59 protein-coding genes and 1 pseudogene (1 of these 60 running past the window's edge) are annotated in these 57,671 nt (G+C 40.1%); 47 read left to right on the plus strand and 13 right to left on the minus strand.

All coding sequences use genetic code 11. From position 1 onward, the window contains the following. Positions 1 to 147 precede the first annotated feature (147 nt). Positions 148 to 1,002: a pentapeptide repeat-containing protein gene (locus RCJ95_RS11860; RefSeq protein WP_312129952.1), complete on the minus strand. Its 855-nt coding sequence runs from the start codon at positions 1,000 to 1,002 to the stop codon at positions 148 to 150. Between the two features lie 137 nt (positions 1,003 to 1,139). Here RCJ95_RS11860 and RCJ95_RS11865 point away from each other — a divergent pair, with 137 nt between their 5' ends. From RCJ95_RS11865 to RCJ95_RS11880, 4 genes are all read left to right on the plus strand, one after another. Beyond that, entirely contained in the window at positions 1,140 to 2,744 is a 1,605-nt protein-coding gene (locus RCJ95_RS11865; protein ID WP_313150059.1) for a PucR family transcriptional regulator, read from the plus strand. A gap of 129 nt (positions 2,745 to 2,873) precedes the next feature. Continuing rightward, positions 2,874 to 4,142 (plus strand): cytosine permease, encoded by a 1,269-nt coding sequence (locus RCJ95_RS11870; RefSeq protein ID WP_446722348.1) that lies wholly within the window; start codon positions 2,874 to 2,876, stop codon positions 4,140 to 4,142. Next, positions 4,139 to 5,242 (plus strand): DUF917 domain-containing protein, encoded by a 1,104-nt coding sequence (locus RCJ95_RS11875; protein ID WP_221680849.1) that lies wholly within the window; start codon positions 4,139 to 4,141, stop codon positions 5,240 to 5,242. Before RCJ95_RS11870 ends, RCJ95_RS11875 begins: the two co-directional genes overlap by 4 nt. Continuing rightward, a complete protein-coding gene (locus RCJ95_RS11880; RefSeq protein ID WP_446722349.1) occupies positions 5,235 to 6,785 on the plus strand; it encodes a hydantoinase/oxoprolinase N-terminal domain-containing protein in 1,551 nt (516 codons plus the stop codon). Before RCJ95_RS11875 ends, RCJ95_RS11880 begins: the two co-directional genes overlap by 8 nt. A gap of 17 nt (positions 6,786 to 6,802) precedes the next feature. Here RCJ95_RS11880 and RCJ95_RS11885 read toward each other — a convergent pair. Further along, positions 6,803 to 7,467 (minus strand): annotated as a pseudogene (locus RCJ95_RS11885) (HAD family hydrolase). Between the two features lie 15 nt (positions 7,468 to 7,482). Further along, positions 7,483 to 7,716 carry a cyclase gene (locus tag RCJ95_RS11890; RefSeq protein ID WP_221680852.1) on the minus strand — a complete coding sequence of 78 codons (234 nt, stop codon included), beginning with the start codon at positions 7,714 to 7,716 and terminating at the stop codon, positions 7,483 to 7,485. Positions 7,717 to 7,906: 190 nt separating this feature from the next. Here RCJ95_RS11890 and RCJ95_RS11895 point away from each other — a divergent pair, with 190 nt between their 5' ends. From RCJ95_RS11895 to ptsP, 11 genes are all read left to right on the plus strand, one after another. Further along, the gene (locus RCJ95_RS11895) at positions 7,907 to 8,683 is read left to right on the plus strand and encodes a hypothetical protein (protein WP_263082431.1); all 777 of its coding nucleotides are present in this window, start codon (positions 7,907 to 7,909) and stop codon (positions 8,681 to 8,683) included. After that, positions 8,680 to 9,036 carry a GntR family transcriptional regulator gene (locus RCJ95_RS11900; RefSeq protein WP_004229320.1) on the plus strand — a complete coding sequence of 119 codons (357 nt, stop codon included), beginning with the start codon at positions 8,680 to 8,682 and terminating at the stop codon, positions 9,034 to 9,036. The genes RCJ95_RS11895 and RCJ95_RS11900 overlap by 4 nt, the downstream gene beginning before the upstream one ends. A gap of 9 nt (positions 9,037 to 9,045) precedes the next feature. Continuing rightward, complete coding sequence (locus RCJ95_RS11905) at positions 9,046 to 9,759, plus strand: ABC transporter ATP-binding protein (RefSeq protein ID WP_274772709.1); 714 nt, start codon at positions 9,046 to 9,048, stop codon at positions 9,757 to 9,759. Between the two features lie 87 nt (positions 9,760 to 9,846). Beyond that, entirely contained in the window at positions 9,847 to 10,767 is a 921-nt protein-coding gene (locus tag RCJ95_RS11910) for an ABC transporter ATP-binding protein (protein ID WP_221680855.1), read from the plus strand. Further along, the gene (locus RCJ95_RS11915; protein WP_446722350.1) at positions 10,745 to 11,686 is read left to right on the plus strand and encodes an ABC transporter permease; all 942 of its coding nucleotides are present in this window, start codon (positions 10,745 to 10,747) and stop codon (positions 11,684 to 11,686) included. The genes RCJ95_RS11910 and RCJ95_RS11915 overlap by 23 nt, the downstream gene beginning before the upstream one ends. A gap of 178 nt (positions 11,687 to 11,864) precedes the next feature. Beyond that, entirely contained in the window at positions 11,865 to 13,808 is a 1,944-nt protein-coding gene (gene nagE, locus RCJ95_RS11920) for an N-acetylglucosamine-specific PTS transporter subunit IIBC (RefSeq protein WP_221680856.1), read from the plus strand. A gap of 95 nt (positions 13,809 to 13,903) precedes the next feature. Continuing rightward, positions 13,904 to 15,064 (plus strand): N-acetylglucosamine-6-phosphate deacetylase, encoded by a 1,161-nt coding sequence (nagA, locus tag RCJ95_RS11925; protein ID WP_221680857.1) that lies wholly within the window; start codon positions 13,904 to 13,906, stop codon positions 15,062 to 15,064. A gap of 64 nt (positions 15,065 to 15,128) precedes the next feature. Then, the gene (locus RCJ95_RS11930; protein ID WP_221680858.1) at positions 15,129 to 15,839 is read left to right on the plus strand and encodes a sugar isomerase domain-containing protein; all 711 of its coding nucleotides are present in this window, start codon (positions 15,129 to 15,131) and stop codon (positions 15,837 to 15,839) included. 20 nt (positions 15,840 to 15,859) lie between these two features. Then, the gene (locus RCJ95_RS11935; RefSeq protein WP_221680859.1) at positions 15,860 to 16,564 is read left to right on the plus strand and encodes a glucosamine-6-phosphate deaminase; all 705 of its coding nucleotides are present in this window, start codon (positions 15,860 to 15,862) and stop codon (positions 16,562 to 16,564) included. After that, positions 16,561 to 16,827, plus strand: a complete 267-nt coding sequence (locus tag RCJ95_RS11940; protein WP_221680860.1) for an HPr family phosphocarrier protein — start codon at positions 16,561 to 16,563, stop codon at positions 16,825 to 16,827. The genes RCJ95_RS11935 and RCJ95_RS11940 overlap by 4 nt, the downstream gene beginning before the upstream one ends. Next, positions 16,824 to 18,536, plus strand: a complete 1,713-nt coding sequence (gene ptsP / locus RCJ95_RS11945; RefSeq protein ID WP_221680861.1) for a phosphoenolpyruvate--protein phosphotransferase — start codon at positions 16,824 to 16,826, stop codon at positions 18,534 to 18,536. The genes RCJ95_RS11940 and ptsP overlap by 4 nt, the downstream gene beginning before the upstream one ends. Positions 18,537 to 18,583: 47 nt before the next feature. Here the strand turns inward: ptsP and RCJ95_RS11950 are convergent, their stop codons facing one another. Beyond that, positions 18,584 to 19,249 carry an HAD family hydrolase gene (locus tag RCJ95_RS11950; RefSeq protein WP_257522508.1) on the minus strand — a complete coding sequence of 222 codons (666 nt, stop codon included), beginning with the start codon at positions 19,247 to 19,249 and terminating at the stop codon, positions 18,584 to 18,586. 71 nt (positions 19,250 to 19,320) lie between these two features. Then, positions 19,321 to 20,088, minus strand: a complete 768-nt coding sequence (locus tag RCJ95_RS11955; RefSeq protein WP_257521901.1) for a sporulation protein — start codon at positions 20,086 to 20,088, stop codon at positions 19,321 to 19,323. Between the two features lie 111 nt (positions 20,089 to 20,199). Between RCJ95_RS11955 and RCJ95_RS11960 the strand changes: the two genes are divergently transcribed. The 3 genes from RCJ95_RS11960 (at position 20,200) to RCJ95_RS11970 (ending at position 22,227) form a co-directional block, all read left to right on the plus strand. After that, positions 20,200 to 21,054: a LysR family transcriptional regulator gene (locus RCJ95_RS11960; protein ID WP_221680864.1), complete on the plus strand. Its 855-nt coding sequence runs from the start codon at positions 20,200 to 20,202 to the stop codon at positions 21,052 to 21,054. 76 nt (positions 21,055 to 21,130) lie between these two features. Then, a complete protein-coding gene (locus RCJ95_RS11965) occupies positions 21,131 to 21,865 on the plus strand; it encodes an urease accessory protein UreH domain-containing protein (protein ID WP_257521902.1) in 735 nt (244 codons plus the stop codon). Between the two features lie 41 nt (positions 21,866 to 21,906). After that, entirely contained in the window at positions 21,907 to 22,227 is a 321-nt protein-coding gene (locus tag RCJ95_RS11970) for a YnfA family protein (protein ID WP_004229297.1), read from the plus strand. Positions 22,228 to 22,271: 44 nt separating this feature from the next. On the opposite strand, the gene RCJ95_RS11975 is transcribed toward RCJ95_RS11970, so the two are convergent. The 3 genes from RCJ95_RS11975 to RCJ95_RS11985 form a co-directional block, all read right to left on the minus strand. Beyond that, positions 22,272 to 23,036: a class I SAM-dependent methyltransferase gene (locus RCJ95_RS11975; protein WP_313150065.1), complete on the minus strand. Its 765-nt coding sequence runs from the start codon at positions 23,034 to 23,036 to the stop codon at positions 22,272 to 22,274. Between the two features lie 217 nt (positions 23,037 to 23,253). Then, positions 23,254 to 24,630 (minus strand): Na+/H+ antiporter NhaC, encoded by a 1,377-nt coding sequence (gene nhaC, locus RCJ95_RS11980; RefSeq protein WP_221683135.1) that lies wholly within the window; start codon positions 24,628 to 24,630, stop codon positions 23,254 to 23,256. Positions 24,631 to 24,731: 101 nt separating this feature from the next. Further along, positions 24,732 to 25,493, minus strand: coding sequence for a sulfite exporter TauE/SafE family protein (locus tag RCJ95_RS11985; protein ID WP_221683136.1), 762 nt, complete (start codon positions 25,491 to 25,493; stop codon positions 24,732 to 24,734). 390 nt (positions 25,494 to 25,883) lie between these two features. Between RCJ95_RS11985 and RCJ95_RS11990 the strand changes: the two genes are divergently transcribed. The 8 genes from RCJ95_RS11990 to RCJ95_RS12025 all read left to right on the plus strand — a co-directional run bounded on the left by RCJ95_RS11990 (position 25,884) and on the right by RCJ95_RS12025 (position 33,464). Then, positions 25,884 to 26,504 (plus strand): DUF47 domain-containing protein, encoded by a 621-nt coding sequence (locus RCJ95_RS11990; protein ID WP_446722351.1) that lies wholly within the window; start codon positions 25,884 to 25,886, stop codon positions 26,502 to 26,504. A gap of 15 nt (positions 26,505 to 26,519) precedes the next feature. Beyond that, entirely contained in the window at positions 26,520 to 27,536 is a 1,017-nt protein-coding gene (locus RCJ95_RS11995) for an inorganic phosphate transporter (RefSeq protein ID WP_004229076.1), read from the plus strand. Positions 27,537 to 27,816: 280 nt separating this feature from the next. Beyond that, positions 27,817 to 28,515, plus strand: a complete 699-nt coding sequence (locus RCJ95_RS12000) for a response regulator transcription factor (RefSeq protein ID WP_257521906.1) — start codon at positions 27,817 to 27,819, stop codon at positions 28,513 to 28,515. Further along, complete coding sequence (locus RCJ95_RS12005; RefSeq protein ID WP_221683138.1) at positions 28,512 to 29,960, plus strand: HAMP domain-containing sensor histidine kinase; 1,449 nt, start codon at positions 28,512 to 28,514, stop codon at positions 29,958 to 29,960. The genes RCJ95_RS12000 and RCJ95_RS12005 overlap by 4 nt, the downstream gene beginning before the upstream one ends. Next, on the plus strand, positions 29,960 to 31,030 hold the full coding sequence (locus RCJ95_RS12010; protein ID WP_221683139.1) for a LolA family protein: 1,071 nt from the start codon (positions 29,960 to 29,962) through the stop codon (positions 31,028 to 31,030). The genes RCJ95_RS12005 and RCJ95_RS12010 overlap by 1 nt, the downstream gene beginning before the upstream one ends. A gap of 9 nt (positions 31,031 to 31,039) precedes the next feature. Continuing rightward, positions 31,040 to 31,261 (plus strand): hypothetical protein, encoded by a 222-nt coding sequence (locus RCJ95_RS12015; RefSeq protein ID WP_221683140.1) that lies wholly within the window; start codon positions 31,040 to 31,042, stop codon positions 31,259 to 31,261. 108 nt (positions 31,262 to 31,369) lie between these two features. After that, entirely contained in the window at positions 31,370 to 31,585 is a 216-nt protein-coding gene (locus RCJ95_RS12020) for a hypothetical protein (protein WP_312129931.1), read from the plus strand. Positions 31,586 to 31,688: 103 nt separating this feature from the next. Then, positions 31,689 to 33,464, plus strand: coding sequence for a cation:proton antiporter (locus RCJ95_RS12025; protein ID WP_274772734.1), 1,776 nt, complete (start codon positions 31,689 to 31,691; stop codon positions 33,462 to 33,464). On the opposite strand, the gene RCJ95_RS12030 is transcribed toward RCJ95_RS12025, so the two are convergent. From RCJ95_RS12030 to RCJ95_RS12040, 3 genes are read right to left on the minus strand one after another with little or no spacing between them, the layout of a single operon-like run. After that, entirely contained in the window at positions 33,453 to 33,812 is a 360-nt protein-coding gene (locus tag RCJ95_RS12030) for a YrdB family protein (protein WP_446722401.1), read from the minus strand. The two genes, RCJ95_RS12025 and RCJ95_RS12030, sit on opposite strands and share 12 nt — an antisense overlap. 36 nt (positions 33,813 to 33,848) lie before the next feature. Further along, entirely contained in the window at positions 33,849 to 34,202 is a 354-nt protein-coding gene (locus RCJ95_RS12035; RefSeq protein WP_257521912.1) for a DUF4260 domain-containing protein, read from the minus strand. After that, complete coding sequence (locus RCJ95_RS12040; RefSeq protein ID WP_312129929.1) at positions 34,203 to 34,628, minus strand: MerR family transcriptional regulator; 426 nt, start codon at positions 34,626 to 34,628, stop codon at positions 34,203 to 34,205. Positions 34,629 to 34,751: 123 nt separating this feature from the next. On the opposite strand from RCJ95_RS12040, the gene RCJ95_RS12045 reads away from it, so the two are divergent. From RCJ95_RS12045 to RCJ95_RS12055, 3 genes are all read left to right on the plus strand, one after another. Continuing rightward, the gene (locus RCJ95_RS12045; RefSeq protein WP_446722352.1) at positions 34,752 to 35,258 is read left to right on the plus strand and encodes a sigma-70 family RNA polymerase sigma factor; all 507 of its coding nucleotides are present in this window, start codon (positions 34,752 to 34,754) and stop codon (positions 35,256 to 35,258) included. After that, entirely contained in the window at positions 35,251 to 36,441 is a 1,191-nt protein-coding gene (locus RCJ95_RS12050; RefSeq protein WP_446722353.1) for a hypothetical protein, read from the plus strand. Before RCJ95_RS12045 ends, RCJ95_RS12050 begins: the two co-directional genes overlap by 8 nt. 221 nt (positions 36,442 to 36,662) lie before the next feature. Then, positions 36,663 to 38,111, plus strand: a complete 1,449-nt coding sequence (locus RCJ95_RS12055) for a tetratricopeptide repeat-containing diguanylate cyclase (protein ID WP_221683148.1) — start codon at positions 36,663 to 36,665, stop codon at positions 38,109 to 38,111. Between the two features lie 51 nt (positions 38,112 to 38,162). Here RCJ95_RS12055 and RCJ95_RS12060 read toward each other — a convergent pair whose 3' ends face one another. Next, complete coding sequence (locus RCJ95_RS12060; protein ID WP_257521915.1) at positions 38,163 to 38,711, minus strand: GNAT family N-acetyltransferase; 549 nt, start codon at positions 38,709 to 38,711, stop codon at positions 38,163 to 38,165. Between the two features lie 165 nt (positions 38,712 to 38,876). Between RCJ95_RS12060 and RCJ95_RS12065 the strand changes: the two genes are divergently transcribed. The 9 genes from RCJ95_RS12065 to RCJ95_RS12105 all read left to right on the plus strand — a co-directional run bounded on the left by RCJ95_RS12065 (position 38,877) and on the right by RCJ95_RS12105 (position 47,034). Next, complete coding sequence (locus RCJ95_RS12065; RefSeq protein ID WP_221683150.1) at positions 38,877 to 39,347, plus strand: DUF2975 domain-containing protein; 471 nt, start codon at positions 38,877 to 38,879, stop codon at positions 39,345 to 39,347. Between the two features lie 10 nt (positions 39,348 to 39,357). Next, positions 39,358 to 39,579, plus strand: a complete 222-nt coding sequence (locus tag RCJ95_RS12070; protein WP_004229042.1) for a helix-turn-helix domain-containing protein — start codon at positions 39,358 to 39,360, stop codon at positions 39,577 to 39,579. 119 nt (positions 39,580 to 39,698) lie between these two features. Continuing rightward, positions 39,699 to 40,349 carry a TetR/AcrR family transcriptional regulator gene (locus RCJ95_RS12075; protein ID WP_257521916.1) on the plus strand — a complete coding sequence of 217 codons (651 nt, stop codon included), beginning with the start codon at positions 39,699 to 39,701 and terminating at the stop codon, positions 40,347 to 40,349. A 56-nt stretch (positions 40,350 to 40,405) separates the two neighbouring features. Then, positions 40,406 to 42,724 (plus strand): ABC transporter permease, encoded by a 2,319-nt coding sequence (locus tag RCJ95_RS12080; protein ID WP_221683151.1) that lies wholly within the window; start codon positions 40,406 to 40,408, stop codon positions 42,722 to 42,724. Positions 42,725 to 42,729: 5 nt separating this feature from the next. Continuing rightward, positions 42,730 to 43,485, plus strand: coding sequence for an ABC transporter ATP-binding protein (locus RCJ95_RS12085; RefSeq protein WP_221683152.1), 756 nt, complete (start codon positions 42,730 to 42,732; stop codon positions 43,483 to 43,485). Between the two features lie 104 nt (positions 43,486 to 43,589). After that, positions 43,590 to 44,108 carry a sigma-70 family RNA polymerase sigma factor gene (locus RCJ95_RS12090; RefSeq protein ID WP_004229035.1) on the plus strand — a complete coding sequence of 173 codons (519 nt, stop codon included), beginning with the start codon at positions 43,590 to 43,592 and terminating at the stop codon, positions 44,106 to 44,108. Continuing rightward, positions 44,095 to 44,757: a TIGR04104 family putative zinc finger protein gene (locus RCJ95_RS12095; protein WP_446722354.1), complete on the plus strand. Its 663-nt coding sequence runs from the start codon at positions 44,095 to 44,097 to the stop codon at positions 44,755 to 44,757. The genes RCJ95_RS12090 and RCJ95_RS12095 overlap by 14 nt, the downstream gene beginning before the upstream one ends. A gap of 141 nt (positions 44,758 to 44,898) precedes the next feature. Further along, the gene (locus RCJ95_RS12100; protein ID WP_004229030.1) at positions 44,899 to 45,450 is read left to right on the plus strand and encodes a biotin transporter BioY; all 552 of its coding nucleotides are present in this window, start codon (positions 44,899 to 44,901) and stop codon (positions 45,448 to 45,450) included. A gap of 18 nt (positions 45,451 to 45,468) precedes the next feature. Next, positions 45,469 to 47,034: an amidohydrolase gene (locus RCJ95_RS12105; RefSeq protein WP_312129923.1), complete on the plus strand. Its 1,566-nt coding sequence runs from the start codon at positions 45,469 to 45,471 to the stop codon at positions 47,032 to 47,034. A gap of 34 nt (positions 47,035 to 47,068) precedes the next feature. On the opposite strand, the gene RCJ95_RS12110 is transcribed toward RCJ95_RS12105, so the two are convergent. Continuing rightward, on the minus strand, positions 47,069 to 47,278 hold the full coding sequence (locus tag RCJ95_RS12110) for a hypothetical protein (RefSeq protein WP_004229027.1): 210 nt from the start codon (positions 47,276 to 47,278) through the stop codon (positions 47,069 to 47,071). A 212-nt stretch (positions 47,279 to 47,490) separates the two neighbouring features. On the opposite strand from RCJ95_RS12110, the gene RCJ95_RS12115 reads away from it, so the two are divergent. The 9 genes from RCJ95_RS12115 to RCJ95_RS12155 form a co-directional block, all read left to right on the plus strand. Further along, the gene (locus RCJ95_RS12115) at positions 47,491 to 49,260 is read left to right on the plus strand and encodes a glycerophosphoryl diester phosphodiesterase membrane domain-containing protein (protein WP_446722355.1); all 1,770 of its coding nucleotides are present in this window, start codon (positions 47,491 to 47,493) and stop codon (positions 49,258 to 49,260) included. Positions 49,261 to 49,422: 162 nt separating this feature from the next. Next, positions 49,423 to 50,373, plus strand: a complete 951-nt coding sequence (locus RCJ95_RS12120; protein WP_446722356.1) for a stalk domain-containing protein — start codon at positions 49,423 to 49,425, stop codon at positions 50,371 to 50,373. A gap of 317 nt (positions 50,374 to 50,690) precedes the next feature. After that, positions 50,691 to 51,482: a DeoR/GlpR family DNA-binding transcription regulator gene (locus RCJ95_RS12125; protein ID WP_004229022.1), complete on the plus strand. Its 792-nt coding sequence runs from the start codon at positions 50,691 to 50,693 to the stop codon at positions 51,480 to 51,482. 13 nt (positions 51,483 to 51,495) lie between these two features. After that, a complete protein-coding gene (locus tag RCJ95_RS12130) occupies positions 51,496 to 52,761 on the plus strand; it encodes a class-III pyridoxal-phosphate-dependent aminotransferase (protein WP_202341857.1) in 1,266 nt (421 codons plus the stop codon). 43 nt (positions 52,762 to 52,804) lie between these two features. Continuing rightward, positions 52,805 to 53,824 carry a phosphotransferase enzyme family protein gene (locus RCJ95_RS12135; protein ID WP_274772746.1) on the plus strand — a complete coding sequence of 340 codons (1,020 nt, stop codon included), beginning with the start codon at positions 52,805 to 52,807 and terminating at the stop codon, positions 53,822 to 53,824. Between the two features lie 25 nt (positions 53,825 to 53,849). Beyond that, positions 53,850 to 55,256 carry an ethanolamine permease gene (gene eat, locus RCJ95_RS12140; RefSeq protein WP_221683159.1) on the plus strand — a complete coding sequence of 469 codons (1,407 nt, stop codon included), beginning with the start codon at positions 53,850 to 53,852 and terminating at the stop codon, positions 55,254 to 55,256. Positions 55,257 to 55,276: 20 nt separating this feature from the next. After that, positions 55,277 to 56,020 carry an HAD-IA family hydrolase gene (locus tag RCJ95_RS12145; protein ID WP_221683160.1) on the plus strand — a complete coding sequence of 248 codons (744 nt, stop codon included), beginning with the start codon at positions 55,277 to 55,279 and terminating at the stop codon, positions 56,018 to 56,020. Positions 56,021 to 56,024: 4 nt separating this feature from the next. Continuing rightward, on the plus strand, positions 56,025 to 56,315 hold the full coding sequence (locus tag RCJ95_RS12150) for a hypothetical protein (RefSeq protein ID WP_221683161.1): 291 nt from the start codon (positions 56,025 to 56,027) through the stop codon (positions 56,313 to 56,315). A 15-nt stretch (positions 56,316 to 56,330) separates the two neighbouring features. Next, positions 56,331 to 57,671, plus strand: partial view of an aldehyde dehydrogenase family protein gene (locus RCJ95_RS12155; RefSeq protein WP_446722357.1) — the 5' portion only. 141 nt of this gene lie beyond the right edge of the window; 1,341 of the gene's 1,482 nt are visible here — the first part of the coding sequence; its start codon is at positions 56,331 to 56,333; its stop codon lies beyond the right edge, outside the window.

A 57,671-nucleotide genomic window follows, 5' to 3' on the forward strand; every position in this document is an offset into this window, starting at 1 on the left:
TTGTTGGTGGGGTGTTAAAAAGTTCTTAGTCATAGTAGTGGCTCCGAATCTTGTTTTTTTCAATTATAAACAAAAATGCCCTATAAGATGACCTTTTTCAAGTGTCTATCTTATAGGGTACAGTTTATAAAACGCCATCTACCTTTTTTATTGCCAATGAGCAGGTCGTTTTATGTAAGAAGGTAATTTAGTCGAACGATCCCCTTGCGCGGCGTTGATTTGCATTTGGGTTAGAAACAGACTTGTTGAAAGATCAGCACCGCGTAAATTGGCATCTCGTAAATCAGCTCCGATGAAATCTACTCCTTGTAAATTCGCATCTTGAAGATTTGCTGCGATTAAATAACTCCCCCTTAGATCAGTCGCTCGTAAATCCTTGCCTTTTAAATTTTTGCCCATCCAATCAGCCCCACGTTGATTCAAGTTTCTAGAAGCCTTTCCCTTCACACTGTGCTGGCGAATTTGTTCGCTAGTTTGGAGCAATAGTGCATTGATCGGCATACGAATAGCTACCATATCCAAGGCTAATAATGTATCTGCATCCTGAGCTATGGTCTGCTGTAAGTGCTTCAATTGAGCAAGAAGCTGTTCATAAAGCATATTATCCACCTGATAGGACAAAGCCTCCGCCACATACGCAATCATTTCGTAAAGCTGTTCCATAATGGGAAAAACATGAAACATCTTGTCCGCATGCTCACGAGATTGTCGCCAATCCTGTCCATGAAATGTCACCTGTGAAACCTGTTGACCTGCGCCTAGGCAATCAAAAACGGTACAGCCCTTAAAACCAGTCTCTCGTAGCTGACTATGTATGTGACAGCTATAGTTATCCTGCAAATTAGGACATGGCGTGCCTGCTGGTTTATTGATCGCAAAATCACTAGAAGCCAAAATATTTAAAGCGGTACAGCACAAGCCAAAACAGCTTTGACAATCTGCCTGTAGACTATGTCGGATTTTTGTACCAACGGTTGTCTCTTTTTTTGTCTGATTAGACATCCTCATTTTCCTCTCTCATCTTATCCATTTAATTACTATTTTAACACTAACAAGCTACCAGTTAAAATAGAGAGAAACTGTATTTTGAAAGATAGTAGGGGATATGGTATTCTTCTTCAAAAGAGTTGTAAAGAAAAGTGGTGGTGGAACATGGGGTAACGGTCAATGAATTATTACAATTGCCATCTTTTCGAGGGGCAGAGGTGTTAACAGGGCGAGATAATCTGCATCGTACCGTATCATCTCTATCTGTATTAGAGGTATCGAATGTTGATTTTTATTCGAAAATTATTAACCGTGTACAGGAGGAATGGTATGCAGAGGAGCTTGTCATTAGCTCTTTTTACTCCATTCGAGATAGTGTGGAGCAGCAATGTGAAACGATTCAGCATTTACATGATTTAGGAGAGCTGGGGCTTATTTTATATTATGTCGGCATTGTATTGCCTGATATTCCACAGGAAGTGCTTGCGTTAGCGGAGGCGCAAGGCTTTATTATCATTTGTATGCCGCGAAATGATTATTCACTGCGCTATAACGAGGTTATTTATGAGGTTATGGAAGCGATTGTTAGTAATCAAGGCGTTAATGATCATTTTGTCAAAGAGACATTAGAAAAAGTATCGTTACTACCTGAGCATTTAAGAAGTGTTGAAATTACACTAAAAATGCTTTCAGATCGTTTGAAGGCTAATATTGTGCTCACTAATAGTCATTTTGAGATTGTGAACCAAGTGATGTGGCCACGAAATTCATCATTAGATGTAGCGAATGTCATTGAACAATGCTCCCAATCCAATTTTCAGAGAGAAGCAGGCAAGCTTGAGCTACTAAGAAGTGATGTCGCCTGTGTCGTAGACTATAAAAGAGTACACCAAAAAAATGGTGAGCCGCTATTTTTATTTCTGATTAAAGAAAATACAAAATTACCTGCTAAGACAATTGAAAAAGTAAGTGAGGTTGTGCAAGTAGCTATAAATTTATGGGGAGACAAGCATGATGAGGTTAGTGAATATGCCTTAGTTAAAGCTATTATCAATGATGAGGGGGAGAAAATGAGAAGATTAGCCAATCTCCTTCATATTGATGTTTCCGCGATTCAAATGATGTGGCTTGTCTACATCCATGAGTTAGCAGAAGAAAAAAGAATTCGCGATGAATTAGAAGAGCAACTGTCCAAATATTATCAAACAAGAGTCATCCAATGCATTGACCATTGTATGATTGTATTGGTAGGCAATTGCTTTTATAAGCATCATGAGTTTGAAATTGCCATTGAATATAGTGAAACGACTCAGTATGACGCCCAAATCGCAGAAATTGTTTATGCACCTAAAATGAGAAATACAAAGTCTGTTCGTCAAATGTATCAATTGGTCAATCAGGTGGGGGACAAAGCCCATACGATTTATCCGATGCGGAAATTGTTTACTGCAGCGGAAGTGCGCTCCATGAAAAGGGCAATTGATGTCAGTAAGCAGGGCGAAGAAATGATTGAAGAATATTTGTCTGTAATTGAACCCATTTTACGTGATCATGATTCCTTGCAGACATTGATAACCTTTTTATTAGATGCAAATGCTAGTGTGGAGCGCTGTGCAGAGCTCCTCTATATCCATAAAAACACGGTGAAATACCGCATCAAAAAAATTAGTGAGCTGATTGGCACAGATGTTACCGTGTATTCGGAATTTTATGATACCTATATGGCTTGCATGCTATATCGATTGATTAATGATTAGAATAATCTGAAATTTTGTCATTTTGAACAAAATTTCAGATTATTTTTTTCATTTGCGCAAAAGACTCGACTCTTACCTATCTTCTATAATTAAAAACATTAATCCATCACCAAATAAGGAGGGAGTCACATGCAAAATGAAAATAAAGGTCAATCTTGGTATAGCTTAGGCATTATTTGGGCTGGCGCCATGATTTGTATTCCCAGTTTATTAGTCGGTAACGCACTGATTACCAATATGAGTTTATCAAAGGCACTGGCTGTTGCTTTTGTAGGCTATGCTATTGTCGTGATCATCATGATCTTGCAAGGCATGCAAAGCAGTGATTTAGGAAAGCCCACTGTCCATATAGCAGGACAGGTGTTTGGTAAAAAGGGCTCTCGTACAATATTATCCATTATCTTAGCTATTGCTTGCTTAGGGTGGTTTGGCATTCAGGCCAATGTGTGTGGCGTAGCCTTAGCAAATTTATTAGCAATCTATCATTTGAATATACCCATTCCAATCGCTTCCTTCATTAGTGGTATGGTCATGGTCGTATCCGCACTTTATGGGATGAAGGTGTTGCGTATTTTAAGCTATATCGCCGTACCATTGCTCGTCATCATTTGCCTGTACGGTTTAGGCCAAATATTAACAGGTGAGCAACTACAGCTCATTCGCGATTATCAGCCACAGGGCAATATGAGCTTTATGGATGGTTTAGCTGTAACGATTGGGTCCTTTGCATTAGGGGCTGTTATAGCGGGTGATTATTCGCAATTTTCCAAAAAACGTTCAGACGTTTTCAAAGCCGCTACATTAGGGATTATTCCCGCAGGAGTGCTAATGATTGCTGTGGGAGCTGTCTTAACGATTGCCTATCAAACAAGTGATATTACAGCAGTCTTTCTGCATATCGCAACACCCTTTATTGGTGGAGTGGGTCTGATTTTAGCAACATGGAAAACCAACTTGGTCAATGCAATTTCAGGTGGAATTGCCTTAATTAATGTATTTGATGTTGCGAAAAACAAAGAACGATTAGCCATAGGTGTGGCGGGTACAATTGGCACAATCTTAGCCGTTGTGGGGATTTTAAATTATTTTACACCCATCATGTCAATTTTATCGGCGATGATTCCGCCTGTTGCAGGGGTGATGATTGCTTCCTACTGGGTCATTCATAAGGGCAAAGCAGATAGCTGGCATGAAGTGGAAGGGGTCAATCGATTAGGTGTATTTTCTTGGCTAGTAGGAGCTGTCATTGCCTGTATGCCAGTGGTATTCTCCTTATTCCCTGCATTGCCAGCACTACCAAACCAACCGATGATTGGCATCATTATTTCATTCGTGATTTATTATGTTGGGTATCGTGTATCTGTACAAAAAACGGTCATATTGGAGGAACATAGATGAGATATTTAGATCAAGCAGCTATTGAACATATTGCCATTGGGGCAGCATTTCTAGGAACAGGTGGGGGAGGAGATCCCTATATTGGAAAATTAATGGCGCTTTCTGCCATCGAAAAAAATGGCCCTGTAAAGTTGTATTCAGTGGATGAAATTGCGGATGATGATTTTTTCATTCCTGCCGCAATGATGGGGGCGCCATCGGTTTTAGTAGAAAAATTTCCACGTGGCGGTGAGTTTGTTAAGGTTTTCCAAAAGCTCGCGCAATATTTGGGTAAAGAAAAAATTGCAGGCACCTATCCAATGGAAGCAGGTGGGGTCAATTCGATGATTCCTATTGTAGTAGCTGCACAACTTGGCTTACCATTGATTGATTGTGATGGCATGGGGCGTGCATTTCCAGAATTACAAATGGTGACATTCCACTTAGATGGGATTTCAGCAACGCCAATGGCCATCACCGATGAAAAAGGGAATATTGGTATTTTTGAAACGATTGATAATAAATGGACCGAGCGTATCGCCCGAACAGCAACAGTAGAAATGGGCGCTAGTTCCTTAGTGAGCCTCTACCCAACAACGGGTGCACAAATTAAACAAAGCGGTGTTCATCATATAGTGACGCTTTCTGAAAAAATCGGTGAAGTTATTGCCTCGAAAGATCAAGAGGTGAACGATAAGCTACAAAGCCTTTTAAAGCTTGTGGAAGGATATGAGCTTTTCCAAGGAAAAATAGTGGATGTTATTCGTGAAACAAAAGGTGGCTTTAACCTAGGTAAAATGAATCTTGAAGGTATTGAATCTTATAAAAATGATCAAATGAAGGTTCATTTCCAAAATGAAAACTTATTAGCTGAGAAAAACGAGCAGGTTATAGCGATGACACCAGACTTAATTTGTTTGGTGGATTATGAAACCTTATTGCCTGTTACAACAGAGAGCTTAAAATATGGTAAACGTGTGCGTGTGATTGGCTTACCAGCACATGAAAAGTGGCGTACAGCAAAAGGTATTGAAACAGCTGGACCAAAATACTTTGGCTATGAATATGAGTATACGCCAATTGAGGAATTGGTGAAAAAGGAGGTAGCAGAGCATGTATAAAATTGGAATCGATGTAGGTGGAACAAATACAGATGCCATCCTTTTAGACCATAATAGTCAGCTTATTTACAGTGTGAAATCACCAACAAGCTTAGATATTAAAACGGGAATTGAAAAGTCACTGCAACAATTACTAGAGGGTGCAAATATTGACAAAACAAAAATTACCCATGCGATGTTAGGGACAACACAATGCACCAATGCCATTGTTGAACGTAAAAAGCTAGCAAAGGTGGGTGTCATTCGACTAGGTTATCCAGCGACGGCTTCCGTACTCCCTTATACAGCTTGGCCAGCGGATATGATTGATAAATTATCTGGTCATTATGCCATTGCCCGTGGTGGTTATGAATATGATGGCCAATTATTAAGTGCGCTTGATCAACAGGAAATTACAAAACTACTAGAGGAATGGCGTAGTCAAGTGGAATCCATTGCAATTGTTGGTGTCTTTTCCTCTATTAAAAATGATCAAGAATTGCAGGTTCGTGAATGGATTCAAGAAGTCTATGGCGAGGAATTCCCGATTTCCTGCTCCTCATTAATAGGTTCAGTCGGGTTAATTGAACGTGAAAATGCTACGATTCTGAATGCTGCATTATGTAAGGTGATTGAGACAACAACACAGGGCTTTATACAGGCGTTACAAGCAGAAGGCATTTTTGATGTAGAGGTTTATCTATGCCAGAATGACGGTACATTAATGTCTATCGATTACGCCAAGCAATTCCCAATTTTAACAATTGCCTGTGGACCAACCAATAGTATCCGTGGAGCATCGTATTTATCCCAAATTCAAAACACTATGGTATTGGACGTTGGAGGTACCACTTCAGATATCGGTGTATTACAGGATGGTTTCCCGCGAGAATCCTCGGTCGCAGTTGAAGTGGGGGACATTCGGACAAACTTTAGGATGCCAGATATCATTTCAGTCGGACTGGGCGGGGGTAGTATTGTTCGTGTGAATGGTGACAAAATTACAGTTGGGCCGGATAGTGTAGGCTATAAAATCAGTGAGGAGGCCCTTGTTTTCGGTGGCTCGACCTTAACGACAACAGATATCGCTGTCCGTTTAGGCTTAGCAGAGGTAGGCGATTGCACGTTAGTTGCACATATTGATGAAGCATTTGCCAAAGCTGTTCAAGAAGAAATTTCTTCGTTACTAGAACAGGCGATTGATAAGATGAAAACTTCCTCAGAGGATGTGTCACTAGTCTTAGTAGGAGGTGGTGGAATTATTGTGCCAGACAAAATTCGAGGCGTTTCCACAATAGTAAAATCTGAATATGGTGGTGTAGCGAATGCCATCGGTGCCTCGATTGCACAAATTAGTGGTCAATATGAGCAGATTTATATTTATTCCAAAGAACCGCGTGAGGAATCCTTAAAAGATGCACAAAACAAGGCTGTGAAACAAGCCGTATTAGCAGGTGCTCTTGAGGATACCATTGAGCTAGTGGAAGTAGAAGAAACACCTCTCGCGTATCATCCAGAAAATGCAACCAGATTAAAGGTAAAAGTAGTAGGGAAAATGGTGTAACAGTCAAAGGAAGAGTCCTAGTTAAACAGGGCTCTTCCTTTTATTAATGGATCAAATGAATGAATCACGGCATCAGGTTTAATGTCAGTTGGATTCGTGAGGCGATGAGGATTGAACCATATCCCTTTCATCCTTGCTTGCTGACAACCAGCGACATCCTTTTCTAGGTCATCCCCAACGAATAGGGCTTCTTCTGGTTGTACATGAAGCTGATTTAAGGCTAATTCGAATATGCGTTTGTCAGGCTTAGTTAAGCCTACTTCCTCAGAAATAAGGATAACATCAAAATAGCTAGCTAAACCTGTATGTGTGATTTTAGCCTTTTGTCGCTGTGTAGAGCCGTTTGTGATAATTCCAACTTGTACTTGCTCTTAATCGTTTGGAGAACATTCAACGTATGTTGATCGATAGAAAAGCAATATGGAAACTGCTGATCCCAAAAATCTTGCATGTCATGGCGAGGCAATTGAAAAGTTGATGGAAACGCATCAAAAAACGATGATAAAACATTGGTTTTATCGGCAATCCCATAGTCTCTTTTATCGTATTCCTTAAATTTTTCCAGCATGTCCTTTTTGAGCATACCCTGAATAGCACCATAGTATTTTTCCAAAATAATATAAAACAGGTTATCGACAGCATGATCTCGATTAAGTAAGGTATCATCTAAATCAAATAGTATCGCTTTCAACGAGCTTCATATCCGTTCTTGCTCATCAAGAGGTTTTCGTTTATGTTTTTCATTCATAATTTTTTTGTTTAGGATCGTTACCTTACCAACCATGAGCAACCTCATATCTTCCACAATATACTTAGCTAGCTCTTCGTCCGATATGTCATCTCCATCAATATCAAGGCGAAAATCCTGCCCTTGTAGGCCACCGCCATTGGTAAATTCAATTTCAAAATCAAAGACAACTCTTTTATCCATTCAAGTACCACCTTACGCTTAGTGTTAGAGTGCTATCCATATATTCTGTGTTTAATAGGTGAATACCTTCTTTGAGGATAAGCATAATTGTTGTGCAAACTAAATTTCCCTTTTCTTGTATTTGCCACTTGCCAACGAAAAAGTCATAGTGTAATATGTGACTAGTACACTATGACACGAGGTGTTGTGATTGAAAAGCTTTACGGGACTTTTAAAAAAAGAGTGGGTACTTTATCGCTCATGGTTTCTAGTAGGGATATTTATGGGACTTATGCTATCTTGGATCGTTCCCTATGTGTTACATCGGTTTGTTGATCTCTTTGCACAGGAAAATCAGCTAGAGTTTGTATTTACGATGCTCGTCCTTTTTCTAGGCGGATTTTATTCTGTTTTACAATTTTTAGCATCAATGCGATTGGACATTAAAGCAAAGGAGAGCTGGCTCCATTCAACAAGCTCCATCACAAAGCTTATCGGCGCAAAATTGGTTTGCTCACTAGTAGGTTATGTCCTCTTCACTATCCTTTTTACGAGTATAGCCATTTTCAATATTAAGGATGAGCTGATTGCCAGCGCTGGACAAATTTTATTGGTTTTGGTAATAGTTGTTATTATATTGACTATTTTACAATTAATGCTATTTATCCTTCTTTTATTCTTTTTAGCTTTTTATTTGCAATTAAAGCGCATAATAGGTCGTTTTTCGATTGTGCTGACAATGATTGCGTTTTATGTAACCACAGCTGGTTGGGTGCGGATAACGGAGAGTCAGCTGTATCGAACGATCTTCCTCCATGGAGAGGTTTCGCTTCAAAGCATCGAACAATATCTACCAACAGGGAAAGAAATGACGATGGAATGGATGCTTGGCTCGATTTATGTCGTTGAGGAAGTAGCCATTACGTTATTACTACTACTGCTATTTTTAGCAGCATCGAAGTGGCTTGAAAGGGTGGTTTTACGATGACGATGGATTTTTCGCGTGACAAACCCATTTATAGCCAGCTTGTCGATCGAATTTGTGGAGACATTTTGAAGGGGAAGTTGCAGCTAGGTGATCGACTTCCCTCCGTTCGAGAATATGCAGTAGAAACAGGTGTCAATGTCAATACGGTGCAACGTGTATACAAGGAGTTAGAGGCAATGAATATAACGGAAACCAAACGAGGACAGGGTACATTTATTACGAGCAATGAGGAGCGCATTGAGTTATTGCGGGAAGAGATGAAAAATCAGCTGGCTGAAAATTTTTTAACATCGATTGAGGCATTAGGCTTTTCAAAGGAAGAAATGCTGGTGGTTTTGAAAAATAAAGCGTGAGGTGAAGGGATGTTACAGCTATTAAATGTATCTTTTCAATATAAGAAAAAGCCAGTTTTACAGGATCTATCCTTTTCCTTTCCGATTGGACAAATCATTGGACTAGTTGGGGAAAATGGTAGTGGTAAATCTACGCTTATGAAAGTTTTAGCTGGTTTACTGCGACCCACTGCTGGTGAGATCACACTAGAGGGTGAACCAGTCACACGTAGAAGTGCTGACAAAATTGCTTATTTACCAGATACAGATTTGTTTTTTGAGTACTACACGGGTGAACAGCTTTTCCAGCATTATGCTTCGCAGTTTGGAGATTTTTCCTATGATAAGGCCTGTATCGTCGCACAATTTTTACAGGTAGATACACGTACAAAGCTACGCCAATTATCAAAGGGTAATCGTGGTCGTATGAAAATGGCTGCCACCCTTGGGCGAGAGGTTCCTTATTATATCATGGACGAACCATTTGCTGGGCTAGACCCTATTGTCAGAGAGCAGCTGATTAAAGGCTTAATTCAATTTACGGACATCGAAAATCAAACGATCTTGCTATCCACACATGAATTATATGAGGTAGAGCCTATTTTAGATCAAATTATTTTATTGCAGGCAGGATCAATCATGGCCTATGAGAACGTGGAAACATTACGCGATGTGGCTAATAAGGATGCAGTTGAGTGGATGAAAGGATTTTATCGGCCTTCAGTAAAAAATATTGACAGCTAAAGGTGAAGAAAGAATCGTCAATAAAGCAATGTTGTCGTGCCAGACTGCATAATGCTCAGGCGAAATAGATTAGAAAGGGTGAAAAATATGACAGAACCGATTGTACAATTGCAAAATTTATCGAAAACTATTCGAGGCAAGCAATTAATTCAAAAGTTAAACATTGATTTATATCCAGGCCAAATTACAGGATTTTTAGGACCGAATGGAGCGGGGAAAACAACAACGATCCGAATGATGACAGGGCTTATGCATCCAACAGAGGGCAATGTCATCATCGACGGGCTTTCACTTAAGGAGCATTATGAGGAAGCCATTAGTAAAGTTGGTGTGATTGTTGAAAATCCAGAAATGTATAAATTTATGTCAGGCTATAAAAATTTACTACATTTTGCACGTATGCATAAAAATGTAACGAAGGAACGAATTCAGGAGGTCATTCAACAGGTTGGGCTCGAAAATCGTATACATGAAAAGGTCTCTACGTATTCACTTGGTATGAGACAGCGACTAGGATTAGCCCAGGCGTTATTGCACAGACCGAAATTTTTGATTTTAGATGAACCGACGAATGGCTTAGACCCTGCTGGGATTCGTGAGTTTCGTATGTACCTGCGTAAGATTGCTTCAGAAGAGGGCGTATCTGTCTTTGTCTCAAGTCACTTATTATCAGAAATTGAATTGATGTGTGATCGAGTGGCCGTGATTCAAAATGGGCAGCTGATTGATCTGCGCGATATTCACAATGAAAGCTCATCGTTTTATTATGTGGAGGCAGAGCCAAAAGAGCAGGTGTCTGCTTATCTGGAACAGCGTGACTTTAACTTTGTAGCAGAGAATCAGGGCTATGTGGTGGAAATGAAGAAAGAGGATGTCCCGGCTATGACTACACAACTAGTCCAAGCAGGTATTCAATTATTTGCCGTACAGCCACATCAAAAAACATTAGAGGATCAATTCTTAGAAATGACTGGAGGCGGACAAATTGCTGAAGCTAATTCAAAATGAGTGGATGAAATTATGGCATAAAAAAGGAACATGGGCAATGGTGGCCATGCTGATTCTTGTCATTCTTGTTCCTGCTGGAATCACCAAATATTATGAAGTAAAATCCCCGACGGAAGGCTCCTGGAAAGACATAGAGCAGGAGGCCATTCAATCCTATAAAGAGACGCTAGCAGGTGAAGATTTAACGGAGGAAGATAAAGCTTACTTTCAAGAGCAGATGGCTATTTCTGAATATCGTTTAGCGAATGATGCACCAAGTCAAAAAGATAGTAGTCTTGCAAGCTTTATGTCCTTTACAAGCGGTATGCTAACGCTTGTCACTTTATTTACAGTCATTACCGCAGCTAGTATTGTATCGAGCGAATTTTCAACAGGGACGATTAAAATGCTCTTAACGCGCCCAATGTCCCGTGCAAAAGTGTTGACGTCTAAATTACTGACAACATTTCTTTTTGGTTTGTTATTGTATGTGGTGAATGTTGTGGTAAGTGCCCTTATCGGCTTAGTCTTGTTCGGCATGGGAACAGGTGTGGAATTAGAAATGGTCAATGGGCAGGTCGTTGAAAAGGCCGTATGGAGTGTTTTAGCCTATCATTACCTATTATCTGGTGGCGATTTTGTGATGTCTACATTATTTGCCTTTTTGATTGGTTCAGTATTCCGTTCAAGCTCTTTAGCAATTGGTTTAACGATGTTCCTTTCTTTTACAGGCGGCATGATTGTTATGTTCTTAAGCCGCTACGACATCGTCAAATATATTTGGCTCACACATTCTGATTTAACACAGTATGAGCATGGTGGTGGCTCCATGATTGCTGATGTGACGTTGCCCTTCTCATTAACAGTACTTGCTATTTACGCAGTAGTTTTCCTTGTCATTAGTTATTCAACCTTTATGAAACGTGATGTCACGGCATAAGCTATAGAAGAACTGTGCCCTAATTTCGAATTAGGGTGCGGTTTTTTTGTTTAACATCACGAAATATTAAAAAAGTATTTATTTTTTTTTGAATTGCGCCTATAATAATAGCAACTTAGTGAAAACGCTTTTTTTTTACTAAAGTGGTCTAGACAACTATACCAAAGGGGGATAATGAATGTTTGCTTTCTTACAAAAAATCGGTAAGTCGCTCATGTTTCCAATCGCAACTTTACCAGCAGCAGCATTACTATTGCGTTTAGGTTCAGCGGATATGCTTGGGGCCGTACCGAATGAAGCCATCCAGTACATTGCTAGTATAATGGCCGCTTCTGGTAATGCTATACTAGGGAATTTACCAATTATTTTTGCGATTGGTATTGCGATGGGGTTTGCACATGATAGTAGTGGCGGCGCAGCTCTAGCGGGTGCGATTGCGCATCTTGTTTTAGTCGCCGTTTTAGGGACTGTTAACGAAGAATTAAATATGGGTGTGTTTGGTGGTATTATTGCCGGTATTACGGCAGGCTTATTATATAACAAATATTATAATGTGAAATTTCCAGAATGGTTATCATTCTTCGGTGGACGGCGCTTTGTACCGATTATTACGTCCATCACCATGGCCATTTTAGGTAGTATTTTAGCGATCGTTTGGGGACCAATTCAGGGTGGCATTGATGCTGTCGGCAATTGGATGATCGGTGCAGGATCACTTGGCGTAGGGATGTATGGCTTCTTCAACCGTCTATTAATTCCAGTGGGTCTCCACCATGTAATCAATACAATTATTTGGTTTGATTTCGGTGAATTTACAAATGCTGCAGGCGAAATCGTGAAAGGAGATATCAACCGCTTCCTAGCAGGAGACACATCAGCTGGACATTTCCAAGCTGGTTTCTTCCCAATCATGATGTTTGGCTTACCAGCAGCCTGTCTAGCAATGTATTTTGCGGCGAAAAAAGAAAAGCGTCCAATCGTTGGAGGGATGTTCGTTTCCATCGCTTTAACAGCCTTTTTAACGGGTGTTACAGAGCCTATTGAATTTTCCTTTATGTTCTTATCACCAGTTCTTTATGGTATCCATGCGGTATTAACAGGTATTTCATTGGCTGTGGCCTATCTTGTTGGATTCCGTGACGGCTTTGGCTTCTCCGCAGGCTTAATTGACTACTTACTCAACCTTGGTCTGGCAGATAAACCATTGCTCTTATTACCTTTAGGTTTAGGCTTTGGGGCGATTTACTTTGTAGTATTCTATTTCTTAATCAAAAAATTAGACTTAAAAACACCTGGACGTGAAGACGATGAGGATGAGGATGGCGAAGTAAATGCTATTGCTAATGATGTCGATTTACGTGCATATTATACAATTGAAGCATTAGGTGGAAAAGACAATATTAAGCAAGTGGATTATTGTACAACTCGCCTACGTTTATTAGTACAGGATTCTGCTAGCGTCGATGAAAAAACATTGAAGCAAACAGGTGCAAGAGGTGTTATGCGTATCAGTAAAACCAATGTCCAAGTAATCATTGGGACATCTGTTGAGTTTTTAGCTGAAGCCATAAAAGAACGTTTGAAAAAAGGCAATCCAGCACCAGCCAATGCAGGACTTCCAACAGCACAGCCTGTCCTAGAAGAAACAGTGAAGAATGACATGTTGACATTCCATGATTTCGAAATGCCAATGACTGGCGATTTATTACCTTTAACAGAAGTGCCTGATGAGGCGTTTTCAGCAGGCTTGATGGGCCCAGGTTTCGGGATTCGTCCAACAGATGGAGCAGTCTATGCACCATTCGATGGTCAAGTAGTGATGGTGTTCCCAACAAAGCATGCAATCGGCTTAAAATCTGATACGGGCATTGAAGTATTAATTCATGTTGGCTTAGATACGGTCAAACTAAATGGTGATGGTTTTGATCTGTTCGTGACAGATGGTCAAAAAGTTAAGCGTGGGGATGCGTTATTAAAAGCAGACCTTGTACAGATTGAAGGTCAAGTACCTTCTGTCATCACACCAGTCGTCTTCACAAGCTTAATGGGGCAAGCGATAACACTTGAAAAGACTGGCTATCAACGAGCAGGCTCAACGAATATTATTACAATGAAGAAGTAACGACTAATGGGGCTGTTAGCGAAGGTATACAGAGGCAATGCTATTGCACACGGATGCCTTTTCGACAGCCCTTGTTCAAGAAGGAGATGTTTTTCTTGAGTTTAATCATTCGAAATATCACAGTAGTAAATGGCAATGGACGAGAAGAACAGGTAGATGTATGGATGAAGGATGGTAAAATTGCTCAAATTGCTCCTCAGCTTGATATCCACGATGTCGAACAGCTTGATGGTTCAGGGAAATTTTTATTGCCAGGATTTATTGATCTGCACATTCATGGGTCCGCTCAAATGGATACGATGGATGCTTCTGATGAAGGGCTCCATACGATGGCTCAATCCCTTTTAAAAGAAGGAACGACAAGCTTTTTAGCTACAACGATGACACAAAGCTATGACAACATTGAACGAGCTATTGAAAATGTGGCACAGTTTCAGCCACAGCCAGATGAAGCAGAGGTACTGGGTATTCATATCGAAGGGCCATTTGTCTCGAAGCAGCGAGCAGGGGCACAGCCTCTTGAATATATTGTCGAGCTAGATTTGGATATATGGACAAAATGGCAGCAACTAAGTGGCCATAAAATTAAGCAAATTACGCTAGCACCAGAAGAACCGAATGGCATGGCAGCTGTGCAAAGTATTTCTGCTAGCGGTGTCATTGTTTCAATTGGTCACTCGGATGCTACCTTTGAGCAAATGCAACAAGCCGCTCAACTAGGTGCCACACAGGGGACACACTTATATAACCAAATGCGTCCATTCCACCATCGAGATCCAGGTGTAGTTGGTGGTGTCCTGCTACTAGATGCGATTAAGGCAGAACTGATTGTTGACTTTATCCATATGCATGAAGGTGCGGTGGAAATGGCCTACCGCTTAAAGGGAGCAGACGGGCTTATTTTAATTACCGATGCGATGCGCGCAAAGGGAATGCCCTACGGTGCATATGATTTAGGCGGTCAAACAGTTCATGTGACAGAAGCAGGTGCTCATTTGTCAAATGGATCGTTAGCAGGCAGTATTTTAAAAATGGATCAGGCTGTACGGAATATGCATCACATTACGAATTGTACGCTGGAGGAGCTTGTCAAAATGTCCAGCTATAATGCTGCCGAGCAATTGAAGCTAGGTAATAAGGGTCAGCTTGTACAAGGCTATGATGCGGACGCGGTGATTTTAGATGACCATCTAAGGCTCCATCAAACGATTAAGGCGGGCAAGGTCTTATATGATGTAAATTCAAGCGGACAATAGTCACTAATATGCAGCAGGTACAAACATCTGGCATGAAACGATGGAAATGAAAAGGTGATAGAACATGAATACCTATTTTCAACAAGTCAATCAATATTTAACAATGATGGCACAGCAGGAAAGCAACCAGCTTATGCATATTGCCAAGCAAATTGGTAAACGTCTTACAAAGGGGGGCATTATCCAGCTCTTTGGCTCTGGTCATTCCATGCTATTAGCACAGGAATGTTACTACAGAGCAGGTGGCTTAGTGCCTGTCAAACCGATACACATAGAATCGTTAATGCTACATCAGGGTGCACGGCAATCCTCACAAAATGAAAAAAAACAGGCTTTTTTAGCCTCCTATAAGGATCAGCTACAATTTGATGAAAGAGATGTTTGTATCATCATTTCGACCTCTGCCAATAATCCAGCGCCCATTGATATGGCTATCTATGCAAAGGAAGCGGGCGCTTTGACCATTTCACTGCAATCACTGGAATATCAGCACCAGCCATCGCGCCATCCGTCAGGAAAGCGTTTAGAGCAAGTAGTAGATGAAGTATTGAATACGCATGTGCCATTAGGTGATGGTGTGTTAAGCGTTGACCAATTGCAATATGCCCCTGTTTCAACGGTGTTAGGTGCGACTTTATTAAATGCTTTATTCGCTCAAATCATTGAGCTTATGCATGCACAGGGCGCTCGTGTACCAGTGTTTGGTAGCAATAATTTAGGGGGAAATAATAACGATGCGCTCATTGATCAGTATGGTCAGCGTATTCATTTCTAGGGTACAAAGGAGGATATGTGGTGAAAGTAAAAAGATTTTCCTCAATGGATGATTTATATTCATATGCAGTAGCAACTATTTCGGAAGCCAAAAATAATGGCGCCACAACGTTCGGATTAGCTACTGGTGGAACAATGGAACCGCTATATGCTAAAATTTGTAAAACAGATATTGATTTTTCACATTGTATTAGCTTTAATTTGGATGAGTATGTTGGGCTTGAGGCAACTCATAAGCAAAGCTACGCCTATTATATGAACAAACATTTATTTAATCAAAAACCATTTTTAACATCGTATTTACCAGATGGATTAGCAGTAGATCCTCTAATGGAAACAGCTCGCTATGAAGGATTGTTGCAACAATATCCCTTAGATTTCCAACTGCTTGGTATCGGTCAAAATGGTCATATCGGCTTCAATGAGCCTGGTACGTCATTTGCTTCTTTAACACATCTTGTAACACTCGAAGAATCTACTCGTCAAGCTAACGCGCGTTTCTTTTCATCCATTGACGAAGTGCCAACACAGGCCTACACGATGGGTATTCAATCGATTATGCGGGCAAAATGCATTTTGTTACTCGCAGTGGGAGAAGCTAAGCGTGAGGTGTTAGAGCGTTTACTGGCATCTGATTATACAGAAGACGTACCTGCAACTGCTTTATCGAAACATCCAAATGTGATGATTTTAACAGACTTACAAGAAGAGGAGAATAAATTATGAAAACACAACAATTGACAGTAGTCGATCCTTTAGGTATTCATGCACGACCAGCGAGCCAGCTTGTGGCAAAAGCAACACCGTTTGCTTCATCTATAGAAATACGTACAGAAGAAAAAGCCGCTAATTTGAAATCAATCTTAGGTGTGATGGGATTAGCCTTAAAGCAAGGTTCACAATTTACACTAGTGGTAGAGGGGGAAGACGAAGAGCAAGCATTAGCAGCACTAACGACACTCATCACGGAAATGGGGCTTGCACAATGACACAACTCACTGGTATTGCCGCTTCAGACGGCATTGCCATTGCGAAGGCATATCGTTTCGTCCAACCAGATTTAACATTCGCTAAAACAACTATTCATGATATCGAGGCAGAGCAGCAACGTTTAGCAGCCGCTCTTGCCAAAGCAGAACAAGAACTAGTTATCATTCGACAGCAAACATTCGAAAAATTTAGTGCAGAAGAAGCCGCAATTTTTGAGGCACATTTATTAGTGGTTCATGATCCCGAATTACTTGGGCCTATCAATCAAAAAATTGCGGACGAAGCGGTGAATGCGGAGTATGCATTGCATGAAGTATCCTCTATGTTTGTGGCATTATTTGAAGGTATGGATGACGAATACATGAGTGCCCGAGCATCAGATATTAGAGATGTGACAAATCGCATATTAGCACACTTACTCGGTGTACATATTCCAAATCCAAGCAATATGAACGAACAGGTAATTATCGTAGCGAATGATTTGACTCCTTCAGAGACAGCCCAATTAGATCGCAACTTTGTTCTCGGTTTTATTACCGATATTGGTGGGCGAACATCCCATTCGGCCATCATGGCTCGTAGCTTAGAAATCCCAGCAGTCGTAGGAACAGGGATTGCTACGACAACAATTCAGGATGGCGATTATTTAATTGTTGACGGTTCGACGGGTCAAGTCCTAGTGAACCCAAGTGCCGAAGTGATTGCAGACTATCAGGAAAAGGCACAAAATTATCGGGCACAACAGGCGGAATGGTCTACTTTAGTGAATGAGCAAACCGTTTCGAAAGATGGCGTGCATGTTGAGCTAGCGGCTAATATTGGATCGCCAAGTGATTTGGATGGGGTATTGCGTCATGGAGCAGAGGGAATTGGCTTATATCGAACAGAGTTTTTATATATGGGCCGAGAAAATTTGCCATCTGAGGAAGAACAATTTACAGCGTATAAAACGGTCTTGGAAGGTATGAAGGGCAAGCCAGTTGTTATTCGAACACTGGATATCGGTGGCGACAAGCACCTGCCGTATTTACCTGTGCAAGAAGAGATGAATCCATTCCTTGGTCACCGTGCCATTCGTCTATGTCTTGACCAGCAGGAGTTATTCCGCACACAATTGCGTGCACTACTGCGAGCATCTGTCTACGGAAACTTAAAAATTATGTTTCCTATGATAGCGACCATTCAAGAATTCCGTGCGGCTAAAGAAATTTTGCTTGAGGAAAAAGAAAAGCTGATAGCAGGAGGTATTGCAGTAGGCTCTTCCATAGAGGTCGGGATGATGGTTGAAATTCCTTCGACAGCCGTAATGGCAGATATTTTTGCAAAAGAAGTGGATTTCTTCTCCATCGGCACAAATGATTTAATTCAATATACAATGGCGGCAGATCGGATGAATGAAAAAGTTTCCTATTTATACCAACCCTATAACCCAGCCATTTTACGTTTAATTCAAATGGTCATTAAAGCTGCCCATCAAGAACAGAAATGGGTAGGAATGTGTGGAGAAATGGCTGGCGATGAGCATGCTGTGCCACTTTTGCTAGGCTTAGGCTTAGATGAGTTCTCCATGAGTGCTACGTCTATTCTAAAAACGAGGGCCTTGCTAAAGCAATTATCTGTCCCAGAGATGCAGTCTTTAGCAACAGAGGCATTACAGTTAGCGACAGCTGAAGAAGTACTGGAAAAAGTAAAGAAAGCTGTGAAATAAATTAGAACAATAACCCATCTACCAACAAGTAGATGGGTTATTTAGCATTATTGGCTGAAAGAGTTAATGAATAATGGTATTTCTAATAAATCCTCCACGATGGCATCCGCTTCAACATCGTCCCATTGTTTATCCTTTTTCCAAATGCCCTTCATTCCCACATGTTGAGCACCTTTGACATCATTCACAGGATGGTCGCCGATAAAAACACATTCATGAGGAAGGACATTCAGCTTTTCGATGGCATTTAAAAACAGTTGAGGATCGGGTTTTTTCATTCCTGCCCATTCAGAAACTAAAATGACATCAAAATAATGTTCAATTGCTAATGCCTTTATAGTGTCCATCTGAAAATGCCCATAGCCATTCGTAATCATGCCTAAAGCCAACTGGTCCCTTTTCAATTGTTCTAGCATAGGGATAACGTTAGGAAAAGGGACACAGCTATATTTAAATTCGTTTAGGTAATCTTGAAGAAGCTCTTCCCACGTAATATGAGCAAGATGAAATTCTTTTACTAATTGCTGGTAGACATGGTCCTTCCAAACGTAGCCTCGCTTATCTAGTTGGATAAAGCGAGTTATATACTGTTCTTTTGAAATACTACCTAATACCGCCTTTAATCGCTCATATTGCTGCTCAATGAAGAGTTCCACAGATGCATCTCTATTTAATAATGTTCCGTCTAAATCAAATAATGCTGCTTTCATCACCATCTTTTTCACCCTCCTATTTGATCATAAAAAAGTAGCTGAAGTTAGGCTTCAACTACTTTGTTAGTCCATTAGGCGTGTTTTGAAATGATTTGCTGAAGCTTTGCTTGCAGTGTCGGTAGGTCATGCATCGTAACCGTTGTGCGAACATAGCTTTCATCCATATCTAATGCTTCAGCAAAAAAGCTACCAATGCCTTTTACTTTGCGATCAATTTGCATTAAAATCTCTGCAGAATGGTTGGATTGAGAAAGGAAAACTAATTCAAGCTCATCTAAATGGCTTCTATATTGTCCAGTGGGTACAAATTCAAATTCTTGGACAAATGGATAGTAGCCTCGGAAGCGTGAAGGAGCTTGTTCACATTCAGCTTCACGTAAACGGAAACCTAATCCACGAATCGCATCTAATATATGACCTGCTAGTGCTGTTGGCTCGACACGAATATAATCCTTATCACTCGGATCGACGGCATTTTTAATATCAAGGCCCGTTTGAATCCATACCTGTGTTTTACCTGCACTAATCGGTGTTTCAAATGGCAATGTTAATGAAATTGGGAAGACTTTTTCCTCGCCTGCGCCCAGTGTGAAAGGCTCTGTTACTTTGACCTTCTGCAGTGTGGCAACCTCTGTATGTTTGTGATCATTCGACTCACGGATATACGTCGTATTGACGGATAGGTAAATCGTGTCGACCTGTTGCTCAACTTGACCGCCTCGCACAATGATTTCCCCCTGCATGACCTCTCCAGCACGATAAGTATCCTTCTCCAATCTTGTATCCACTGTTGCTGAACCTATACCAATACTTGCTAATGCTTTATGAAAAAAAGACATTTTTCATTCCTCCTACTGACATCGTTAGCTATACATACGCTTATGATGAAAAAAGGTTTCAAGACTTACAAATTTTTCGTTATACTAGTTGAAAACGAAAGAGGGATGGCGATGGAAACAGAGTGGCTACGCACATTTATCGTGGCAGCACAAACAGAAAACTTTCGAGAAACGGCTGAAAAACGATTTATTACACAATCGACTGTAACGAAGCATATCCAGCATTTAGAAAGGGCATTGCAAACCCCGTTATTTGATCGACAGAGCAAACAGGTTACGTTAAATCGGCAGGGTGCTTATTTTAGTCAGCAGGCACAAAAAATCTTGTCCGCTTTTGATGAGGGGCTTCAACAAATGGATTCCTTCGTAAAAGGCTACACCGCTAAGCTTACGCTTGGCGTTGCTCCGCAAATAGCGAATTCAACATTACCAGCTATTATCACAGCATTCCAGCACCGAAAGCCAACTACTCAGGTAGTGATAGAACTTTTAAAATCCAATGAAATCGGGGAAGCGGTATTTACGGGTGTAATCGATATTGGCTTATCCAAATTAACCTCAACTCGTGAGCTTCACACGGTGATGCTCGCACAAGAACCATTGCATTTAATTGCTCCTATTGGTAAAAAGGAATTAGATGCTTTCACTCTTTTACGGCAGGAAACACTTCTCACACATGAATATGCGCCCTATTGGCAGGAAGTACAACAGGTGCTACAGCAATTTACCAGCCATCAAACAATGCATATTAATCAAACAGAGGTGATCAAGCATTTCGTCAAGCATGGTCTTGGTATTGCCTTGCTGCCTAAGAGTGTGATTGAAGCGGATTGCCAGCAACATCTTCTACATAGCTATTCAGTAAAAGAATTTTCTCATATTGTATCGGATACTTACTTGCTTACAAAGTATGTCTCAGCTGATTATGATGATTTTTTAGTAGCGTGTAATAGCGTGTATGAGTAAAGCCGTTTTCTGCACGGTTTTTTCATAATGTACCTTTATACTATTTTAGTAGAAATAATAGATAGAGGGTGTTTAGGTGTATAGTGTATTGTCCAGCATTAGTCAGTTGATTAGTGAACCGCTTACGCAATTTGTACAAGGCTATGAGCATTCTGCCCTGATGATGGCCATTCTTCTTGGCTTAATAGGCGCCTTTGCTCCATGTCAGTTAACAGGTAATATGAGTGCCATTACATTTTATGGCAATCGAACACTTCAAAAGAGCAGTAATTGGCAAGAAATTATGTTTTTTATTGTGGGGAAAGTGGTTGTTTTTAGTGCGCTTGGCTTTTGTGCTTGGCTTTTTGGACAATCATTTGAAACAAAGATGACCGTTTATTTTCCAATCTTTCGTCAGGCTATGGGGCCGATAATGCTACTAACAGGGCTGGTGCTAATTGGTTTATTCAAATTAACCTTTTTACAACGCTTAACATTGCTGCTGCCGCCTGTAGTAAAAGAGGGGAAAATCGGCTCGTTCTTAATGGGTGCTAGTTTTTCTATAGCCTTTTGTCCTACTATGTTTGTCTTATTCTTTGTGTGGTTAATGCCCCTTGTGGCGAGCACTTCCTATGGGTTGCTTTTACCTAGTATTTTTGGCGTAGCTACCGCTGTACCGCTTATCATCATGCTTCTGTTGATCTATGTCTTTGATGCCAAGCGCCTTATCCTACGAAAAAGTATGAAGATGGGAAGGGCTATTCAAATGACAGCAGGTATCCTATTAATTTTAATCGGAATAACGGACACTATTACATATTGGGGCATGTAAGACATGTATAATAGAGTCAAAACGAGAAAGAGAGTTACAGTATGATCGCTATATTATTATTTATTCTTGCGGGAATTGGTGAAATAGGTGGGGGCTATTTAATTTGGCTTTGGTTACGAGAGGGCAAACCTTTTTATTGGGGCATTATTGGCGGTATTGCACTTGCTCTGTACGGTGTTGTTGCAACATTCCAGTCCTTTCCTACCTTTGGCAGAGTTTATGCAGCCTATGGTGGGGTATTCATCGTGTTGTCTATTTTATGGGGGTGGGGCATTGATGGCAAAAAGCCCGATCATTTAGACTTTATTGGCGCAGGGATATGCTTAATAGGCGTCATTGTGATATTGCTGCCTCGCTCTTAGCATGGAAAAAAGGTTACTACAACAGAATAGTAACCTTTTTTAATCTATTTTTTACGAGCAATAAAGCGCAGACGATAATAATCAATGACCCATTCATTCTGTTGAAAACACGTTGGCTTTAATAATTCCTCACATGTCGTATAAACCTGTTCTTTCTCATCCGCCTTTAAGTGTTGTAGAAGATTTTCACTAAACATAACCAACCAGTTGCGAAGCCCATCCTGCCCTTGAAGTGGTGTAGGACGTTTATAGAGTGTGATATTCTCGACCTCAAAGCCTGCATTTTCTAATTTTGATTGATATTCCTCGACGCTTGGAAAATACCAAGGGAAATAGTGGTCGATATAGGGAAATTGTAAAGATTCCATACTTTTTTGCAGGGCCCAAACGATGGATGCAATATTGCCTTGTCCACCCATTTCAGCAACAAAGCGTCCATCGTTCTTCAGTGCGCCATAGACGTTTTCGATAACTACATCAGGTTCCTTCATCCAATGAAGTGCGGCATTGGAGAAAACAGCATCAAATTGGTGAGAAAAATGCATCGCTGTAGCTTCCATTGTTTGAAAATTTATGGCAGGATATTTTTGCTGAGCAGCTAAAATCATCGTAGCCGACGCATCAACTCCGAGCACAGAAGCTCCAAGTGCTGATATGTCATTAGCCAAATCTCCTGTACCACAACCCACATCTAAAATATGTTCATTTTTCTGCGGCGCTAGTAGATCGACTAAGCTTGTACCCAATTTTGACACGAAATCATGCTTTTCATCATATAAATGAGCATTCCATTTTGTTTTTGTTGTCATCCTATTTCATCTCCTTTAGTAGAGCATAGCAAAGGAGGACAACCATCAGAAATGCGAAAAATCATGAATTTTGATTCCAAATTGGAATGATAGCTTTCTCTATAACAGCTAGCTTTACACGCTATCAAATTTCCGATTCGATGAAAAATGAAGTCCATAAAATTTTTGAGTAAAATTAAAAGGTAGCTGATGTTTTTTCAGCTACCTTTTGTTATGGTTAAAGCTTTGTTAATGTTTTGCCACTCCAGCCAAACAAGATCGTAAGAATTGGTCCAAGTAAACAGAAGAAGGTGAACGGTAGGTAATCAAATGTGGAAATACCGAGGACACTTGCGATAAAAATACCACAAACACTCCAAGGCACAAGTGGGTTGACGACCGTACCTGCATCCTCCATGACGCGTGAAAGGTTTTTTGGTGCAAGACCAACCTTTGCAAATTGAGCCTTAAAGGCCTCACCAGTTAATAGAATGGATAAGTACTGTTCACCGATCAATGTATTGACACCGATGCCAGTGATCGCAGCACCGGTAATAACCGATCCAGCACTTTTAAATAAACTTTGTACCTTCGCTAAAATGCTTTGAATAATGCCTAATGTGAATAAAAGGCCACCCATTGTTAAAGCAAGTAGAACAAGCGCGATTGTAAATAGCATACTATTCATCCCACCACGAGTGAGCAAGGCGTCTACATCTTTATTACCAGTTTGAGAGACATAGCCATCAAACAGAATCTTGAAGATATCTGAAGCGGGAACTGGGTCAAGTAGAGAGCCAAGACCTACTCCAATAATGGATACAACAGCCAATGTAATGACTGCTGGTGCCTTATAAAAAGTCATGATAACGAGAACAACAATTGGCAATAATGTATACCAATGAATAAGTCCTGTAGACAATAAACCTTCTTTAAATTGTTCCACAGTCTCAAAGGATGTAGCAGCTCCTGTTGGCGAAATAATAGCATAGATTACAAAGGAGATAAGAAAAGCAGGAATGGTTGTCCAGCCCATATTTTTAATATGCTCAAAAAGGTCTACACCAACTGTACCAGAAGCAAGATTGGTTGTATCGGATAAGGGTGACATTTTATCACCAAAGAAGGCCCCAGAAACAATCGCTCCAGCAGTAATGGTTAGCGAGATATCCATGGCACCGGCAATGCCCATAAATGCCACACCAACCGTCGCGACAGTTGTCAGGGAGCTTCCAATAGAAATACCAACGATACTACAAATTAAAAACACGATGGCAAAGAAAAAATTTGGCGAAACAGTTAAAAAGCCATAATAGATAAGGGTTGGGATCGTTCCGCCCATAATCCAGCTTGAAATTAAAATGCCGATAAAAAAGAAAATAAAAACGGCGCCAAGTCCAGCGCTAGCACCCGCAATCATACCACCTTCAAGATCGCGAAAGGGTACTTTTTTCAGTAGTCCATAAGCGAGTAAAATGGCAATCACAAGAAAAATCGGGATATGTGGCGTAGCCTTTAAATAGCCAATACTATAAGCCATTATGGCAATAATTAAAATAGTGATAAAGCTTGCCTCAAGAAATCGAGGGTTACTCTTTGCTTCTATTCGAAACATGTGAATCCTCCTAATACATACTTCTGCGCTTCAATGCGGTGAAGCCCAAAAGTATTATAGCACGCTAATATTTTTTGTCAATTGACTGAAAATTGGTGGTCTCAGAAGAGATAATCCCAGGCATTTTTCAAAATCAATAAACATGTCATGACAATAAAAATGACACGCATCATGTTCGTTCCACGCTTCAGCGCAAATTTGGATCCAAGAATTGCCCCAAAGATCATGACAAAGCCCATCGAAAAACCATATAGAAAATGAACTTCTCCTAAAACTAAAAACATGATTAATGCCGCTAAATTTGAGGTAAAATTAAAAGCTTTTGCATTACCAGCAGCTTGGAGGAAATCATAGCCCATCATTAATAGAATAAAAATAAAAAATGAACCCGTACCTGGTCCAAAAAAGCCATCGTAAAAGCCAATAGCCGCAAATGCACCTATAAAGGCTAAATTTTTAGCTGTGCTAAGTACACGCTCTTGATATTGCTGTCCCCAATCTTTTTTAAACATTGTATAAGCAGCTACAAGGACGAGCATAACAAGCATAAGTGGTTTTAAAATAGCAGGGGATACAAGATGGACAGTAAAGGCACCGAGTAAAGATCCTACAAAGATAAAGGGGAGGATTTTTCCAATTTTCTTGAAGTCTACTTTACCTGCACGTAAAAAAGTTAGCATACTTGTACCATTACTAATGGTATTGGCTAGTTTATTTGTGGCAATAGCTGTACTTGGAGGTAAACCAACAGCCATTAATGCAGGTAAGGAGATGAGCCCACCACCTCCAACAATCGCATTTAAAAAAGAGGCGATAAAAGCAAGTAGTAATAATATTGTGAGTGAAAGTAAATCAATATCCATAAATATGCTCCCATCTTTCTTCATCGCGTTTTAACATAGCGTACTGCGAAAGTCAAAAAATCACAATGAAATTCCAACATTTTCATGTAAATTTTGTTTACAATTCCTTAACATTTCACAAGATAAACAAATAAGCAGGAAAAAGTTTATTTCAAGTATTTTTATAAAAATAAAAGAAAAAATGGGCGTTTTTAAAGAAAAAATCGTGATTTTTAATATTTGATTTCCAACGTTTGCAACTTGGAAAATAGCTTGAAAATAAATGTGGCAAATTTTATATTACAGTTTTGTAAAATCAACAGCTAAGTGTTTAAAATTTTGTTGAATTGTGTAAATGTTTTGTTATGATGGTTCAGAAATCGACAATATTTTTTCAACAGGAGGAACAGGATGTTCAACTCAAACAAGCAAGATCCATTTTTTCAATCACTATTAAAAATCGCGAAAAACGTGAATGAGGGTATTTACTATGCTCATAATGCACGTATTCAAGATATAGATGCACTAAAAGAAATCGCAGATACAATGAAGCAATACGAAACAAGTGGCGATAAATTAATCCATGAGCTAATTGTTATGCTGAATAAATCTTTTATGACGCCAATTGAGCGTGAAGATATTTTAGCCTTAGCCAATAAATTAGATGATGTAATTGATGGAATGGAAGGCTGTATTGCGCACTTCAATATGTACAACCTAACAGAAGTAACAGAGCCAATGCGCCAATTCCTCACATACATTGCGAAGAGTACAGATGAAATGGTACAAGCCATGGAACTGTTAAATAGTAAAAAGCTTGTGGAAATGCGTAAACATTCTATTCAAATTAAGGACAATGAACGTGAATGTGATGAAATTTTCCGTTCTTCAATGAAGCAATTATTCATCCAAGAAAAAGACCCAATGCGTTTGATTGTTTTCAAGGATATTTATGAGCAATTTGAAGACATTGCGGACAGCTGTCAAACAGTAGCAAACACAATTGAAACAATAATTATGCGTAATGCATAAGATGGAGTGTACGAAATGGATACGATCTTATTAATCACCATATTAGTCGTTATTTTCGCACTTGTGTTCGACTTTATTAACGGCTTCCATGATACAGCAAATGCGATTGCTACTTCTGTATCTACCCGTGCCTTAAAGCCACGTACTGCGGTTTATATGGCAGCGGTAATGAACTTCGTCGGAGCGATTACATTCGTTGGGGTAGCCAAAGCCTTAACAAAAGATATTGTGGACCCATTTTCTTTAAATGCCTATGATGGCGATATTACAGGTTCTGTTGTGATTTTAGCAGCGTTATTATCTGCCATTACATGGAATTTATTAACATGGTATTTTGGGATTCCATCAAGTTCTTCTCATACATTGATTGGTTCTGTTGCAGGGGCAGCTATTGCCGCAGCAGGATTTGATATTTTGAACTATGCTGGGTTTATTAAAATTCTTCAAGCACTTATTTTTTCACCATTACTAGCATTCGCAGCTGGTTTCCTGATGATGACATTATTAAAGGTCATCTTTAAAGATATGAATTTATATCGCACGAATAAAGGCTTCCGTACAATGCAAATTGGGACAGCAGCCTTACAATCCTTTACACACGGGACAAATGATGCGCAGAAGGCGATGGGGATTATTACCCTTGCGTTAATCGCGGGCGGCCTACACCAAGGAGATGATATTCCTTTCTGGGTACGTTTTGCTGCAGCAACTGCGATGGGTCTTGGTACATCTGTCGGAGGTTATAAAATTATCAAAACCGTTGGCGGTAAAATCATGAAAATCCGCCCAGTAAATGGGGTAGCGGCAGACTTAGCTTCTGCATCGATTATCTTTGGAGCCACTTTAATCCATTTACCAGTTTCTACAACACATGTTATTTCTTCATCCATCATGGGTGTCGGAACAGCACACCGTGTTAAAGGAGTAAAATGGGGGATGGCACGAAAAATCGTTACAACATGGGTCATCACGATGCCAATCTCTGCTGTCATGGCAGCATTGATTTACTATATTTTAAGTTTATTTTTCTAGTTCGCTAAGGAATGCACAATCATAGTGCATTCCTTTTTTTTGGATAGAACCGGCAAAGTGAAGGATAGCCCGGTTAAAGTAGTGGATAGGAGCGGCAAAGTGAAGGATAGCCCCACAAAAGTGGCGGATAGCCCGGGCAGGAAGAAAAACTGCTTCGATGAAATCGGTAGCCTCCTCCCCTTGTGTAAAGTGCGGATACGCTCTAAGGTAATTATAAAGAAAGTGTAAAGTTCGGAGAAAATCGTTTTTTCCGTAGTAAGGTGAATACAGGAGGAAAATGATGAAGGAAAAGTTACTACTGATTGAGGATGATACAGCGATTGGACGCATTGTGAAGGATACGCTGGAGCAGGAGGGCTATTATGTGACATGGGCTACTACGGGCCTTGAGGGACTAGCAGATTTTCAAACGCAACCTTTCGATTTAGTGCTAGTGGATTGGATGCTGCCAGAAATGGATGGGTTAACGGTTTCTCAAAATATCCGTTGGGAGAGTGATGTGCCGATCCTAATGATGAGTGCCCGCAAGGAAGATGCGGATAAGGTGGAGGGCTTGCAGGGGGCAGACGATTATATCGCTAAACCATTTAGCTTAGAAGAATTAAAGGCACGAGTTGCCTCTCACCTTAGACGATGGCGACGCTACCACAAGCAAGACGTGATAGAAGAGCATACTGCCTATGCGAATGGATTAACAATAGATTGGCAACGAGAAATAGTATGTGTTTATCAGCAAGAAATTGCATTAACTCAAAAGGAGTTTGCTCTTGTTAGGCTGCTAGCTAAAAATCCGAGTCAAACCTTTACAAAAGAAGAACTGTATCAGCATATTTGGCAGCAAGCAACGTTAGAGGACACTCATACTGTCACAGTGCATATTAAGGCTTTGCGAGAAAAGCTCAAGGATTCTGTGAAAAACCCAAATTTCATTCAAACTGTGTGGGGTAAGGGCTACCGTTTTATTGGTGAACCATTATGAAAATAAAAGCGTGGTTACTAATTATGTTTTTTATTGTAATGGTATTACCCATAGTAGGGGCTTATAGCCTTTATGTGTGGATTAATGCTTATTACCAAGATAAAAATGTGGCGGAGTATTTTGACAAGTGGACAGAGCTAAATCAGGTAAAAGACGTCCTTGACAATCCAGTGCTTTATCAAAAAAATGCCGATTTTGAGGAAATAGAGGAACTTACCAATGAGCAGCTGGCGATTACCCTCTATACGAAATCTGGCTATGTTTTATATTCCTCCAACCCCTTGCTAACGGGCTATGTAGGGAAAGAGCGCATGTTAAATGGTTTATATGATTTACAGCAAGCATATAACGCCTTTACATACAAGGAGCCTGTATATCTAAAAGGTGATTTGCTTGGCATCTATGAAATTCAATTACTACGAACAGATTGGGTAAAGGGTGTAGAAAAGCGTTCGTGGCTCGTCATCGCAAGCACGATCCTGTTATTTTTTATCATTTATTTAACTGTCATCTTGTTGCTTCATCGGAAACTGAATCGGCCATTACGTGAACTGATGCAGCAAATGCGTAATTTTGCGAAAGGTCAGCAAGTTAAATCAAATCTAAGCGTAAGAAAAGATGAGATTGGGGCACTCGCCAAAACATTTGAGGCGATGCAGGATGAAATTGAAAAGACTCGGGCTTCTTTAAAAGCGGAACAACAGCAAAAAGAAATGATGATTGCAAGTATTTCCCATGATTTGAAAACACCCCTTACAGCCATCCAAGCCTATGCAGAATCTTTACAAAATAAAGGCTTGTCAGAACAGCAGGAGGCAGAATATCAGCAGGTCATCGTTACGAAGGCAGATCGGATGAAGCATATGCTAGAGGATTTAATGATGTTTACATTACTTCAATCAACGAACTATACATTAGAGCTCATTGCTGTGGATGGAGAAGAATTTTTTGACATGGCCCTGTCTGACTATGAACCTTTATGTGAGGAAGAAGGATTTACATTAAAAGTCTTCTGTGCCGTAGATGGGCTCTATGCTGTGCATCCTAAACAACTTCAGCGTGTTATTGATAATTTATTAAGCAATGCATGGCGTTATGGGGAAAAGGGGACAACAATCTGCTTAGCGGCAGTCAATGCTGGAAATGATCCCAAATGGGGCTTTGACTTCTTGAAGTCGGCTTTAAACAAACAAGAGGGTATGTATATAATTGTACAAAATCACGGAAGAGGTATACCACAGCAGGACATTGTAAAATTATTCGAGCCTATGTATCAAGCAGATTATGCGAGATCAAAGGCTGGTGAACGAGGAACAGGACTAGGCTTAAATATTACAAAACAAATTATTGAAAAACATGGTGGCACTATCGAATTGCTTTCTAGAGAGAACATTGGAACAGCGGTAATTTGCTGGCTACCACCTTATAAAGGAGTAAAAGAATGATGAATTGGAAAAAATCTTGCCAAGCAGCAGGCTTAATTGCTGTGATGACATTTAGTTTAGTGGGCTGTAATTCAGAGGCATCTTATACACCTCAGGAAATTATCGACCAAGCCCTTCAAGAATCGAAAGAGCCACTCACTTATTATGGCGAATATACGTTAGATATGGGAGAGCTAGGTGGTAAAGCTCAAGTGAAGGAATGGGTAAAGGATAGCAATAGACGGATAGAAATGACAGGTGATAATGGAGAACATGTTATCACAGTCAAAAATGACGCTAAAGTCATTAGCTATGATGTCACTGAAAAGACGGCTTACACAATGGATTATTCACAACACGAATTAGACGGCTTGCAATCACCTAAAGATCAGGTACAGCTTATTTTTAATATGGTTAAAGATACACATGATATCAAGATAGCAGGGGAAGAGAAGGTTGCAGGTAGAGATACGTATAAAATCGTCGCAAAAACGAAGAAAACGGAATCGTTATTTGGAGATATCGAAGCATGGATTGACAAAAAAACTTGGCTGACTTTAAAAATGAAGACAGATAGTGCAGGGACTCATATGATCACTGAGTATTCTAAGCTTAATTTTGGTGAAAAAATAGATGCTCAACAATTTACACTAGATCTACCAAAGGATGTAACGATTCAGGAAATTAGCGGACAGGACACTTCAGCATCCATTTCTTTGGACGACGTAAAGCAGCAGCTTGAAAAGTTTTTATTAGTGCCAGAAGTAAATGGTCTTACCTTAGACAACATATCCATGGTTAAAGGGATAGAGGATCGACCAGAATACTCTTTTGATTATAGCATAGACGGAGAGTTAGCTTTTTTTGTTACGATTTTTAAAGCAGATGCTAGCGTTGCAGATATTGGTCCCATTCTAAATGAAAAAGAAATCGATATTCGTGGACAAAAAGGCACAGTTATGGATGGTGAAAATTTCCGTTCCCTTGCTTGGCAAGAAAACGGCTACCAATATAGTATGGTTGGGCAAAATCCAGCATTAACAGTTGAGGATCTTTTAAGCTATGCGCAACAAATGACCGTTATACAATGAGGTGATACTATGAAAAAAGCGCAAGGACTAAAATGTCTGGCACTATTTTTATTTACCACTATTTTCCTTTATGGGGTAGGGGAAACATATGAGGTGTCTTGGCTACAATTTCATTTTACGGGACAATATCAGGACGTAGGCTTTTATTTCAGTTTTACATCCCTCATTCCAATAGTAATTGGATTATTAATGGTGGGTCTATATGAATCATTGTTAAAAAGATTCATCTAAATAATTAGGAGCAGGATCCGAGTGGTGATCCTGCTTTTTTTATGGTAGAAATATAGGTCATAGATTACAATATTTATATAAAGAGGATACTAATAGGAGGTTTCGTCAATGGCTACATTTCTACATGGCTTTGCTCAACAACTCATTTTCCCCTTGTTTATGATTTTATGCTTTTATTTCACATTAACTTATTTTCATCATCTCAAGACAGGCGATGACCGTGATATTAAGAATACAAAATGGGCAGCAGTGGTGTGTTTAGCTTTCGCTTTGCTTGCACCAGCTCTTTATAATGTGATTACGTTCATGATCATGATGAGGTAAAGTGATAATTTTGGCACAATACGTACATAATGTAAGGTAACAGGTTTAGTCATTCTAAAATGAGGGAATATACATTCATCCTAGGATATTGTAGGTGGTACATATGTTTGACAATTTACTATTTCAGTTACCTTTTATTATTTTTATCGGTTTGTTTTCACAGTGGTTAGCATGGCGATTTCGCATGCCTGCCATTGTCATTATGAGTATCGCTGGGCTCATTATTGGTCCGTTTACAGGGTTAGTGTCGCCAAAAGAGACATTTGGCCCTATTTTTCATACCATTATTTCTCTGGCCGTTGCCGTAATATTATTTGAAGGAAGTTTAAGCCTTGATTTTCGAGAAATACGTGGCTTTAAGAAGTCTATATTGCGTATTTCCACAGTAGGGGCAGCCATCGCTTGGATTGCAGGCTCTACTGCGGCGCATTTTGTTGCTGGGCTATCATGGCCAGTCTCTTTTGTCATTGGTGGATTATTTATTGTGACAGGTCCAACCGTTATTTTGCCTTTATTGAGACAGGCAAAATTGAAGGAGCGACCAGCAGCTATCTTAAAATGGGAAGGCATCGTTGTAGATCCATTTGGCGCGTTGTTAGCGCTATTTGCGTATCAGGTCGTTTTGGGCATATATCATTTAGAAGGTGGGACATCTCTTACCGTTTTCTTTGTTTCCGCCTTTTTAGCCGCCCTGTTAGGAGGGGGCGTCGGTTATGTAATGGGACAATGCTTGGAGCGTGGTTTGATTCCAGAGTTTTTGAAATCACCTTTGTTACTCGCTACTATTTTACTTGTTTTTGCCCTAAGCGATGCCATCATGCACGAAACGGGCTTATTGGCTGTGACAGTGATGGGGCTTGTGATGGCCAATATGCATTTAACAAGTCATCATGAGCTGTTGCATTTTAAAGAAAATATTTCGGTTATTTTAATTTCAAGTGTCTTTATCATGCTGACGTCGTCCTTAACCATCGATACGTTATGGCAAATCATTGATTGGCGTATGCTACTATTCGTACTAGCGATGATGTTTATTGTTCGACCGTTATCGATTTGGATTGCGACCATTAATACGGGCTTAACATTGGAAGAACGGGCCTTAATTGGGTGGATTGCACCGAGAGGGATTGTGGCATTAACCGTTTCAGGTTACTTTACAACGGCACTACAAGACGTAGGTTTTCAAAGTGCACAATTATTAACAGCGCTCACATTAGCACTTGTTTTTGCGACAGTGGTTGCTCATGGCTTTAGCATTGGCTGGCTTGCTAAAAAATTAGATCTACAAGCTTCCACAGGGAAGGGTATTGTGATTGTAGGCGCTTCTCCATTTACAACACAGCTCGCAACGTCCCTGCAAAATAACGGGATTGATGTGTTGATGATGGATCGTGCATGGGAAGATTTATCTGCTGCTCGACAAAATGGTATTAAGACAGAAACAGGTGATATTCTAAGCGAGCATACAGAATTTTATGTTGATTTAACTCCCTATGATCAACTAATTGTAGCGACAAAGCAGGACGCCTATAATGTCCTTGTTTGTGCAGACTTTGTTCCAGAATTAGGGCGTCTCAATATTTTTCAAACGGCTTTACATACTACAGACCCAAAAAATTACTCACGGAAGTACGGGGGACAGCTTCTTGTCGATGCACAACATGATATTCATCAGCTCAATGAACTGATAGAGCAAGGGGCACAACTTCGTCAAACGAAAATTACAGAAGTATTTACATGGAAGGATTATGTAGAACAAAATCCTCATGCCGTCTGGGTGTATGCTATAACACAGGATGGAGCTATCGTGTTGGATATGGTCAATAAATATGACGATATAAAACATGAACCGCATACTATCATTAGTTTAATTCGCTAAAATCGGCCGCCTGTTTGTGCAGGGCGGCTGTTTTTTTAGATGGTTTTTTTTATGCAAGTGAAAGGAGACTAGTTGACTGAAAATGACCATGCTTGCAAACACACTAGCAATGAGTGTTCTGCCTGTTTCATACAAAGCAAGAACAGCTAGCGTAAAGAGAGCAGCTTCTACTAGTTCATGCGTAAAGGGATTCAAGGGCACTCTTGCTTTTGGAGAGCCAAAAATACTCCATATTCCGATGATGAATAATGGTAATCCCACTCCAAGAAAGCATTTAATTAGGGGATTTGTTTCTATATAGGCACCCAGTTTCCAATAGCGAGTAGAACCCCCATTTCTACTAAAAATCGTAGTGTTAAATGGATAGCCATACTTTCCTCCTCATTACGCAATTTGCTGTAAATGTGTCTTCTTAAAAGCGTCCTCATATTTTAAACCATAGCCAAGTGCGCGATCTAAGAAAATATGTGCGAGCCAAATCAGGGCAGCCATCAGGAGTACTGGTGTAGTCGTTAGTAAACCAATCACCATCAACATGGCAGGTAGCACAAAGCTATGTCCCATATTATAGAAAAGAGCGCCTATTTTTGTATTGAGGAGATAGCCAACCATTGTAATGTCTGGTAGCAATAAAAACACAATAAAATAAAGCCATGGAAAATTTAGATGACCATAGAAAGAAACTGTGATGATGAAAGCAAGGATATATTCTATTGAGATGATTTTACGTAGTGACATTTAACCACGACCTTCCAGTAAATTTTGATACATATCCTCTATGAGTAAGGAAATTTTTTCTTGGTTTTCTTCGTATTGTCCGTCAGCCATTAACGTTTTTGTCAGTTGTAGCGAATGAAGCGCATGCTGGTAGAATTGTAGTTGCTGCTCAATCTGGGCAATCTTTGTGGAAAATAGCTGTACCGTTTCTTCATTACATGCTGTTGAAATAGGCTTTTGTTCGAGTGTCAGTAAATGTTTAATTTCTTGGAGCGTAAAGCCTAGCTGACGTAAAACGATAATAAACTTCATTGTATGTTCACACATGGCATCATACACACGGTAGCCATTGTCTTGTTTTTGCGGTTTTAAGAGTCCTTCTTTTTCATAATAGCGAACGGTATCCGTTGTTAATTGAAATTTCTCAGCGAATTGTTTAATTTTCATGTAAGTACCTCCTAAATTCATCCTAACATTGGAGTATGCTCCAAGGTCAAGATGCTTGAGGAAAAAAGTTAAAAAAATGAAACGGTCATTCAGTGGCAGTCGTTTATAGTGTAAGAAGGGGAGGTGGACGGCATACTTGAGGAAATGATCGAAGAACATGCAGCACATTTATTACGTCTCGCCTATTTTTATGTGAAGAACCGACAAACCGCAGAGGATATTGTGCAAGAGGTCCTTATTAAATTTTCTCAGCGTGGCTATGAAGAACGTGGGCAGTTGCGTGCGTATTTATCCACTCTAACGATTAATCAAAGCAAGGATTATTTAAAAAGCTGGCATTATAAGAAATTACTATTACAAGAAAAAATATTTCCTGTTCAGGGGAATAGACAACGAGATGCGCTCGTGGCAGCAGAGGAACGGTCTCACATTGGGGCAGCTATTTTAAAGCTTTCACTTACCTATCGGGAGCCCATTATCCTTTATTATTTTGAAGAAATGAAGATTCGTGATATTGCCCAGCTACTTGGCATTGCAGAGAATACGGTGAAAACAAGACTGAAGCGGGCAAGAGAAGCATTAAAGCCTCATCTGAAGCAGGAGGAATGGGAGGTGCTTAGACATGAATGAGATACAGAAGGAATTACTCAAAGTCGCTGGTGATATGACAGCAAGCAAAGAACGAGTCAAAAAACATGTACTACAACAGTCTATCAATAGAAGGAAGCCTTTTCGTTTCACCCTATTAACCGTCGTACTGACACTTTGTGTGGTGGGGTTTATGATGGTGCAGCTTCTTACGAACGAAACAGAGCAAACATCCTCACTATTTCATGAAAGACAGCTTGAGCATTTCGAACGTATTAATCGGCTAATGTGGCCAGGGAAAGAGCAGGAATTTTATAAAGAGGAAGCCTATCTATCGTATGAGAAGCTCGTTGCCGCCTACTATTTTGCGAAATCATTAGGGATTGATTATTCAAAGGCCGAGCTAGAGGTGGAGAGCAAGAAGCAAGTAGAACAGTTGGAAATGCTTTATCAAGCATCTGAATACGAAGCACTATTTCAGGGATTAGCACCGAAACAGTATGTTGAAACATATCTTGAGCCCCTTTTGCCAATGTATACAACAAGAACAAAGCTATATGCCCTCTATAAAGAAAAATATCCAACTTTTTATGCTTACCAAGAAGTAGCCAATATTGATGCCAATCGATATTTCCAAGCGCATTATACTGAGCAGGCAACAGCCTTTCAAAATGAGCATAACATCATATTACGGGCTAGTTCACATGGCTCTTCAATGGTCGGAACAGTTGCAAAGGTTGAATCGAATGTTTTTTTATTTATTGAAGGAGTGATTCCTGAGGACCTTGATCATATGACGGAAGAACAGCTTGCTGAAAAATATGAGCAGGCCAATTGGTATCCTGTGCTGGATGATTTTCCTGTCAAGCAGGGGGATTATATTACTTTAACTTCTATGGGAACAGGCAGTATAGAGGAAAACGGGGTCGTCAGAAAATATGGTTTATTATCTAAACTGGAAAAACTAGAGCCAATCAATATAAAAAGGCTTGAGCTAGAAAATAATAAAGAGGTTGCTCAGTTTTTACAGGATATCCCTTGGCAGCCCGCAAATTATATGAAAAGACCACCCGAATATTCATTTGAAGTAGAAGGCGTCCGTATTGAAATGTGGAAGGGCTATGGTGGTTCAATTTATCTCCAAAAGGCTGGTAGCGGAGAAATTCACCTTAGTGCCAATAGAGCGAAGGAATTAATAGCCATCCTAGGCATAGAAGAATCTTAACAAGTCTCTTGAAAGAGGCTTGTTTTTTATTTAGGGGAAAATTATAGTGAAAGTACCATGTTAAAATAACCTTTAATTGAATGTAGGATAAAATACACAGTGATTTTTATTATTAGGCTGAATTACTTAATGTTAAAAAAATAAATGAGTCCAAAGAATTGTAATATTTTAAGGGCGAAGGTAGTATTAAAGAAGTAAGGATGAAGAAAAGGAGGGGCGGAATGAACGCACAAGAATTTGAAGAACTATGGATTACGCTTAATGAGTTATATAACGCGGATCGTTTTTTAGAATATATAGAAATAAGTAGTGCCGCAATTGAAAGTGCCATAAAGCTTGAAATGTATGATAAGGCTATCCTTCTATTACGTTATAGCTGTGCCAGTTATTTTCAAACGGGTGATTTACAGCTTTCTATAAGTGTCCTTGAACAATATCGTGAGTTAACTTTTCAACATGGCAACGATATTGATTTAATTCAATATTACAATTTAGCAGCCATTTATTGGGGAACATTTGGTCATTTAAAGAAATCAGAAGAGTTGATGTTGAAAGGCTTAAAAATTGCTGAAGCAATCCAGCACGTGGAGAGCATGGGGAAAATCTATAATAACCTAAGCGACCTTGAAATATCCATGGGAAGCTATCGGACAGCTAAGGAATTTGCCTTAAAGAGTTTATATTATGCGAATGCGTTTGAAATGAAGCATAAAGAGCCTTATACAGGGATTATCCATCCAAAGACAAATCTAGCTGTGGCACTTATTTGGCTTGAAGAATTTGAAGAAGCTAATACGATATTACAAGAATTAATGGCAACGATTCATCATCCACCCTATTCGAAAGTACAACTTGAGGTCCTCAATGCCTATGCCTTTCTGTGTGAAAGACAGGGACGTATAAGTGAGGCCATCGATTTATATCAAAAGACAAAGCATTATGCTTTACAAAACAATGACCTCTCTCTACTTCAACTAATTTATAATTCTTTAGTGAAGCTCATTGAGGAGCAAGGCAATAAAATTGTATTATGTGCGATACAAAAGGAATATATTAATATTTTGTTAGAAATCCAGCGTGAAAACTATTCACATGTATTGTTTGAAATGGAATATAACGATCATAAGAAGCAGTTTGAAAAAAATGCCTATATTGATCCTCTGACGAATATTTACAATCGTCGCTATTTTGATGAACAGGCCAAAAAGATGGTCGAAAAGGCGGCTGAAAATCATCAGCAATTGGCCTTGATGATGGTGGATTTAGACCATTTTAAAGAAATCAATGACATGAATGGCCATTTATTTGGCGATGATGCTTTGACGAATACAGCCAAAACTTTACAGGACTATTTTCAGCCCTTTGAGTCTATTGTTGCTCGCTTTGGAGGGGATGAATTCATTGTGTTGAGTCAAGTAAAGGAAGGTGAATCAGTACAAACATTGGCTGACAACCTGTATCAAACCTTAACGGCACTATCACTAACAGTGAATAATCAAACTGTTCAGTTGGAATTTAGTATTGGTGTCAGTACGAATGATCATGGCAAAATTCAGAAAGTAGAGGAGCTTATCAAGCATGCGGATGAAGCGCTCTATAAGTCAAAGCGTAACGGCCGCAACCAAATTACGCACTATAATCATTATTGCGATGTGGGAAATGGTATTTAAAAGAGAGAGAGGCATATCTACTCGGAAAGTGCCTCTTTCGTAAAAGTGTTGCTAGTGTGATGGATTAAGCAAGCCATAAAACACAATATCTTCAAAAGTACCGTTTTTATAAATATGATCCTTTAATGTTCCCTCATAGTGCATGCCACATTTCTCCATAATTTTCCCTGAGGCAGGATTAGATTGGAAATACCGGGCATAAATACGATGATACTGTTTCTCCTGAAAGGCAAATTCAATAATCGCTTGAGCAGCTTCTGTTCCGTAGCCATTACCCCAATAGGGCTCTCCAATCCAATAAGCGATTTCTCCTCTTTGATGTTGGGATTGATTTGACAGTCCTATCGCTCCATATAATTGTCCACTTTGTTTGTCTGTTATCGCAAATTCGTAACTTCTATTTTCCTCAAAGTTTTGTTGATGTGTGGAAATCCATGATAATGCACATTCTAATGTATAAGGATAGGGTAAACTCAATGTGCTTTTATAGATCGCATAATTGTTACATAAAACACTTACTTCTTGTGCATCTGCTTGTGTAAAGAGTCGAAGTATTAAACGTGTCGTTTCTATCGTCTTTTCGGTTGGCGAATAAATCATCGAATACCCCCTTTTCAATGGTTGGATTGATTATAGCACAATAAAAAGCAAAGTAAACCAAATAATGGATATCTTATTAAATCTTGAATTGGAATAAAAATTTATTGAAAAACGATAAATTATGTGGTAAATTAAACAGGATAATAAATAAAAGAGGTGCGTAAGATGAAACGAGAAACGCTCTTTTTAAAGATAGCTGTTTTTCTAATAGGTATACCCGTTCTTGCCTTATGTGTATGGGTGGTGCCTCATGTTGCTTTAAATACAGTGGAGCATTCTCCCATTCTAACCATTGTTGCTTTAATTGGCGTCTATGCAACGGCTATTGCTTATTTTGTTGCGCTATTTACAACGATCAAGCTATTAAGCTATATTGACCAAAACATCGCATTTTCAGAGCTGTCAGTGAAAGCTTTAATTAAGATCAAATATTGTGCAATTCTTATTAGTAGTGTTTACGTGGTTGGCATGCCACTGATATACTATGCTGCGGAAGTAGACGATGCCCCAGGTCTTATACTTATTGGAATGGTCATTATTTTTGCTTCCTTTGTCGTGGCAGTCTTTGCTGCTGTGCTGCAAAAGCTTCTAAAAAATGCCATCGATATCAAATCAGAAAATGATCTAACGGTTTGAGGTGAATACTATGGCAATGATCATTAACATTGATGTAATGCTGGCGAAACGAAAAATGAGTGTTACAGAGCTTTCAGAAAAAGTTGGCATCACGATGGCGAACCTTTCGATTTTAAAAAACGGCAAGGCCAAAGCCATCCGCTTTTCAACATTAGAGGCTATTTGTGAGGCATTGGATTGCCAGCCTGGCGATATTTTGGAATATCGGAAGAACGAGGAACTACAAAAATAAGGATCTGCGTAAAGCAGATTCTTTTTTTTGTAGAAATTATTGCCAAATGAAGTCATCCTATGCTAGGATAAAGAATAGATATATCGACAGGCAGTCGGTCAATTATAAGGAGGTGTCTTATGAGGGAAATAAAAAAAGCGGAAGAACGCAGAAATGAAATATTAGATGCTGCGGATGAATTATTTGCACAGAAGGGATTTGATGGCACTAGTACGAGTAATATTTTGGAAAAAGTAGGCATTGCTCGAGGCACTCTCTATTATCATTTTAAATCTAAGGAAGATATTATGGATGCGCTCATTGAGCGTTATACAAGCACGATGCTAGCAAAGGCGAAAAACGTTGCAGCAGACAAGACTATAGCTGTAAATGAGCGGATATTGCGCGTTGTCATGGCATTGAATATGCAAAATGAACAGGGTGGACAGGAAATGATGGAGCATGTTCATAGGCCGCAAAATGCTTTGATGCACCGTAAAATACAGCAAGTGGTCATCAATCAAGTACCACCAATCCTCACTGCCATTATTCGTGAGGGCATTGAGCAAGGTATTTACCAAACGCCTTATCCCTATGAGTGTATGGAAATGATTATTGCTTATACCAATACGGTATTCGATGATGATCTCGTCTTGATGACAGATGAGGAAAGAGCTGCCCGTATTCCGGCATTGATTTTTAATATTGAAAGAATGCTAGGGGTGGAGAATGGTAGCTTATTGTATATGATGCAAATGTTTGGAGATAAGGAAGAAGGCAGTACGAACTAAGTTTTTTAGGTCTTGTTAGGTTTGATGGCGGTTAACAATATACAAAGAGGTGACTTATGTATTGGAAAATTGTTCGAAATGATATGGCAAATAGCAAGCTAATTACAGGTATGACCATGCTATTTGTGGCGGTAGCAGCTTTACTTGTCACACTATCAGCAATACTTATTGTCCATTTGACAAGTGCAATTGACACGCTGATGAAACAAGCAGAAACGTCTCATTTTCTTCAGATGCATGCAGGGGAAATCGATCAAGTGCGGCTGACTGAATTTGCAGAGCAAAATAAATATGTAGATGAATATCAAATGAATGAATTTCTAAATGTGGAGGGCACGAAGATCAATATTGCGGGTACCACCTTGGCACATAGTGTGCAGGACAATGGTTTCAGCACACAAAGTGAGAAATTTGATTATTTACTTGATCTTGATGGTCATGTGATTGAAGTGGCAAATGGTGATATTTATGTACCTGTAAGCTATTGGAAGGACGGCATCGCTGACTTGGGGGATACTGTCATCGTTCATGATCAAACCTTTACAATAGCTGGATTTCTAAGGGATTCACAGATGAACTCTATGCTGGCTTCCTCCAAACGCTTTCTTGTCAGTGAACAAGATTATGCAGCAATCCAGGAAGCGGGAACAGTTGAATATTTAATTGAGTTTCGTTTGAAAAATTTGGCGGATTTAAAGAAGTTTGAAGAGGCCTATACAAGTGCAGGGCTAGAAGCAAACGGACCAACCATTACTTATAAGCTTTTTCAAATGCTGAATGCCATATCAGATGGACTTATGATTGCTGTTATCTTACTCATCAGTGTCCTTGTAGTCGCTATTGCTTTTATGTGTATTCGATTTACATTGCTCACTAAAATAGAAGAGGATTATAGAGAAATCGGTGTGATGAAAGCAATTGGCCTACGAGTGGCAGATATACAGAAAATGTATCTAGCCAAATATGGCGTTATAGCTGTGATTGGTTGTATGCTCGGTTTTGCCTGTTCCTTCTTCCTTCGAGATATTCTATTAGAAAATATCCGTCTGTTCATGGGAGAAACGGACAAAGTTTCACTCATTTGGTTGTTCACGGGTCTGGGATTGTTGCTCGTATTTTTCGTGATTATGGGCTATGTACGATCGGTACTCAAACAGTTTCGCAAGCTATCAGCCACGCAGGCGATGCGTTTTGGCACAACACAAGGAAAAGTGCAGCATACAAAATTATTGAACCTTAGCGCCAATAAAAGACTACCGATCAATCTTTTTCTTGGCATGAAGGATGTATTATCACGAAAAACACTTTATGCGACAATGCTCGCAGTATTAGTATTGGCAACATTTATTATTATCGTGCCTCAAAACTTACACAACACAATTGCAGCTAAAAGCTTTATTACGTATATGGGTATTGGGAACAGTGACATCCGAATTGATATCCCACAAGGCAAGCAAAATGAACAACAGGTGGCAGCGGTGAAGGATATGCTTGAGCATGACACAGCCATTAAGAATTATACTGTTTTGACAACAAAAAAATTCACAACGATTGCCGAGGACGGAACAGCGCAAAACCTAAAAATAGAGCTGGGTGACCATACGATATTCCCCTTAGAATATGCACACGGAGAGGCTCCAGTCGCTCCTAATGAAGTGGCACTTTCGGTGCTCAATGCAGAGGAGCTTCAAAAAAAGGTTGGCGATAGTTTAGCAGTAGTCATTAATGGAGAGAAGAAAAATTTGAGGGTCAGCGGTATTTATTCAGATATTACCAATGGCGGCAAGACTGCTAAGGCAGCTTTCTCTGACCAGTCTACGGATAGCATGTGGAGTGTCATCTATAGTACGATGGCTAATCCATCGCTTGTTGCAGATAAACGGGCGGAATATGCAAAAACCTTCTCGTTTGCCAAGGTGTCAGGTATTGATGATTATATTCATCAAACTTTTGGCACGACGATTCATGCCATCGAAAAGGCAGCTCGTGCAGCACTCGTCATTGCCTTATTGCTGTGTGTGCTCGTGACATTATTATTTATAAATATGCTGATTGCGAAGGATCAAGCACCCATCGCTATTATGAAGGCATTAGGATTCACGAATGTCGATATAGCTACACAATATGCAGCACGTTCGATTTTTGTATTACTGCTTGCCATCTCGATGGGGACGTTGCTCGCAAACACGTTAGGTGAATATTTAACTAGTACGGTCATTGCCTCATTCGGGGCGGCATCATTTGATTTTATGATTAATCCACTAGCAGCTTATGTTTTTTGCCCACTAGCGCTTACAAGCGTTGTACTGCTAGCTACGCTAATTGGTACGTCAAGGGCAGGGCAGGTAAAAATTATTGAGCATATAAAGGAGTAGAACCTATGAATATAGTAAGTGGTGAGCAAATAGCAAAGACGTTTCAGGTAGGCAAAGAACAGCATCCCGTTTTACTGGATGTATCAGTTGCAATCAATCAAGGAGAGTTTATCTCCATTATGGGCCCATCAGGCTGTGGTAAATCGACATTGTTGTATGCCCTTAGCGGGATGGACAGTATTGATCAAGGTCAGGTCATCTTTGATGGAATGGATTTAACGACATTAAGTGACAAAGAACTGGCTGATTTGCGTAGAACGAAAATGGGCTTTGTCTTTCAGCAGCCGACCTTTCTAAAAAGCTTAAATATCCTTGATAATATCCTGTTACCTGCGATGCGTGATGAGCGAAAAAATGTGAGGGCCTTGACAGAAAGGGCACTACAGATTATGAACAAAATGGGGATTGCAGACTTGGCAAAGCGAGATATTACACAGGTTTCTGGTGGGCAGCTTCAACGGGCAGGCATTTGCCGCGCCTTGATTAGCAACCCGCAAGTGATCTTTGGAGATGAACCCACAGGCGCATTGAATTCAACGTCTGCTCAGGAAATCATGGATTTATTAGCCTCCATCAATAGTGAAGGTACAACGGTGATGCTTGTGACCCATGACCCAAAAATTGCCGCAAGAACAGAGCGTATCCTTTTTATGTCTGATGGCGCTATCGTGAATGAACTGAGATTGCCTCGATTCACAGGCGCCGATTTAGACGATCGAATGGTCAAAGTTGTCTCTTCTATGCAAAAAATAGGTATTTAGCTTGAAGAAATCCGTAATGATTTAAAAATTACGGATTTTTTTTTGATAAAATGAATCGCATTCGTTATGGCGTCCGTCAGTAGTGTAGGAAGTAGGTGAGGGCAATGATGGCTATTGAACAGATAATCGAGGAGCACGGTGATTACTTACTTAAGGTCGCCTATCTCTATGTGAAAAATAAGGCAACGGCGGAGGACATCGTGCAGGATGTGTTCATCGCCTTTTATCAAAAGCAGGGACAGTTTCGTCAGGAAGCATCCTTACGTACATATCTAGTGAAAATGACGGTTAATCGAAGTCACGATTATTTACGAAGTTGGAAAAGTAAACGACTGACATTGTTTGAAAAGATCACGGGACGCACAACGGCTATGACACCTGAAAAGGAGATGCTAGAAAAAACTGTAAAAAAAGAGCTGGTGGAGGCATTGTTTACATTATCAGTTGCCTATCGAGAGGTCTTGATTTTGTATTATTTTGAGGAGATGTCGACAGTGGAAATTGCACAGCTTGTACACTGTCCAGAAGCAACGATTCGCACAAGATTACAGCGAGCTCGTAAACAATTAGCAACAGCAATGGGTGACTTTGATTGGGAGGTGCTACGCCATGAATCAATTTAAAGAGGAACTATTAAAGGAGCTACAAGATGTCAAGCTCTCACAGCAGCGCAAACAAGTAATCACGGAGAAAGCACAACGAAAAGTTCAACGCAAAGCAGGTAGTCAATGGACGTATCGTATCGTATTCACAACCTTTACTATTTTTGTTATCGGTTTTAGCTATATCTTGACACAGCAGAAGGGGCAACAGAGTTCAAGCCATCAGGCGGCTAGCCTACAGTCGGATACTTGGCATTGGTGGTCACTTTTTGCTTCGGATTATGTAAGAGGCTTTATTTTATTGAGCATTTTTATAGGGGCGACCATTATTGTCAAACGCTATCTATTGAAAAAGGGATATGGTTTACCTGTTTGTATTGAATGTGGGGAGAGTTGGTCTGAGAAGGATGCACGTAAATTATATCGCAAAAATAGTGAAATTGTGTGCCCTCATTGTGGACAAAAACAATACCGCACAAAAAAATCCATGCAAATCAGTGGTGTAATGACGATGCCAGTGCCGTTGCTGATTATGTTGCAGCATGTTTTCCATCATTTTGTTATTGGTCTCATTTTCTTTTTAGTGGGCATGTTCTTTTACCATTATCAAATTGCGCCATATGTGTTTAAGCTACAAGAGAAAGATCCGATGAATGAACCTTTATGGTAATGATTTCGGCAGGAAATTGCTAGGCTAATCTAGCAATTTCTTTTTTTATTCTAAAATAGATTGACAATGGTTTTCATTTGCTTTATCTTTGTGTTAACTTATTTTTATTATTAGTTAACGCACAAGGGGAGGCTTTTTACATTGAAAAAAGGAAGTACATATCAATATGTGTTAGCAGCATTTGGGGCAGCAATAATCGCAGTTTTAGCACAGGTAACAATCCCACTACCACTTATCCCGATTACAGGTCAAACGTTAGCAGTTGGCATCATCGTGACAATTTTAGGGACAAGATTAGGCACGTTATCTGTTCTATTATATATTTTACTAGGGGCAGCAGGTTTACCTGTATTTAGCGGTATGTCAGGTGGACTTGGGATTTTAGTTGGTCCAACAGGTGGATATATTGTAGGCTTCCTTGCCACAGCTATTATTATGGGCTTATACTTAGATAAATTTGGTATTACATTTACTCAAGCTATTATTGCGAATATCATTGGGATGATTGTTACATTAGCGTTTGGGACAGTGTGGTTAAAAATTGTAGCAGATTATACATGGACAGCTGCCTTTATGGGTGGTGTTGCACCATTTATCGTGGTAGGTATTGTCAAAGCGGTACTTGCAGCATGGATTGGTGTAATTGTTCGTCGTCGCTTAGAAAGAGCGCACTTAATTGAAGCAATAGCATAGGACATGGGAGGAATTGTTTTGGCAACATTATGGACAGGTGGTAAGATTTACACGATGGCTCAGGTTGGTGAAACAGTGGATGCAGTCCTTGTTGAAGATGGAAAAATTGTGGCGACAGGCTCAGTGGAGAGCTTGTCGCCACTAGCTGCTTCTATCCAACATTTAGAGGGCAATATCATGTATCCAGGCTTTGTCGACAGTCATTTACATATTATTGGCTACGGGGAAAAGCTCAAGCATCTTGATGTATCGGCAGTTACGAGTAAAGAGGCGTTGCTTGTGAAACTTCAGGAGCAAATGGCTGAGGCGTCAGCACATGAATGGGTCATTGCGATTGGACTAAACGAAAACCAATTTGAAGAGCCCATTTTCCCGACCTTAGCGGAGCTAGATGCCCTTGGAGATGCTCATTTAATCATTAAACGGAGCTGTCATCATTTGATCCTAGCCAATTCCAAGGCACTCGCTTTTGCAGGAATTACAAATAAGACTCCTTCGCCAGAGGGGGGTGTCATTGACAAAGTAGATGGTCAGCTCACAGGGATACTAAAGGATGCAGCATTGTATTTAATTGTTAACCAGATGCCACATATTACACCTGCGTATATTGAGGATGCACTGATAAAGGCGGTGACCTCATTGCAATCCTATGGTTTAGTAGGGGGACATTCAGAGGATTTAAGCTATTATGGACCGCCAGGCCAGCCGATTCAGGCTTATCGCAAAATAGTAGAGGCACAGCAATCCTTTAAGGTGCATTTATTACAGCATCATACAGTCTTTGAAGATGTTGCGAAGATGGATTTAGCTTCCTCACCATTTTTGGAGTTTGGTGCGATGAAAATTTTTATTGATGGAGCCTTTGGAGGTCGTACGGCTGCACTACGTCAGCCTTACTGTGATGATTCGTACAATGCAGGGATGCTTATTCATACAACTGAGCAATTAACAAGCTATGTTCAGCTGGCACGTCAATATGGACAAACCGTTGCCGTGCATGCCATTGGCGATTTAGCAATAGACACGATTTTAGACGTTTTTGCGGCATATCCTCCTCAGGAAGGTCAGCTTGATCGCGTGATTCACTGTAGCTTAGTCGATGAGGAACTATTAGCCAAGCTAGCTGCATTACCAGTGGCAGTGGATATGCAGCCGCAGTTTGTACAGGGAGAATACCAAGCAGAGCTATCGAGACTTGGGGAGGAGCGCGCACAGGGCTTACATCCTTTAAAGTCGCTTCTTGACACAGGGCTGATTGTCGCAGGCGGCAGTGATGCTCCGATTGAAGTGCCAAACCCGTTGTATGGTATATATGCGGCTGTCACTAGAAGAAATTTTGGGGAGACACATGATGGCTATAACCCTCATGAGAAAATTTCCCGATTTGAGGCAGTCCGTTTGTACACAGTAGGGGCGGCTGAAATAATTGGACAGCAATTTATGCGTGGCAAAATTGCAGAAGGCTTTGCAGCAGACTTTACGATTTTACAAGAGGACGTTTTTACAGTAGAGATGGAGCAGCTTCCACACATTCAAGTCGCATGCACGGTTGTGAATGGTCAGATAGTATATGAAAATCGCTGAGAAGGTTATCCTTCACAGCGATTTTTTTATGGGACTATTGTTTGTCAGCTAGTTGTTTTACTTGTTGTTCTAAGGTCGACACACGTTTTGATAAGTCCTCTACTTGCTGTTGCATGGTTGGTGGAGGAGACACAGGGGCAGTGGATTTCATTTTTTTGATCATATGGATCATCACGAAAAAGATTGCTAGAAACATACATAAAAGAACGGTTGTACTAATGATATCACCAAGGTTGAATTTCATGTTTGCGCTCCTTTCTGTAGTGGGTATCTAGTTATATACAGGGTGACATGCTAAAAAGTTTCAAAAAAATGGTGAATGTCACGATTAATACAAAAATTGACGCCTACTTTGGTGTAGAGGAGTGCTATTTTATTGGCTTTGAGGAATGGGCCATAGCAGTCAAAACATACGTTAGTAGTGAGCGATTTTAACAGCATGATAGGGGTGAGTATGTGCACAAGGCAGGACAAGTAATGCGACAGGCTGTCCATAATATTTATGTTTATCGATTCGATTATGTACAGGTTTTCGCATTAATTAGAATCTTTCAGTTTTTATTAATGATCCCTGTAACCTCTATCGTCTTGAAGCTCATGCTACGAGTAACTGGGTTTACACATATCACTGAGCAAAATTGGCAAAGCTTTATGACGCATCCCTTTGTGATGATAATGATTTGTCTATTAATTTTGCTGTTTTTATTATTTGTATATTATGAGATGGGCTTTCTATTTCTCATGGCCTTTCATCAGCAACGAGGACTTCGCTACCGATTTCTTCCTTTATGGCAACAATTAAATCGCAAGGTTGTTTATTTTTTTAGTGTGCAAGTTTTATTTCTCATCGTCTATCTAGCGCTATTAATGCCACTAGCTTCCTTTATGCTACCCCTTACATTGACTCAATCCATCTCCCTACCACCTTTTCTAACTGAAGAAATCATGAGTAGTCGAGCGGGTAGGCTAGCATATGCTGTGGTGGCAAGCATCATTGTGATGATAGGCATTCGAAGTATCTTAACGTTACCTATCTTTACAATCCAGCCGAACATCTCAATTTTGCGTTCTTTTAAGCAAAGCTGGCGATTTTCCAAGCGTGGATTATTTGAACTAGTCGTGCTACTAGCTATGCTTTTAACAGGTCATCTGTTGATGATGCTTGGTATAACAGTGGTCGCTACGTTTCCACTCTATTTAATTGAACGTTTAATGCCAAGTGCAGCCTTGATTACGGCTGGGCTGACACTAGCCTTTTTAGAAATGGTCTTTGTGGTGCTATTTAGTTTATTACAGGCGATGTTTTCACAAGTTATGGTCGCCATCACGTATAATACGCCAGTGATGGGTAAAATCAGCGCTACTACACATCGGAAGCGGCGCTATAAGCCATTGCTGTTGATCAGTGGCATTGTGTTTCTCGTATTAAGTATGATGAATATCAATTCCTTAGAGAAAAGTGTCTATGCACCAGATACCAAAATTATTGCCCACCGCGGCTATGTAGCAGGTAATGTAGAAAATACAATTAGTGGATTGGTGAGTGCAGCCAATGCGGGGGCAGATTTAATTGAAATCGACATTCAACAAACTGTGGATGGGGAATTCGTTGTCTTCCATGATCGAACATTACGAAGGTTAGCAGGTAAAAATGGTGTCATTGCGAATATGACCCTGAGCGAACTAAAAACGTTAACCATTCATCAAAATGGCTTTAGCGATAAAATTGCTTCATTAGATGATTGTATTGAAATTGCCAAAGCGTTAGATGTGGCGCTACTAATCGAATTAAAGGTGCATGGTCAGGAAACGGAAGATGTTTTACCTAAATTAGTAGAGAAGCTACGAAAATACAAGGTGCTAGATTCCTACTATGTGCAATCCGCCGATGGACAAAAAATGACGCAATTAAAAAAATTGGTGCCGAATTTGCGCGTCGGTATTGTTTATGCACTCAATATTGGACCAATGGAGGAAAATGTTGATTTTATCGCACTGGAGGAATCCTGGGTAACGGAGCAGCTTATCGAAGAATTGAAGCAACATCCGACCGATTTATTTGTTTGGACACTCAATGACGATCGCTCCCTGCAAACCTTCATCGAAAAAAATGTCAGCGGCGTCATCACCGACCATCCTGACGTCGCCCGCGAGCTAAGAACTCAGCAAAGCGAAAACCAATATTTCTTACAACGCATCCTGAATCGGCTGAGATTTATCTTTTGATGGGGGTAGAATAAAATCGCGAAGAAGCGAATATCCGCGGAGAGAAGGTAGATACCCGCGAAAGCAAAGCTCTAGCCATAAAAATGGAGACAGTTTGTAACCTTTTTCTTGTGTATACGACTACTTTATTGAATTCGGGAAAATGAAGGAGATGCTTTTTGTATGAAAATGACGAAGGTCGTACCATTTGCTATGTCAGCATTATTATTAGGGGGCGCGATTGGAGCTCCAACTGCATCAGCGAACGAAGGGGAACCTACTGTGATTAACGCAGAAACTTCAGTGCAACAAGTGCAGCCTATTTTTATTAAAGTGACAGGTACTGTTGAAAACGTAGAAGTACGTGAAAATGCCACATACTATACAGTGGTGGATGGTGACAATACAAATATTGTGATTGCCAATAAAGACTCATTAGTTTTCGACAATATGGGAAAAGAAGCCAAGCTTCAAAAAGGAAATAAGGTCTCAGCTTACTCTTATGCCAAGAAGCCGATGCTTGCGATTTATCCACCACAATACAACCCAGAAGTAATCATTGTAGAAACAGAAGAAATGGGTAGCGTGGAAGTGGATTTCTTCAATAAAGATTTAGTGGATACTGAAAATAACCTTAAGTTAAATGTTGGGGAAGACACGAAGCTAGCAAGTGCTACTGGTAAAGATCTGAAAGTGGACGATTTAAAAGAGCAGCATTTAGTGGTGTTCTACACAATCGCAACAATGAGCATCCCTGCTCAAACACCGCCATCAAAAGTGATCGTATTAGATACGATTGAGAAGGAAGAACCTGTTGAAGTGGATCCAGTTCCAACACCAGAACCAGCTCCAGTTGATTCAGCGGTTCAAGAAATTATCAATAAAGACTTTTACGAAGTAGATGGGACTAAAATGGTGCCGCTACGCTTAATCGCTGAAAAGCTAGGCTTTAAGGTGGAAGTAACGCCAAAAGGTGCCATTGTTTCAAAAGGAGCCCTTTCGTATACAATTACGCGAGGTCAAAAAGAATATGGTTATAATAAAGCGCTTCGCCAATTTAAAGTAGCCCCTGCTTTATTAGAATCCGGCAAAACATATGTACCTGTTGAATTTGTTGAAGAATTAACAAAATAATCTCGTCATCCCCCTTTATGGTTTCTACCATGAAGGGGGATTTTTTATGAGAAAAAATAGTTGTAGAAAAATATTTTGAAAAAGGTTTAGAGAGCATTATGAGACAACTGAAATTGGTTTTTTGTGGAGTATTCATTTTACACTTATGAGAAATAAGTGGCTTTAGAGAGAAAAAATCATACGTAAAATAAAATTCTGAGTATTGACAATTATCGAACTATTATTTAAAATTCAAAACAAATCCACATAAATGCAGAAATAAAGTGTTGAATTTGTGGATTTTGTTGGATTTAACTTTGTGTTTGGAGTGATGATGTATGTCTCTTTCGTTTGAGGAACGTAAAAAAGTGATTTTAGATATTTTAGATTTAGAAGGAAAAGTAAAGGTAAGTGATGCAGAGCAGCTATTAAATGTTTCAGGCGAGACTATACGTAGAGATATGGATCGATTGGAGAAAGAAGGGCTTCTACACAAAGTCTATGGGGGGGCTGTGAAGGCAAAGGAAAAGTATGAGAGGACCTTTGAACAGAAAACGTCACTTAACAATATAGAGAAGAGAAGGATTTGTAAGGCTGCTGCAAGTATTGTGGAAGACGGTGATGTTATTTTTATCGGTCATGGTACAACAGCCTATGAAATCGTTCGTTATTTAGGTGATAAGCCCAACGTCATTGTCGTCACCAATTCACTCCCAGTTTTATCATTAGCCGCAGAATGCTTTCAAGGGAAGGTGCTCTTTGCGGGAGGAGAATATGAACATCGACAAAAATTTATGGGAGGTCCATTAGCTGATTTATTTTTTAATCAACTAAAGGCAAATAAAGCTTTTGTTGCTGCAGGTGGGATTTCGTTAGCTGATGGTATTACCGACTATGATATTACGGGCGCAGCGATTTCAAAGAAATTAATAGAGCGGGCAGAAAATACGATTATTTTAGCGGACCATACGAAATTTGGTGTCTCTACATTTGCGCATATTTGTCATTTAGAGGACGTTTCGATGGTGATTACAGATCAAAAGAGCTCCACACAATGGCAGGAACGATTACAGCAGAAAAAAGTGGAGTTATTCATTGCAGGTGAAATGTTGGATGACGTCAATGTATAGGAAGGTGGAAACTATGGACTATTTTGCAAATAAACAGGCAACCTTACAAAAATCAATTGACTGGTGGAATCCAGGAAAAACGAAACAGTGGCAAATCGATGGTGTCGATGTCGTTATCGGGAAACGAGAGGGCTATTATTTTTACGATGTGGATGGCAAAAAATTAATGAATGCGCATCTCAATGGCGGAACATATAACCTTGGCCATCGTAATCCAGAAGTCATTGCTGCATTAGTGGAAGGAACCAATTATTTTGATATTGGCAATCATCATTTTCCATCTACTGCACGTGCACAGTTAGCTGAAAAATTAGCAGCCTGCACACCAGAAGGCTTAACATATTCTATTTTCTCTAGCGGTGGAAGTGAAGCAATTGATGTTGCCCTAAAGTGTGCGCGTTATGCTACAAAACGTAAGAAAACGATTTCCATTAAAAATGGATATCATGGGCACACAGGTCTTGCAGTTTCGCTTGGCAATGAACGCTATTCAAAACCGTTTTTAAGTGAGGGCAGTCCACATGAATTTGTGCACGTGCCATTCAATGATCTTGCGGCAATGGAACGTGAGCTTGCTAGAGGGGATGTAGCTAGCGTAATTATCGAGACCATCCCTGCGACATATGGGTTCCCCTTGCCCACTGCTAATTACTTGGCTGATGTCAAATCACTTTGTGAACGATACGGGACATTATATATTGCAGATGAGGTGCAAACAGGCTTAATGAGAACAGGTAAACTGTGGGGTATTGAGCACTATGGTGTGAAACCAGATATTCTGGTGACAGCAAAGGGTCTAAGTGGCGGTATTTATCCAATTGCAGCTACAGTGGTCAATGAACGAGCAGGCGGCTGGATGGAAGAAGATGGACTAGCCCATATTTCTACATTTGGTGGAGCAGAACTAGGTTGTGTAGTGGCGATGAAAGTATTAGAAATCTCCCAACGTCCTGAAGTAGTAAAGAATGTAGAATATGTTGCTCGTTATCTACGAAGTGGCTTAGAGCGTATTCAACAACAATATCCAGATTTCTTTGTGGGCATTCGTCAGCTTGGCGTTGTTATGGGCCTAGAGTTTAATCATCCTGAAGGGGCTAAATATGTGATGAGCTCCTTGTACAAACATGGGGTATGGGCTATTTATTCAATGCTGGATACACGTGTGTTGCAATTTAAGCCAGGGCTATTATGTGATAAAGCGTACTGTGATGAATTGCTTGAAAAATGTGAGGCGGGCATTAAAGAAGCAGCGCAGCTTGTAAAATTTGCACGCTATTAAAGGAAAGAAAGCTTGTCAATTTAGTAAACAGGGGGTTTTCTAGATGGGTCAAATGGATTTCATAGATTTAGAATTGGTCCTTTCCAACTTTCATCAAGCAGCAAATGATGCATTAAAGGAGTTTAGTTGTTTACTAGAAGCATCTTGTAAAATGATTGATTATTCCGAAAATGCAACGTATCTCGTAGAAGATGGGCAGGGAAAAAAATATATTCTGAGGATCAGCCGACCAAATTACCATAGAAAAGAGGAAATCGAAGCGGAGATTGCCTGGTTAAACTCGCTCCATGAGCAATCTCCTATTGATGTATCATTACCGATGCGAGCAGATGACGGTGACTACGTACATGCTCATTCGTATAATGACACGATATATTATAGCACATTATTTACATTTTTGGAGGGCACTGCTCCTGATGAGAATAATGAAGATGATTTAATTCAGCAATTTGAAACATTAGGCGAAATAACAGCCATGTTCCATAAACATACAATCGAGCAGCATGATTATTACCAAGCCTTTCAGCGCATGACATGGGATTATGATACGATTCTAGGTCAATCTCCGAAATGGGCGAGATGGCAGGATGGACTTGGAATGACCCCTGCACGAATCGCTTTATATGAGGAAGCATCACATATCATTCAAAAGAAGCTTGAGGCATTTGGGAAAGATAAAACAAGATTTGGCCTTATCCATGCGGATCTACGCTTAGCTAATTTACTCATCTATGGGGATGAAATTAAAGTGATTGATTTTGATGATTGTGGTTTTGGGTGGTTTTTATATGATTTAGCCACATCGGTGAGCTTTATTGAGCATATGCCGTATCTTGATGAGTTGATCGCTTCATGGGTTAAGGGCTACTGCAAAATTCGATTATTAACAGACGAAGAAAAAGAGATGATCCCAACTTTTATATTAATGAGAAGACTACAGCTTATTTCGTGGATTGGAAGTCGAGATAATGAGACAACGCGCTTACTTGGTGAAAATTACACGCTTCAGAGTGATGATTTAGTGAAAACCTATGTAGAAAAGTATCAAGACTGTAACAACTAAATAACGATAAAAGGTGGCGAATAACATGTCTTCCAAAAAGGATGAAATCATCGTATTAAAGAAAGCCCTTACACCCATCCATTTATGGACAATTGGCGTCGGCATTGTGATTTCTGGTAACTACTTTGGCTGGAATTTTGGTTTAAGTCAATCTGGTTTTTTAGGAATGCTCATTGCCACATTATTTATGGCGATTATGTATTTAACGATGACCTTAGGTATTTCTGAATTATCGACGATGTTACCTTATGCAGGAGGCCCTTACTCCTTTGCTCGACGGGCGATGGGTCGTTATATCGGTTTTATTACAGGGGTTGGTGTCGTGCTGCAATATGTCATTGCCGCACCAATTATTGCGATTGGTATTGGGGGTTATATTAGCTTTTTATTTCCAGCCGTACCGACAGTGGTGGCAGCTGCCTTTATGTATGCTTTGTTCATGGGTGTTCACATTATTGGTATTAAGGAATACGCCACAATCGAAATGGTGCTTGTCTTTATCGCGTTAGGGTTATTAGTATTAATGTATTTCGTTGGATTGCCGCAAATTAATGTAGGCCATTTATTCCCTGAGAGTGGTGATCTTATACCAGGTGGATTTAAAGGTATCTGGTCAGCATTGCCCTATGCGATGTGGCTATTCCTAGCAATCGAGATGTTGCCTATGTTATCGGAGGAGACGAGAGATGTACAGAAGGACATGCCAAAGGGGTTAATTTCAGGTATGGTGACCTTGCTGATTTTATCCATTTTGACAACAACTGTTGCCATTGGGCTAGCTGGCATCGATGTTATGACGGTTGCTGAAGATCCATTGCCAGCAGCGATTGCCGCTGTGTTTGGAAATACGTATTGGTTGGCGCAGATTTTAGCATCTGTAGGCTTAGTAGGACTAATTGCAAGCTTTTCAGGCGTGATTTTGGCCTACTCTCGTCAGGTCTATGCTTTATCACGTGCAGGCTATTTGCCAAGCATGTTATCGAAGATGCATAAAAAGCGTCAGACACCATATATGGCCATTATTTTGCCAGGCTTTATCGGGTTAGTGTTAGTCATTTTATTTAATCCAGATGATTTAATTTTAATTTCTACATTTGGGGCATTAGTATCGTATATTACGATGAATTTATCGGTGCTGATTTTGCGTAAAAAAGAACCTCATTTAGTGCGTACCTTTAAGACACCACTGTATCCCTTTACGCCTATTGTCTCACTTGTGCTAGCCGTCATTGCTATCTTTGCGAGCTTCTTTGCAAATTTGACTTTTTTCATCGTTTGTTTGGCTGTTTTTGCTGTGGCAACGGTCTATTATTGGGTGTGGGCAAGACACCATATTAATGAGGATGCACCAGAGGAACGCTTTGCGAAGGACGCTAAGGTGCAGGTAGAGGTGCAAGCACCAGTATCGCCAATAGAGGCTATACGAGAATAAATAAAGGGATGGGTTTTCCTATGACAAAAGTGGAATGGGTCATTTTTGATAAGGATGGAACAATCATTGAAATGGATTCTTTATGGATTGCCTGGGCAAAAAATTTATATGTCAATTTAACTGAAAATTCAGACTTAAAAATCTGTTTTTCCTTACAAACCTTTTTAAGAAACATAGGGGTTAACGACAATGGAGCAACGATTGACCCAACGAGTCCTCTAGCCATTGGAAGTATACAAGAAGCTGAGACGATCGTGGCATTTTTACTCTATCAGCAGGGAATCCCATGGAGCAAAGGGGTAACACTGGCGAGAGCAGCTTCCAACTTAGCCACATCACAGCAGGAAAATAGCGAGGTACAGGCATTACCTGGTATTCGTAATCTTTTAATAACCTTAAAAAATCAAGGGATGAAATTAGGAGTGATTACAGCTGATCAAACGGCACGAGCCAAATCACATTTACAACAGCTAGAGTTATTAGCTTTGTTTGAATTCGTTCTAGGCAGTGACCAAGCTACATCCAGTAAGCCCTTCCCAGACTTAGCATATGTGGCAAAGGAACAATTTCAAGTACCACTTGAGAAAGCTGTGATGATTGGCGATTCGAATGCAGATATGCTCTTTGCTAAAAATGCTGGCATGTGTTTTTCAATTGGCATTATTCCTGTAGCCACATACCCAAAGGATTATTTACCTGATGCAACCACAATCATTGAAGCGTATGACGAATCTGTTCTCACCATGCTAATCGAAAAGGAGTGAGCATATGGACAATCAGCTAATTGCCAAGATTACTGAATTGGTATTGGAAAAACTATCGCAAGGCTCTCAGCCTGAACTAGCTTCTAAAATATTAACAAATGAAGAATTACAGGAATGGCAATCATTTCGATTAATAAAAGAAAATCACCATCAGATGCAGCAATCAACTGTCCCTTCCTATGAAGCATTATCTACGCATGAATTACAGCATTGGCAAAGTCTGCACCAGCAATCATCAGGCACTGTCTCTGTAGCTAATTCGAGCGACTTAATTGCCCTAAAAAAATTTACATGACGGGAGGTTCGTCATATGGTGAGCGATCAAGATTTGGTTTCGATACAAGAGGCAAGAGACGGTATAGCAGCCGCTTCGATTGCGCAAAAAATGTATGCCAGCTTTACGCAAGAGCAGGTCGATCGAATTGTCGAGGTCATTGCCCAAGCTGCGTATAAACAGGCAGAAAATCTAGCCGTATTAGCTGTTACGGAAACAAAGATGGGCATTATTGAACATAAAAAAATAAAAAATGAACTGGCTTCTCAAGGTGTCTATGAAGCCATTCGGCATGAAAAGACAATTGGCATTATACACGAGGATAGGGTAGCAAGGCAGGTGGAAATTGCTTATCCATTCGGTGTTATTGCGGCAGTTACACCTGTCACGAACCCGACTGCTACAGCCATTTTTAAAACGCTAATTGCCTTAAAGGCGCAAAATGCCATTGTCTTTAGTCCTCATCCAACAGCAGTCAACTGCACCATTGAGGCATTGAAAATTTGTCAGCAGGCAGCCGTTCAGGCAGGAGCACCAGAGGGACTTATTCAATGGATTAGCCATCCAACATTAAAAGGAACAGAGGAACTTATGCATCATCGTGATGTACAGCTCATTTTAGCAACTGGTGGAGCAGGGCTTGTCAAAGCTGCCTACAGCTCAGGGAAACCAGCCTATGGTGTTGGCCCTGGGAATGTTCCTGTCTATATTGATCGCACAGCAAATGTGAACGAGGCAATGAAACAAATTATCGATAGTAAATCTTTTGATAATAGTACTATCTGTGCCACAGAGCAAGCTATTGTCGTGCATCAGGAGGTAAAAGCGCAGGTGATGGCTGCTTTAGCAGAAAATGGGGCCATCCTTCTTAGCGGGCAGGACAAGGAAAAATTAGCAAAGGTAATTTCACCAGTAGCTCGTACATTAAATAGCCAAATTGTTGGGAAGCCAGCAACCGTAATTGCCCAAATGGCCAATATTGATGTCCCTCGACATACACGTGTATTAGTGGCGGAGGAACAGGAGATTGGGAAGGAGTATCCATTTTCCATGGAAAAGCTTTCTCCTATCTTAGGTCTTTATACGGCTCGTTCTCAGGAAGAAGCCGTAAAGATTTGCCGTCGCTTGCTTGACGTTGGAGGAAGAGGACATAGCTTGGCTATTCATGCACAGGACGAACATTTTGTTAAGCAGTTTGCCGCTCAAATGCCCGTGTCCAGAATAGTAGTCAATACTTTAGCATCTGTTGGGGCAGCAGGCGGTACGACAAGTTTAACGCCTTCCTTTACATTGGGCTGTGGGGCCTACGGGGGAAATATTACGAGTGATAATATTTCTGCACATCATTTATTAAATAAAAAAAGAGTGGCCTATGGT

This window comes from Lysinibacillus sp. BSL11, from assembly GCF_052928325.1.

Bases quoted from the DNA above. Each gene is read 5' to 3' on its own strand.
- RCJ95_RS11860 (WP_312129952.1), bottom strand. From the start codon at position 1,002: ATGTCTAATCAGACAAAAAAAGAGACAACCGTTGGTACAAAAATCCGA.
- RCJ95_RS11870 (WP_446722348.1), top strand. From the start codon at position 2,874: ATGCAAAATGAAAATAAAGGTCAATCTTGGTATAGCTTAGGCATTATT.
- RCJ95_RS11875 (WP_221680849.1), top strand. From the start codon at position 4,139: ATGAGATATTTAGATCAAGCAGCTATTGAACATATTGCCATTGGGGCA.
- RCJ95_RS11880 (WP_446722349.1), top strand. From the start codon at position 5,235: ATGTATAAAATTGGAATCGATGTAGGTGGAACAAATACAGATGCCATC.
- RCJ95_RS11890 (WP_221680852.1), bottom strand. From the start codon at position 7,716: ATGGATAAAAGAGTTGTCTTTGATTTTGAAATTGAATTTACCAATGGC.
- RCJ95_RS11900 (WP_004229320.1), top strand. From the start codon at position 8,680: ATGACGATGGATTTTTCGCGTGACAAACCCATTTATAGCCAGCTTGTC.
- RCJ95_RS11905 (WP_274772709.1), top strand. From the start codon at position 9,046: ATGTTACAGCTATTAAATGTATCTTTTCAATATAAGAAAAAGCCAGTT.
- RCJ95_RS11910 (WP_221680855.1), top strand. From the start codon at position 9,847: ATGACAGAACCGATTGTACAATTGCAAAATTTATCGAAAACTATTCGA.
- nagE (WP_221680856.1), top strand. From the start codon at position 11,865: ATGTTTGCTTTCTTACAAAAAATCGGTAAGTCGCTCATGTTTCCAATC.
- RCJ95_RS11930 (WP_221680858.1), top strand. From the start codon at position 15,129: ATGAATACCTATTTTCAACAAGTCAATCAATATTTAACAATGATGGCA.
- RCJ95_RS11940 (WP_221680860.1), top strand. From the start codon at position 16,561: ATGAAAACACAACAATTGACAGTAGTCGATCCTTTAGGTATTCATGCA.
- ptsP (WP_221680861.1), top strand. From the start codon at position 16,824: ATGACACAACTCACTGGTATTGCCGCTTCAGACGGCATTGCCATTGCG.
- RCJ95_RS11955 (WP_257521901.1), bottom strand. From the start codon at position 20,088: ATGTCTTTTTTTCATAAAGCATTAGCAAGTATTGGTATAGGTTCAGCA.
- RCJ95_RS11960 (WP_221680864.1), top strand. From the start codon at position 20,200: ATGGAAACAGAGTGGCTACGCACATTTATCGTGGCAGCACAAACAGAA.
- RCJ95_RS11970 (WP_004229297.1), top strand. From the start codon at position 21,907: ATGATCGCTATATTATTATTTATTCTTGCGGGAATTGGTGAAATAGGT.
- RCJ95_RS11975 (WP_313150065.1), bottom strand. From the start codon at position 23,036: ATGACAACAAAAACAAAATGGAATGCTCATTTATATGATGAAAAGCAT.
- nhaC (WP_221683135.1), bottom strand. From the start codon at position 24,630: ATGTTTCGAATAGAAGCAAAGAGTAACCCTCGATTTCTTGAGGCAAGC.
- RCJ95_RS11985 (WP_221683136.1), bottom strand. From the start codon at position 25,493: ATGGATATTGATTTACTTTCACTCACAATATTATTACTACTTGCTTTT.
- RCJ95_RS11990 (WP_446722351.1), top strand. From the start codon at position 25,884: ATGTTCAACTCAAACAAGCAAGATCCATTTTTTCAATCACTATTAAAA.
- RCJ95_RS11995 (WP_004229076.1), top strand. From the start codon at position 26,520: ATGGATACGATCTTATTAATCACCATATTAGTCGTTATTTTCGCACTT.
- RCJ95_RS12000 (WP_257521906.1), top strand. From the start codon at position 27,817: ATGAAGGAAAAGTTACTACTGATTGAGGATGATACAGCGATTGGACGC.
- RCJ95_RS12005 (WP_221683138.1), top strand. From the start codon at position 28,512: ATGAAAATAAAAGCGTGGTTACTAATTATGTTTTTTATTGTAATGGTA.
- RCJ95_RS12010 (WP_221683139.1), top strand. From the start codon at position 29,960: ATGAATTGGAAAAAATCTTGCCAAGCAGCAGGCTTAATTGCTGTGATG.
- RCJ95_RS12015 (WP_221683140.1), top strand. From the start codon at position 31,040: ATGAAAAAAGCGCAAGGACTAAAATGTCTGGCACTATTTTTATTTACC.
- RCJ95_RS12020 (WP_312129931.1), top strand. From the start codon at position 31,370: ATGGCTACATTTCTACATGGCTTTGCTCAACAACTCATTTTCCCCTTG.
- RCJ95_RS12025 (WP_274772734.1), top strand. From the start codon at position 31,689: ATGTTTGACAATTTACTATTTCAGTTACCTTTTATTATTTTTATCGGT.
- RCJ95_RS12035 (WP_257521912.1), bottom strand. From the start codon at position 34,202: ATGTCACTACGTAAAATCATCTCAATAGAATATATCCTTGCTTTCATC.
- RCJ95_RS12040 (WP_312129929.1), bottom strand. From the start codon at position 34,628: ATGAAAATTAAACAATTCGCTGAGAAATTTCAATTAACAACGGATACC.
- RCJ95_RS12050 (WP_446722353.1), top strand. From the start codon at position 35,251: ATGAATGAGATACAGAAGGAATTACTCAAAGTCGCTGGTGATATGACA.
- RCJ95_RS12055 (WP_221683148.1), top strand. From the start codon at position 36,663: ATGAACGCACAAGAATTTGAAGAACTATGGATTACGCTTAATGAGTTA.
- RCJ95_RS12060 (WP_257521915.1), bottom strand. From the start codon at position 38,711: ATGATTTATTCGCCAACCGAAAAGACGATAGAAACGACACGTTTAATA.
- RCJ95_RS12065 (WP_221683150.1), top strand. From the start codon at position 38,877: ATGAAACGAGAAACGCTCTTTTTAAAGATAGCTGTTTTTCTAATAGGT.
- RCJ95_RS12070 (WP_004229042.1), top strand. From the start codon at position 39,358: ATGGCAATGATCATTAACATTGATGTAATGCTGGCGAAACGAAAAATG.
- RCJ95_RS12075 (WP_257521916.1), top strand. From the start codon at position 39,699: ATGAGGGAAATAAAAAAAGCGGAAGAACGCAGAAATGAAATATTAGAT.
- RCJ95_RS12080 (WP_221683151.1), top strand. From the start codon at position 40,406: ATGTATTGGAAAATTGTTCGAAATGATATGGCAAATAGCAAGCTAATT.
- RCJ95_RS12085 (WP_221683152.1), top strand. From the start codon at position 42,730: ATGAATATAGTAAGTGGTGAGCAAATAGCAAAGACGTTTCAGGTAGGC.
- RCJ95_RS12090 (WP_004229035.1), top strand. From the start codon at position 43,590: ATGATGGCTATTGAACAGATAATCGAGGAGCACGGTGATTACTTACTT.
- RCJ95_RS12095 (WP_446722354.1), top strand. From the start codon at position 44,095: ATGAATCAATTTAAAGAGGAACTATTAAAGGAGCTACAAGATGTCAAG.
- RCJ95_RS12110 (WP_004229027.1), bottom strand. From the start codon at position 47,278: ATGAAATTCAACCTTGGTGATATCATTAGTACAACCGTTCTTTTATGT.
- RCJ95_RS12120 (WP_446722356.1), top strand. From the start codon at position 49,423: ATGAAAATGACGAAGGTCGTACCATTTGCTATGTCAGCATTATTATTA.
- RCJ95_RS12125 (WP_004229022.1), top strand. From the start codon at position 50,691: ATGTCTCTTTCGTTTGAGGAACGTAAAAAAGTGATTTTAGATATTTTA.
- RCJ95_RS12130 (WP_202341857.1), top strand. From the start codon at position 51,496: ATGGACTATTTTGCAAATAAACAGGCAACCTTACAAAAATCAATTGAC.
- RCJ95_RS12135 (WP_274772746.1), top strand. From the start codon at position 52,805: ATGGGTCAAATGGATTTCATAGATTTAGAATTGGTCCTTTCCAACTTT.
- eat (WP_221683159.1), top strand. From the start codon at position 53,850: ATGTCTTCCAAAAAGGATGAAATCATCGTATTAAAGAAAGCCCTTACA.
- RCJ95_RS12145 (WP_221683160.1), top strand. From the start codon at position 55,277: ATGACAAAAGTGGAATGGGTCATTTTTGATAAGGATGGAACAATCATT.
- RCJ95_RS12150 (WP_221683161.1), top strand. From the start codon at position 56,025: ATGGACAATCAGCTAATTGCCAAGATTACTGAATTGGTATTGGAAAAA.